Origin of the sequence: Leclercia sp. W6 (genome assembly GCF_003336345.1) — a bacterium.
Taxonomy (GTDB): domain Bacteria; phylum Pseudomonadota; class Gammaproteobacteria; order Enterobacterales; family Enterobacteriaceae; genus Enterobacter.
Genome location: NZ_CP031104.1, coordinates 3,373,011 through 3,430,681, shown reverse-complemented (window position 1 = coordinate 3,430,681; position 57,671 = coordinate 3,373,011). Strand labels below are relative to the sequence as shown.

Sequence of the window (57,671 nt, the reverse complement as noted above, 5' to 3'; positions counted from 1 at the left end):
CATAAGCCAGGTCGGGTGTTGGGTATCTTCCTGCCAGGCGCTGTCTTCAATGCGAAAGCCCTGAGCGTGATAGAAATTCACCGCCCGATTGTTCTTCTGGTAGACCTCGAGACTTAAAGAGGGGTAGCGCTGCTGAACATGTTTTATCAGCGCATGCCCGATCCCTTTACCCGCAAAGGCCGGATCGACAAACAGCGCGCCGATAAACCGCGATTCCATCACGCTGATAAACCCGCGAAGCTGGCCTTTCTCTTCCCATACCCATGTCTCGGCCGACGGCAGGTAAACCTCTCGCACCACCGCTTTGCTCTCCAGCCAGTATTGCGCATCGATAAACGGATGGGCGACGGTGGTGCTCTCCAGCCAGAGTGCCAGCAGGGGCTCGACATCGTCATTGAGCCATTTGCGGATCATGTTGACCTCCGGGGTGACAGTGGCAGGCGGTGACGTGATCGTTGACCAGTCCGCAGGCCTGCATAAAGGAGTAACAGATGGTGGTGCCAACGAATTTAAAGCCGCGCTTTTTCAGCGCCTTCGACAGGGCATCTGAGGCTGGCGTAGAGGTGGGGATCTCTGCAAGCGTCGTCGCCTGGGTCACCTGCGGGGTGTTATCGACAAAAGACCAGACGAAATCGGAAAAGCGCTCGCCGTTCTCTTCCATCGCCAGATAGGCCCGGGCGTTGCCGATAATGGCTTCGATTTTGCCGCGATGGCGAATAATCCCCGCGTCCAGCACTAACCTGTCGACATCGGCAGAGGTCATCCCGGCGACAAGGACCGGATCAAACTGGTGAAAGGCCTGACGATAGTTTTCCCGTTTTTTAAGCACGGTGATCCAGGATAAACCGGCCTGCTGACCTTCGAGACAGATCATCTCGAATAAATGCTTCCCGTCAGTTTCCGGTACACCCCACTCTTGATCGTGATAGGCGATATAAAGCGGATCCTGGCTAACCCAGCCACAACGTTGCATCGTTTCTCTCCCTATTTGCTCCTGAAATTACAAAAATTTCAATCGACCCGGCTTGACGTGTCACCTAAAGAGACAATAGTTAATACAGGTTGATACGCAACATCCCTCATGTTGCAACCTGGCCTCAATTAAACAAACACAAATGTCGCCGAACTCGGCTCTTCTCTGGAGTCGCTTTGATGATGATAAAAAATATCAGTGGCCGCCATGCCGTGACAGGTATGGCGAGCTTGTTGGCCTGTCTGATTTCAGGCAACACAGCAAACGCCTGGCAACAGGAATATATCGTTTCGGATACAAAAAGTAATACCACCGAGCGTTATACATGGGACGACGATCACCAACCGCGTTATGAGGATATTCTCAAAGAGCGGATCCTCTCCTCGCAGAATACGCCCGGTTTAGCGCTGAATTTACCTGATTCCTCTCCTGTGGAGGCGACCAGCTCAATGAGTGTGGGCTGGAGTATTCCCGTGGCCCGCCGTTTCACGACCGGACCGGTTGCCGCCTGGCACTATGACGGCTCCACGCCCAATATGTACAACGAGTTTGGCGATAGCGTGAACACGCAGTCGTTGGTCGACCCGCTGTGGCACGCCAGCGTAAGTACGCTCGGCTGGCGCGTGGACACGCGCGTCGGCGATGTGCGACCGTGGGCGCAAATCAGCTATAACCAGCAGTTCGGTGATAACCAGTGGAAAATGCAGTCCGGCCTGGGACGCCTGATGCCGTCCACCCAATACGGTAACTGGATGGATGTCACCGTCGGGGCCGATATGCTGATCAATCCTTATATGGCGGCCTATGCCTCGATGTCGCAGGCTGAAAATATGACCGCCGGCGAGGATTATCTTTATACCCTCGGCGTCAGCGCCAGATTCTGAGTTAGGCACGTAAATCGCCTGTGCAGCACCGGAAGCGAGCCTTCTCCGGTGCGGTTCAGACGGTTGTCCAGGCCATTCATTCCTGATTTTCGGCATTTCATTCCGCGCCCTCTGCATTTCATGCCGTTTTACCCCTGGTAAGGTAAGGTTTTGGATATCGTTGTCAGCAGTGAATTTCCCTTTTTTCTGCTGCAGGACAACTGCCATGAACACTTCAACTTACAACCGCACCCGCTGGCTGACCCTCTTCGGTACTATCGTGACCCAGTTCGCTCTGGGGTCGGTCTATACCTGGAGCCTGTTTAACAGCGCCCTTTCCGACAAACTCAATGCCCCGATAAGCCAGGTGGCTTTCTCCTTTGGTTTGCTGAGCCTGGGCCTGGCGCTCTCTTCATCCGTCGCCGGTAAATTGCAGGAACGCTTCGGCGTGAAGCGCGTCACGATGGCTTCCGGTGTGTTGCTGGGGCTGGGCTTCTTCCTGACCGCATATTCCAACAATCTGATGATGCTGTGGCTGAGCGCCGGGGTGCTGGTCGGACTGGCAGATGGTGCAGGCTATCTCTTAACCCTGTCGAACTGTGTGAAATGGTTCCCGGAGCGTAAAGGCCTGATCTCCGCCTTTGCCATCGGTTCTTATGGCCTTGGCAGCCTGGGCTTCAAATTTATCGACAGCCAGTTACTCGTCACCGTCGGCCTTGAAAAGACATTTATGATCTGGGGTGCAATCGTGCTGGTGATGATCCTGTTTGGCGCAACGCTGATGAAAGATGCGCCGCAACAGGAGGTGCAGACGGTCAATGGCGTAGTCGAGAATGACTTTACGCTGGCTCAGTCGATGCGTAAGCCGCAGTACTGGATGCTGGCTGTGATGTTCCTGACGGCCTGCATGAGCGGTCTGTATGTGATTGGCGTGGCGAAAGATATCGCCCAAGGGATGGTGAAACTGGATGCGGCAACAGCGGCCAACGCGGTAACCATTATCTCTATTGCTAACCTCTCTGGTCGCCTGGTGCTGGGGATCCTCTCCGATAAAATTGCCCGTATCCGTGTCATTACCCTCGGCCAGGTGGTTTCACTGGTGGGAATGGCGGCTCTGCTTTTCGCCCCGCTCAACGAAGTGACCTTCTTTGCGGCTATCGCCTGCGTCGCGTTTAACTTCGGCGGCACCATCACCGTCTTCCCGTCGCTGGTCAGTGAGTTCTTCGGCCTGAATAATCTGGCGAAAAACTACGGCGTTATTTATTTAGGTTTTGGTATCGGCAGTATTTGCGGTTCGCTTATTGCTTCGCTGTTCGGCGGTTTTTATGTGACTTTCTGCGTAATATTCGCCTTACTTATCATTTCGCTGGCCCTGTCCACCACTATTCGTCAGCCGCAGCGTGAAGCATTGCAACAAGCGCATGCTTGATTGAAACTCCCTCTAAGGGCCGGATATTCCGGCCTTTTTTGTTTTTGTAGAGTGTAAAGAACAGGCCGTTGGTATGCCATCGGACTTGTTTTTTTGTAAATATTTGCAGGGATCACATTCTCTGCTGCCACTTTTTCTTTTCCCTGTGGTCTACTTACCGCGCTTAAAGACGTTTCTGACAACGTACTCCCAGGCAATGAAATAACCTGTTCACTTTTTGACCAAGAGTGAAGCGGCTCTACTTTACCTTTTTCCAGGTTGCATTAATGAAATATATCAAAGCGATGACGCAACAAAAGCTCAGCTTTTTACTTGCGTTGTACATCGGCCTGTTTATGAATGGCGCAGTTTTTTTCCGTCGGTTTGATGGTTATGCGCAAGACTTTACCGCCTGGAAAGGAATCGCTGCGGTCGTTGAACTGGTTGCCACTGTACTGGTTACCTTCTTTTTACTGCGTTTGCTGTCGCTGTTTGGCCGCCGTGTCTGGCGGGTACTCGCCACGCTGGTGGTGCTGTGCTCGGCGGGTGCCAGCTATTACATGACCTTTATGAACGTGGTGATCGGCTACGGCATTATTGCCTCGGTGATGACCACAGATATCGATCTCTCGAAAGAGGTGGTCGGTTTACACTTTATTCTCTGGCTGGTTTGCGTGAGCATCCTGCCGCTGCTGCTTATCTGGAATAACCGCTGCCGCTATACGTTGTTGCGCCAGCTGCGTACCCCCGGACAGCGTACCAGAAGCGCCGCGGTGGTGGTGCTGGCAGGCTTAATGGTCTGGGGACCTATTCGCCTGCTGGATTTACAGCAGAAGAATGTTGAGCGTACCTCCGGCGTGGATATGCCGAGCTATGGCGGCGTGGTGGCGAACTCTTATCTGCCATCCAACTGGATCTCCGCGCTGGGGTTATACGCCTGGGCGCAGGTGGATGAGTCTTCCGACAATAAATCGCTGATGAATCCGGCGAAGAAATTTACCTATCAGGCGCCTGCAGATCTTGATGACACCTACGTTGTCTTCATTATCGGTGAAACCACGCGCTGGGATCACATGGGTCTTCTGGGCTATGAGCGGGATACCACGCCGAAGCTGGCGCAGGAGAAAAACCTTGTCGCCTTCCGCGGTTACTCATGCGATACCGCGACCAAACTCTCGTTGCGCTGCATGTTTGTGCGTGAGGGCGGGGCGAGCGATAACCCACAGCGGACGCTGAAAGAGCAGAACGTCTTCTCAGTGCTGCGTCAGCTGGGCTTTACCTCCGACCTCTATGCGATGCAGAGCGAGATGTGGTTCTACAGCAACACCATGGCCAATAACATCGCCTACCGTGAGCAGATCGGCGCTGAGCCGCGTAACCGCGGTAAGAGCGTGGACGACATGCTGCTGATCGACGAGATGCAACGCTCGCTGGAGGGCAACCAGGACGGTAAGCATATGATCATTCTGCATACCAAAGGGTCGCACTTTAACTATACCCAGCGTTATCCACGCAGCTTTGCGAAATGGACGCCGGAGTGTAAAGGCGTGGATAAAGACTGCAGTAAACAGCAGTTGATCAACTCCTACGACAACTCGGTGACCTATGTGGATCACTTTATCGACAGCGTGATTGACCAGGTGCGCGATAAGAAAGCCATTGTTTTCTATGCCGCCGACCACGGTGAGTCGATTAACGAGAAAGAGCACCTGCACGGTACGCCGCGCAAGATGGCCCCGCCGGAGCAGTTCCGCGTACCGATGATGGTGTGGATGTCTGATAAGTATCTGGAGAACCCGGAGAAAGCCAAAATGTTTGCGCATCTTAAAGCGCAGGCGGATATGAAAGTGGCGCGTCGTCATGTGGAGCTGTACGACACCATTCTGGGTTGCCTCGGTTATACCTCGCCGGACGGTGGAATTAACGAGAATAACAACTGGTGTAAAGTGCCGGACAGCGCGGCGAAAGCCGCAAAGTAACAGGTCTGGCGACTTTATAGCCGATCGAAAGGCTTTTGCAAAATAAGGGATTGACGGAGGCAGAGCGTAGCAGTAAGATGCGCTCCGCATTCGGCGAGTAGCGCAGCTTGGTAGCGCAACTGGTTTGGGACCAGTGGGTCGGAGGTTCGAATCCTCTCTCGCCGACCACATTCGAAAACCCCGCTCTTTGAGCGGGGTTTTTTGCTTTTACGGGTTACAGTAATACGCCTCATCAGAACGTTATTATTCAAAAGTAATCAAAATAGCGGTTACCGCGCTTTCCCCCTGCCTGTTAACGATTATGTGACATATTCCATTGTATTTTTTTATATATGGAATGATCTTTTTTCGCGTTGCTTATACATAACCTCAGCATTTTCCCCTGTGCGTTTTAACGTTCACGGCATTTAGTGCGCAGATAATCGCCATTCCGTAAGAAAATTTACCCCGGTTGAATAAATGTTAATCACTGGTTGTAGCAGAATGCATAGAGAGTTGTGCTGCATCATGGCGGGTAGCATAAATTTCCCTGCTGAAAATAGGCCCCGGTGGTTTTTTTAATCTTTGTTTGCCAATTCTCACACTTAGCGTAAATCCCCGTCACCTGTATTGACGTTTTCACATTCTGTTGACAGATTGTAGGGCACGAGGGGCATTTCAGGGAGGATCTGCGCTGCAACTCAGTCGCTCTTCTGAAAGGAATCTCCATCCCTTATCACGCCTTAGGGCAACACCGACCAGACCGGGTAAAAAAAAATTAAAGGTCAGGCGGAGTAACACAACAAAAACATCACATTGGAGCAGAATAACAATGAGTATTTCCTTGAAGAAGTCAGGGATGCTGAAGCTTGGTCTGAGCCTGGTAGCCATGACTGTCGCAGCAAGCGTACAGGCAAAAACCCTGGTCTACTGTTCTGAAGGCTCGCCGGAAGGCTTTAACCCACAGCTCTTTACCTCTGGTACAACGTACGACGCAAGCTCTGTACCTATCTATAACCGTCTGGTTGAATTCAAAACCGGTACTACGGAAGTTATTCCGGGTCTGGCAGAGAAGTGGGACATCAGCGAAGACGGCAAGACCTACACCTTCCACCTGCGCCCGGGCGTGAAGTGGCAGGACAGCAAAGAATTTAAACCTACGCGCGACTTTAACGCCGACGACGTGGTGTTCTCCTTTGACCGTCAGAAAAATGCCCAGAACCCGTACCACAAAGTATCCGGCGGCAGCTATGAATACTTTGAAGGGATGGGTCTGCCGGATCTGATCAGCGAAATCAAAAAAGTGGACGACAACACCGTTCAGTTCGTGCTTACCCGTCCGGAAGCGCCATTCCTGGCTGACCTGGCTATGGACTTCGCCTCTATTCTCTCTAAAGAGTATGCGGATAACATGCTGAAAGCTGGCACCCCGGAGAAAGTTGACCTGAACCCAATCGGTACCGGTCCGTTCCAGCTGCTGCAGTATCAGAAAGACTCCCGCATCCTGTACAAAGCGTTTGAAGGTTACTGGGGCACCAAGCCGCAGATCGACCGTCTGGTCTTCTCCATCACGCCTGACGCCTCCGTACGTTACGCCAAGCTGCAGAAGAACGAGTGCCAGGTTATGCCGTACCCGAACCCGGCTGACATCGCGCGCATGAAGCAGGATAAAAACATCAACCTGATGGAGCAGGCGGGTCTGAACGTTGGCTATCTCTCCTTCAACACCGAGAAGAAACCGTTTGATGACGTGAAAGTGCGTCAGGCGCTGACCTACGCGGTGAACAAAGAAGCGATCATCAAGGCCGTTTATCAGGGCGCTGGCGTTGCTGCCAAGAACCTGATCCCACCAACCATGTGGGGCTACAACGACGACGTTAAGGATTACACCTATGACGTTGAGAAAGCGAAAGCACTGCTGAAAGAAGCGGGCCAGGATAAAGGCTTTACCGTTGAGCTGTGGGCGATGCCAGTACAGCGTCCTTACAACCCGAACGCGCGCCGTATGGCCGAAATGGTTCAGGCTGACTGGGCTAAGATTGGCGTTCAGGCCAAGATCGTGACCTACGAGTGGGGCGAGTACCTGAAGCGTGCTAAAGCGGGTGAGCACCAGGCTGTGATGATGGGCTGGACCGGCGACAACGGGGATCCAGATAACTTCTTCGCGACCCTGTTCAGCTGCGCCGCGGCGAAAGATGGTTCTAACTACTCTCGCTGGTGCTACAAGCCGTTTGAAGATCTGATTCAGCCAGCGCGTGCTGCAGAAGATCACAACAAGCGTATCGAACTGTACAAACAGGCTCAGGTTGTCATGCATGAGCAGGCGCCAGCGCTGATCGTGGCTCACTCAACCGTGTACGAACCAGTGCGTAAAGAAGTTAAAGGCTATGTGGTTGATCCACTGGGCAAACACCACTTCGAAAACGTCTCTGTTGAATAATTAAAAGCGTAAGGGGTGCGACAGCACCCCATGCCCGGCGGCGCTGCGCTTGCACTGGCCTACGGTATGTAGGCCGGGTAAGCGTAGCGCCACCCGGCAGCAGTGCTTTATTCCCTCTCTGAAAGGGGAGGGAATAAGATTTGTGAGCAATACAGACGTCGCGCCTCCAGGCGTACGTCATTAGAGAGAATCCGGGTTATGTTGCAGTTCATCCTCCGACGTCTGGGACTTGTTATCCCCACGTTTATCGGTATCACCCTTCTCACCTTCGCTTTTGTCCATATGATCCCCGGTGACCCGGTAATGATTATGGCGGGCGAGCGTGGCATTTCTCCTGAACGTCATGCACAGCTGTTGGCCGAACTGGGGCTGGATAAGCCGATGTGGCAGCAGTATCTCCACTATATCTGGGGTGTGATGCATGGTGATTTGGGCATTTCGCTGAAAAGCCGTCTTCCGGTGTGGGAAGAGTTCGTACCACGTTTTAAAGCGACGCTGGAGCTCGGTGTCTGCGCCATGATTTTTGCCGTCGCCGTTGGTATTCCGGTGGGCGTGCTGGCTGCGGTGAAACGTGGCTCCATCTTTGATCATACTGCCGTTGGCCTGGCGCTGACCGGCTACTCCATGCCTATCTTCTGGTGGGGCATGATGCTGATTATGCTGGTTTCGGTGCAGCTGAACCTGACGCCTGTCTCAGGGCGCGTCAGCGATATGGTCTTCCTCGATGACACCAATCCGCTGACCGGCTTTATGCTGATCGACACGGCTATCTGGGGTGAAGAGGGCAACTTTATTGATGCGCTGGCGCACATGATCCTGCCTGCGATGGTGCTCGGGACAATCCCGCTGGCGGTCATCGTGCGTATGACCCGTTCGTCGATGCTGGAAGTGCTGGGCGAGGACTACATCCGTACTGCCCGCGCCAAAGGGCTGACCCGTATGCGGGTGATCATCATTCATGCCCTGCGCAACGCCATGCTGCCGGTGGTCACGGTTATCGGCCTGCAGGTGGGAACGCTGCTGGCAGGGGCGATTCTGACCGAAACCATCTTCTCCTGGCCGGGTCTGGGTCGCTGGTTGATTGACGCGCTGCAGCGCCGTGACTATCCGGTTGTGCAGGGCGGTGTGTTGCTGGTGGCGACGATGATTATCCTCGTCAACCTGCTGGTCGATTTGCTGTACGGCGTGGTGAACCCGCGTATTCGTCATAAGAAGTAAGGGGCCATCATGTCACAAGTTACTGTAAATAAAGCTGCACCGGTGCCAATGACGCCGATGCAGGAGTTCTGGCACTACTTCAAACGCAACAAAGGCGCGGTGGTAGGGCTGGTATACGTTTCCATCATGATCCTGATTGCCGTGTTTGCGAACGTGCTCGCGCCGCATAACCCGGCGGAGCAGTTCCGTGATGCGCTGCTTGCACCCCCGGTATGGCAGGACGGCGGTACCCTGACGCATCTGCTGGGTACCGATGACGTGGGCCGTGATGTGCTTTCCCGTCTGATGTACGGCGCACGTCTGTCGCTGCTGGTTGGCTGTCTGGTGGTGGTGCTGTCGTTGATCCTCGGCGTGGTGCTGGGCCTGATCGCCGGTTACTTTGGCGGCCTGATTGATAACACCATCATGCGTATCGTCGACATCATGCTGGCTCTGCCAAGCCTGCTGCTGGCGCTGGTGCTGGTGGCGATCTTCGGCCCGTCAATCGGCAACGCCGCGCTGGCTCTGACCTTTGTTGCCCTTCCTCACTACGTGCGATTAACCCGCGCGGCGGTGCTGGTGGAAGTGAACCGCGACTACGTTACCGCCTCTCGCGTGGCGGGCGCTGGCGCGATGCGTCAGATGTTCATCAACATTCTTCCAAACTGCCTTGCGCCGCTGATTGTTCAGGCGTCGCTCGGTTTCTCTAACGCCATTCTCGATATGGCCGCTCTTGGCTTCCTTGGCATGGGTGCGCAGCCGCCAACACCGGAGTGGGGCACCATGCTCTCCGACGTGTTGCAGTTCGCGCAAAGCGCCTGGTGGGTCGTGACCTTCCCGGGTCTGGCGATCCTGCTGACGGTGCTGGCATTTAACCTGATGGGTGATGGTCTGCGTGATGCACTTGATCCCAAACTGAAGCAGTAAGAGGCACGAGATGGCGTTATTAAATGTAGATAAATTATCGGTGCACTTCGGTGACGTAGGCTCCGAGTTTCGCGCCGTAGATCGGGTCAGCTACAGCGTAAATCAGGGTGAAGTGGTCGGCATCGTAGGCGAGTCCGGTTCCGGTAAATCGGTAAGCTCTCTGGCAATCATGGGACTGATTGATTTCCCTGGCCGCGTGATGGCGGAAAACCTGGAATTTAACGGGCAGGATCTGAAGCGCATTTCCGAAAAAGAGCGCCGCAACCTGGTCGGTGCCGAAGTGGCGATGATCTTCCAGGATCCGATGACCAGCCTTAACCCATGCTACACCGTGGGCTTCCAGATTATGGAAGCCATTAAGGTGCACCAGGGCGGGAACAAGAAAACCCGTCGTCAGCGGGCAATCGACCTGCTGACCCAAGTGGGTATTCCCGATCCGGCCTCGCGTCTGGATGTCTATCCACACCAGCTCTCCGGTGGGATGAGCCAGCGCGTGATGATCGCCATGGCGATTGCCTGTCGGCCAAAACTGCTGATTGCCGACGAACCGACAACCGCGCTGGACGTGACCATTCAGGCACAGATCATCGAGCTGCTGCTGGAGTTACAGCAGAAAGAGAACATGGCGCTGATCCTGATCACCCATGACCTGGCGTTAGTGGCCGAAGCCGCGCATAAAATCATCGTGATGTATGCCGGGCAGGTTGTGGAAACCGGCAGCTCGCACGATATCTTCCGTGCGCCGCGTCACCCCTATACTCAGGCCCTGCTGCGCGCACTGCCGGAGTTTGCCCAGGATAAGGCGCGCCTGGCGTCACTGCCGGGCGTGGTACCGGGTAAATATGACCGCCCGACCGGCTGTCTGCTGAACCCGCGCTGCCCGTATGCCACGGACAAATGTCGCGTTGACGAGCCGGCGCTGAACACCGTGGACGGCGGCCGCCAGTCTAAATGTCACTACCCACTTGATGACGCCGGGAGGCCGAACTATGAGTACGCATGAGGCCACCATGCAACAGCCGCTGCTGCATGCTATCGATCTGAAAAAACACTACCCGGTGAAGAAGGGGCTGTTTGCCCCGGAACGTCTGGTTAAAGCACTGGATGGCGTCTCCTTTACCCTCGAGCGCGGTAAGACATTAGCGGTGGTGGGTGAGTCCGGCTGCGGGAAATCCACGCTGGGTCGCCTGCTGACGATGATTGAAACCCCGACCGGGGGCGAGCTGTACTATCAAGGGCAGGATCTGCTGAAGCACGATCCCGACGCGCAGAAACTGCGTCGCCAGAAAATCCAGATTGTGTTCCAGAACCCCTATGGTTCGTTGAACCCGCGTAAAAAAGTGGGGCAGATTCTGGAGGAGCCGCTGCAGATTAACTCCACGCTGAGTAAAGAGCAGCGTCGCGAAAAGGCGCTGGCGATGATGGCGAAAGTGGGGCTCAAGACCGAACACTACGATCGCTATCCGCATATGTTCTCCGGCGGTCAGCGTCAGCGTATCGCTATTGCTCGTGGTCTGATGCTCGATCCGGATGTGGTGATCGCCGATGAACCGGTCTCTGCGCTGGACGTTTCCGTCCGTGCGCAGGTGCTGAACCTGATGATGGATCTGCAGCAGGATTTAGGCCTGTCGTATGTCTTCATCTCGCACGACCTGTCGGTGGTGGAACATATCGCGGATGAAGTGATGGTGATGTATCTGGGCCGCTGTGTGGAGAAGGGGACGAAAGATCAGATCTTTAATAACCCGCGCCATCCGTATACCCAGGCGCTGCTCTCTGCGACCCCGCGTCTGAACCCGGATGACCGCCGGGAGCGTATTAAGCTGACCGGCGAGCTGCCAAGCCCACTCAATCCGCCGCCGGGGTGTGCATTCAACGCCCGCTGCCGCCGTCGTTTTGGGCCATGTACCCAACTGCAACCGCAGTTGAAAGACTACGGCGGACAACTGGTGGCCTGCTTTGCGGTGGACCAGGACGAAAATGGCGAGAAGCCTCACGCATAAGTGAAAAAAAACCGGCGAATTCGCCGGTTTTTTTATTGGTTTGCGGGACGCTATTTCCGTAAACGGATTTGATCGACAGCGTGCTTTTCGCTCTTGGTGAGGATCAGGCTGGCCCGCTCGCGCGTTGGCAGAATGTTCTCTTTCAGGTTCACATAGTTGATCTCATTCCACAGTGCGGTCGCCACGTTGACCGCCTCCTCTTTCGAGAGCTGGGCGTAGTTGTGGAAGTAGGAGTCAGGATCGGTGAACGCTCCTTCGCGGAACTTCAGGAAGCGGTTGATGTACCAGCTTTGCAGTAAATCTTCCGGGGCATCGACATAAATAGAGAAGTCGACAAAGTCGGAGACAAAGACATGATGCGGGTCATGAGGATAGTCCATCCCGCTTTGCAGAACGTTTAACCCTTCCAGAATCAGAATGTCCGGCTGGACCACGGTTTTGTCCCCGTCAGGGATACGGTCATAAATCAGGTGCGAATAGACCGGGGCCGTAACGTTCGGCACGCCGGATTTCAGATCCGACACGAATTTCACCAGACGGTGCATATCATAAGAGAGCGGGAAGCCTTTCTTCTTCATCAGACCGCGCTCTTTTAACACCTCGTTCGGGTGCAGGAAGCCGTCGGTGGTGATCAGCTCAACGCTACGATGCTCTGGCCAGCGGCTCAGCAGCGCCTGCAGTACGCGCGCGGTGGTGCTTTTACCCACGGCCACGCTGCCGGCAATACTGATGATATAAGGAATGCGCTGTCCGTTAGTCCCGAGGAACTGCTCCAGCACGGCCTGTCGACGAAGGTTGGAACTGATATAGAAATTCAGCAAACGTGACAGAGGCAAATAAATTTCAGCCACTTCTTCAAGCGACAGGTCTTCGTTTATCCCTTTTAACCGTGCGATTTCGCCTTCCGTTAAGGTCATCGGGACGGAGTCACGCAGAGCAGCCCACTGGCTGCGGCTAAACTGGAGATAAGGCGTCATTAACGTTTGCTCTTTTTTGCTCATAAGCATGCTTGAGTGAGCCATCGCATCCCACAACAGAGGCTGGGTAGGGGGGAGTGGCACATCATTGATTAGTTAATTTTGGACAATGGGCAGGAGGTTAACACCAGATGAGCCGAATAATAAGAAAAAAAGTGGCCCCGTGTTGCGTTAAGCGGGAATCGTCACAGACCGGGTTTGAGCCCATTACGGGACAGCATATGGTGAATATTTGCGCGCGTCTGCCTGAAAATACAGCGTTATTCACTCTTCTAGCACAAAATGTGAGCGAAAGAACAATTTATGCAAATTTTTAGTTGCATGACCGCCCATGTCTCCATAGAATGCGCGCTACTTGATGCCGACTTAGCTCAGTAGGTAGAGCAACTGACTTGTAATCAGTAGGTCACCAGTTCGATTCCGGTAGTCGGCACCATCAAGTCCGGTGGGGTTCCCGAGCGGCCAAAGGGAGCAGACTGTAAATCTGCCGTCACAGACTTCGAAGGTTCGAATCCTTCCCCCACCACCACTTTCTGGCAGCGTTAACGCCGCCGGAGTTGGTTGAAAAAATTAACCAGCTCGAACTTAAAAAGAGAGAAATCTCTTTTTTTGTTACAGAAAGAACTGGGTAGCCGAGTTTCAGGATGCGGGCATCGTATAATGGCTATTACCTCAGCCTTCCAAGCTGATGATGCGGGTTCGATTCCCGCTGCCCGCTCCAATACGTGCTGATATGGCTCAGTTGGTAGAGCGCACCCTTGGTAAGGGTGAGGTCCCCAGTTCGACTCTGGGTATCAGCACCACTTCACTTCTCCCTCCCATTTCTCTCTGTTTCAATTTAAATGTATTCAACAGTTCAGGCATTTCGCCTGGTTGATGTGGTGATATCACCGATTTATCCGTGTCTTAGAGGGACAATCGATGTCTAAAGAAAAGTTTGAACGTACAAAACCGCACGTTAACGTCGGTACTATCGGCCACGTTGACCATGGTAAAACAACGCTGACCGCTGCAATCACTACCGTTCTCGCAAAAACCTACGGTGGTTCTGCTCGCGCATTCGACCAGATCGATAACGCACCAGAAGAAAAAGCTCGTGGTATCACCATCAACACTTCTCACGTTGAATACGACACCCCGACTCGCCACTACGCACACGTAGACTGCCCAGGCCACGCCGACTATGTTAAAAACATGATCACCGGTGCTGCGCAGATGGACGGCGCGATCCTGGTTGTTGCTGCGACTGACGGCCCGATGCCTCAGACCCGTGAGCACATCCTGCTGGGTCGTCAGGTAGGCGTTCCTTTCATCATCGTGTTCCTGAACAAATGCGACATGGTTGATGACGAAGAGCTGCTGGAACTGGTAGAAATGGAAGTTCGTGAACTTCTGTCCCAGTACGACTTCCCAGGCGACGATACCCCAATCGTTCGTGGTTCTGCTCTGAAAGCGCTGGAAGGCGAAGCTGAGTGGGAAGAGAAAATCATCGAACTGGCTGGCTACCTGGATTCTTACATCCCGGAACCAGAGCGTGCTATCGACAAGCCGTTCCTGCTGCCAATCGAAGACGTATTCTCCATCTCCGGTCGTGGTACCGTTGTTACCGGTCGTGTAGAGCGCGGTATCATCAAAGTTGGTGAAGAAGTTGAAATCGTTGGTATCAAAGAGACTGCTAAGTCTACCTGTACTGGCGTTGAAATGTTCCGCAAACTGCTGGACGAAGGCCGTGCTGGTGAGAACGTTGGTGTTCTGCTGCGTGGTATCAAGCGTGAAGAAATCGAACGTGGTCAGGTTCTGGCGAAGCCAGGCTCAATCAAGCCACACACCAAGTTCGAATCTGAAGTGTACATCCTGTCCAAAGACGAAGGCGGCCGTCATACTCCGTTCTTCAAAGGCTACCGTCCACAGTTCTACTTCCGTACTACTGACGTGACCGGTACCATCGAACTGCCAGAAGGCGTTGAGATGGTAATGCCAGGCGACAACATCAAAATGGTTGTTACCCTGATCCACCCAATCGCAATGGACGATGGTCTGCGTTTCGCAATCCGCGAAGGCGGCCGTACCGTTGGCGCGGGCGTGGTTGCTAAAGTTCTCGGCTAATTGCTGATAACATTTGACGCAATGCGCATGAAAAGGGCATCATTTGATGCCCTTTTTGCACGCTTTCACATCAGAACCTGGCTCATCAGTGATTATTTTTGTCATAATCATTGCTGAGACAGGCTCTGCAGAGAGCGTATAATCCGAAAAGCGAATTAGCATTTCGATTTGGTTTGCCTCGCGCTCGCGGGGTGAAAATGTTTGTAGAATACTTCTGACAGGTTGGTTTATGAGTGCGAATACCGAAGCTCAAGGGAGCGGGCGCGGCCTGGAAGCGATGAAATGGGTAGTAGTAGCCGTATTGTTGATCGTAGCAATCGTGGGCAACTACCTTTATCGTGACATGATGCTGCCGCTACGCGCGCTGGCAGTGGTAATTCTGATTGCTGCAGCGGGTGGTGTCGCGCTGTTGACGACCAAAGGTAAAGCGACCGTCGCTTTTGCCCGCGAAGCGAGAACGGAAGTCCGTAAGGTCATTTGGCCGACTCGCCAGGAAACATTGCACACCACGCTGATTGTAGCTGCGGTTACCGCTGTAATGTCACTGATCCTGTGGGGACTGGATGGTATTCTGGTTCGCCTGGTATCCTTTATCACTGGCCTGAGGTTCTGAGATGTCTGAAGCCCCTAAAAAGCGCTGGTACGTCGTTCAGGCGTTTTCCGGTTTTGAAGGCCGCGTAGCAACGTCGCTGCGTGAGCATATCAAATTACACAACATGGAAGAGTTGTTTGGTGAAGTTATGGTTCCGACCGAAGAAGTGGTCGAGATCCGTGGCGGCCAGCGTCGCAAAAGCGAGCGCAAATTCTTCCCGGGTTACGTGCTTGTTCAGATGGTGATGAACGACGCAAGCTGGCACTTAGTGCGCAGCGTACCGCGCGTAATGGGCTTTATCGGCGGCACGTCTGACCGTCCGGCGCCAATCAGCGATAAAGAAGTTGATGCGATTATGAACCGCCTGCAGCAGGTTGGTGATAAGCCGCGTCCGAAAACGCTGTTTGAACCGGGTGAAATGGTACGTGTTAATGACGGTCCGTTTGCTGACTTTAACGGTGTGGTTGAAGAAGTGGACTATGAGAAGTCCCGCCTGAAAGTTTCTGTTTCTATCTTCGGTCGTGCGACCCCGGTAGAGCTGGACTTTGCTCAGGTAGAAAAAGCCTAAGCAGCGATCAAAAAAGCGACGATTTAAACGTTGCACAGGGCGCGAGATTGGAATACAATTTCGCGCCTTTTGTTTTTATGGATGCAATCCGTAAAACGAATTTTATCACGGGGAGCCTCCTTGAGGCGCTATAACCCAATCAGAGGATTTTAGAATGGCTAAGAAAGTACAAGCCTACGTCAAGCTGCAGGTTGCAGCTGGTATGGCGAACCCAAGTCCACCAGTTGGTCCAGCTCTGGGTCAGCAGGGTGTGAACATCATGGAATTCTGTAAAGCGTTCAACGCAAAAACCGAATCCCTGGAAAAAGGTCTGCCAATCCCAGTCGTAATCACTGTTTACGCTGACCGTTCTTTCACTTTCGTTACCAAGACCCCGCCGGCAGCAGTTCTGCTGAAAAAAGCGGCTGGTATCAAGTCTGGTTCCGGCAAGCCGAACAAAGACAAAGTAGGTAAAATTTCCCGCGCTCAGCTGCAGGAAATCGCGCAGACCAAAGCTGCCGACATGACTGGTTCCGACATTGAAGCGATGACTCGCTCCATCGAAGGTACTGCACGTTCCATGGGCCTGGTAGTGGAGGACTAAGAAATGGCTAAACTGACCAAGCGCATGTCCGTGATCCGTGACAAAGTTGATGCGACCAAACAGTACGAAATCAACGAAGCTATCGCTCTGCTGAAAGAACTGGCTACCGCTAAGTTCGTTGAAAGCGTTGACGTTGCTGTAAACCTCGGTATCGACGCTCGTAAATCTGATCAGAACGTACGTGGTGCAACTGTACTGCCACACGGTACTGGCCGTTCCGTTCGCGTAGCCGTATTTGCCCAGGGCGCAAACGCTGAAGCTGCTAAAGCTGCAGGCGCTGAGCTGGTAGGTATGGAAGATCTGGCTGACCAGATCAAGAAAGGCGAAATGAACTTTGACGTTGTTATCGCATCTCCAGATGCAATGCGCGTTGTTGGCCAGCTGGGCCAGGTTCTGGGTCCACGCGGCCTGATGCCAAACCCGAAAGTGGGTACTGTAACCCCTAACGTTGCTGAAGCGGTTAAGAACGCTAAAGCAGGTCAGGTTCGTTATCGTAACGACAAAAACGGCATCATCCACACCACCATCGGTAAAGTGGACTTCGACGCTGACAAACTGAAAGAAAACCTGGAAGCTCTGCTGGTTGCGCTGAAAAAAGCAAAACCAACTCAGGCGAAAGGCGTGTACATCAAGAAAGTTAGCATCTCCACCACCATGGGTGCAGGTGTTGCAGTTGACCAGGCCGGCCTGAGCGCTGCTGCAAACTAATACCTTTACGTGGGCGGCGAATTTGTCTACAATCTTCGCCCACGTTTGCTAACTCAGGTTAGCGGGTAACCGAATTGTTCGTTGGAGCCTGGCCTATCCAGGCCTCCGTCGAAGACCGCAGGTGTTTCGTAAGAGACTTAATCCCCTGCGTAGACGGTGACAGAACGCTAAGATTATTTTTTGATACTCTGGCTTGTTTCTGCTCACCGTATTTAGACGCTCTTCCCGTTGGGAAGAGTGAAGTGAGTTCCAGGGCATGAGCCCTGGCAAACATCCAGGAGCAAAGCTAATGGCTTTAAATCTTCAAGACAAACAAGCGATTGTTGCTGAAGTCAGCGAAGTAGCCAAAGGCGCGCTGTCTGCAGTAGTTGCGGATTCCCGTGGCGTTACTGTAGATAAAATGACTGAACTGCGTAAAGCAGGTCGTGAAGCTGGCGTTTACATGCGTGTTGTTCGTAACACCCTGCTGCGCCGCGTAGTTGAAGGTACTCCTTTCGAGTGCCTGAAAGACACGTTTGTTGGTCCAACCTTGATTGCATACTCTATGGAACACCCGGGCGCTGCTGCTCGTCTGTTCAAAGAGTTCGCGAAAGCGAATGCAAAATTCGAGGTTAAAGCTGCAGCCTTTGAAGGTGAGTTGATCCCGGCATCGCAAATCGATCGCCTGGCAACCCTGCCGACCTACGAAGAAGCAATTGCACGCCTGATGGCAACCATGAAAGAAGCTTCGGCTGGCAAACTGGTTCGCACTCTGGCTGCTGTTCGCGATGCGAAAGAAGCTGCTTAATAGCAGTCCTCTTTATCAAGTATTCGCTTACGTATAAACTTATTCTGATTTTCAGGAACAATTTAAATGTCTATCACTAAAGATCAAATCATTGAAGCAGTATCCGCTATGTCCGTAATGGACGTTGTAGAACTGATCTCTGCAATGGAAGAAAAATTCGGTGTTTCCGCTGCTGCTGCTGTAGCTGTAGCTGCTGGCCCGGTTGAAGCTGCTGAAGAAAAAACTGAATTCGACGTAGTTCTGAAAGCTGCTGGCGCGAACAAAGTTGCTGTAATCAAAGCAGTACGTGCTGCAACTGGCCTGGGTCTGAAAGAAGCTAAAGACCTGGTAGAATCTGCTCCAGCTGCGCTGAAAGAAGGCGTGAGCAAAGACGACGCAGAAGCACTGAAAAAATCTCTGGAAGAAGCTGGCGCTGAAGTTGAAGTTAAATAAGCCAACCCTTCCGGTTGCAGCCTGAGAAATTAGGCTGATGGCTGGTGACTTTTTGGTCACCAGCCTTTTTGCGCTGTAAGGCGCCAGTAGCGTTTCACACTGTTTGACTGCTGGTTGTCCTGACAATGCTTGTTTCTATCGACGACTTAATATACTGCGACAGGGTGCTCGCTCTGGGTAAATCGCAATGAAATGGTTTAAGCGTGATAGCAACAGGCATTGCGGAAAGTGTTCGATTTTCCGATCAACAAAATGGTGTTGCACAAACTGTCCGCCAATGGACAGATGGGTCGACTTGTCAGCGAGCTGAGGAACCCTATGGTTTACTCCTATACCGAGAAAAAACGTATTCGTAAGGATTTTGGTAAACGTCCACAAGTTCTGGACATTCCATATCTCCTTTCTATCCAGCTTGACTCGTTCCAGAAGTTTATCGAGCAAGATCCTGAAGGGCAGTACGGCCTGGAAGCAGCCTTCCGTTCCGTATTCCCGATTAAGAGCTACAGCGGTAACTCCGAGCTGCAATACGTCAGCTACCGCCTTGGCGAACCGGTATTTGACGTTCAGGAATGTCAGATCCGTGGCGTGACCTACTCGGCACCGCTGCGCGTTAAACTGCGTCTGGTGATCTACGAGCGCGAAGCGCCGGAAGGCACCGTTAAAGACATCAAAGAACAAGAAGTCTACATGGGCGAAATTCCGCTCATGACCGACAACGGTACTTTCGTTATCAACGGTACTGAGCGTGTTATCGTTTCCCAGCTGCACCGTAGCCCGGGCGTCTTCTTCGACAGCGATAAAGGTAAAACGCACTCTTCCGGTAAAGTACTGTATAACGCGCGTATCATTCCTTACCGTGGTTCCTGGCTGGACTTCGAGTTCGATCCGAAAGACAACCTGTTTGTCCGTATCGACCGTCGTCGTAAACTGCCTGCGACCATCATTCTGCGTGCGCTGAACTACACCACTGAGCAGATTCTGGATCTGTTCTTTGAGAAAGTTGTCTTTGAAATTCGCGACAACAAGCTGCAAATGGAACTGGTGCCAGAGCGTCTGCGTGGTGATACCGCGTCGTTCGACATCGAAGCCAACGGCAAAGTGTATGTGGAAAAAGGCCGCCGTATTACTGCGCGCCACATCCGTCAGCTGGAAAAAGATGAAATCAAACACATCGAAGTTCCGGTTGAGTACATTGCTGGCAAAGTTGCAGCAAAAGACTACGTTGATGCATCTACTGGCGAGCTGATCTGCCCGGCGAACATGGAGCTGAGCCTGGATCTGCTGGCTAAGCTGAGCCAGTCTGGCCACAAGCGTATCGAAACGCTGTTCACCAACGATCTGGACCACGGTCCGTACATGTCCGAAACCGTACGTGTCGACCCAACTACCGATCGTCTGAGCGCGCTGGTAGAAATCTACCGCATGATGCGCCCTGGTGAGCCACCAACTCGCGAAGCGGCTGAAAGCCTGTTCGAGAACCTGTTCTTCTCCGAAGACCGCTACGATCTCTCCGCGGTTGGTCGTATGAAGTTCAACCGTTCTCTGCTGCGTGACACGATCGAAGGTTCCGGTATCCTGAGCAAAGAAGACATCATCGAAGTGATGAAGAAGCTCATCGATATCCGTAACGGTAAAGGCGAAGTGGACGATATCGACCACCTCGGCAACCGTCGTATCCGTTCCGTAGGCGAAATGGCGGAAAACCAGTTCCGCGTTGGCCTGGTACGTGTAGAGCGTGCGGTGAAAGAGCGTCTGTCTCTGGGCGATCTGGATACCCTGATGCCTCAGGATATGATCAACGCCAAGCCGATCTCCGCAGCAGTGAAAGAGTTCTTTGGTTCCAGCCAGCTGTCTCAGTTTATGGACCAGAACAACCCGCTGTCTGAGATCACGCACAAGCGTCGTATCTCTGCACTCGGCCCAGGCGGTCTGACCCGTGAGCGCGCAGGCTTCGAAGTTCGAGACGTACACCCGACCCACTACGGTCGCGTATGTCCAATCGAAACACCTGAAGGTCCAAACATCGGTCTGATCAACTCCCTGTCCGTGTACGCACAGACGAACGAATACGGTTTCCTCGAGACCCCGTATCGTAAAGTGACTGACGGTGTTGTAACCGACGAAATTCACTACCTGTCTGCTATCGAAGAAGGTAACTACGTTATCGCCCAGGCGAACACCAACCTGGACGAAGAAGGTCGCTTTGTTGATGACCTCGTTACCTGCCGTAGCAAAGGTGAATCCAGCTTGTTCAGCAACGACCAGGTTGACTACATGGACGTTTCCACCCAGCAGGTGGTTTCCGTCGGTGCGTCCCTGATCCCGTTCCTGGAACACGATGACGCCAACCGTGCATTGATGGGTGCGAACATGCAACGTCAGGCGGTTCCGACTCTGCGCGCTGATAAGCCGCTGGTTGGTACCGGTATGGAACGTGCTGTTGCCGTTGACTCCGGTGTAACTGCAGTTGCTAAACGTGGCGGTACCGTTCAGTACGTGGATGCATCCCGTATCGTTATCAAAGTTAACGAAGACGAGATGTACCCAGGCGAAGCGGGTATCGACATCTACAACCTGACCAAATACACCCGTTCTAACCAGAACACCTGTATCAACCAGATGCCTTGCGTATCTCTGGGTGAGCCAGTTGAGCGCGGCGACGTGCTGGCAGACGGTCCGTCCACCGACCTCGGTGAACTGGCGCTCGGTCAGAACATGCGCGTAGCGTTCATGCCGTGGAACGGTTACAACTTCGAAGACTCCATCCTCGTCTCCGAGCGTGTGGTTCAGGAAGATCGTTTCACCACTATTCACATCCAGGAACTGGCCTGTGTGTCCCGTGACACCAAGCTGGGGCCAGAAGAGATCACCGCTGACATCCCTAACGTGGGTGAAGCTGCGCTCTCCAAACTGGATGAATCCGGTATCGTTTACATCGGTGCGGAAGTGACCGGCGGCGACATTCTGGTTGGTAAGGTAACGCCGAAAGGTGAAACCCAGCTGACGCCAGAAGAGAAACTGCTGCGCGCGATCTTCGGTGAGAAAGCGTCTGACGTTAAAGACTCTTCTCTGCGCGTACCGAACGGTGTTTCCGGTACGGTTATCGACGTACAGGTCTTTACTCGCGATGGCGTAGAAAAAGACAAACGTGCGCTGGAAATCGAAGAGATGCAGCTGAAGCAGGCTAAGAAAGACCTGTCTGAAGAGCTGCAGATCCTTGAAGCTGGCCTGTTTGGTCGTATCTACGCGGTGCTGGTTTCCGGTGGTGTTGAAGCTGAGAAGCTCGACAAGCTGCCGCGTGACCGCTGGCTGGAACTGGGCCTGGCCGACGAAGAGAAACAAAATCAGCTGGAACAGCTGGCTGAGCAGTATGACGAACTGAAACACGAGTTCGAGAAGAAACTCGAAGCGAAACGCCGCAAAATCACTCAGGGCGACGATCTGGCACCAGGCGTGCTGAAGATTGTTAAGGTTTATCTGGCCGTTAAACGTCAGATCCAGCCTGGTGATAAGATGGCGGGTCGTCACGGTAACAAGGGTGTTATCTCTAAGATCAACCCGATCGAAGATATGCCTTACGATGAAAACGGCACGCCGGTAGACATCGTACTGAACCCACTGGGCGTACCGTCTCGTATGAACATCGGTCAGATCCTCGAAACCCACCTGGGTATGGCTGCGAAAGGTATCGGCGACAAGATTAACGCCATGCTGAAACAGCAGCAGGAAGTCGCGAAACTGCGCGAATTCATCCAGCGTGCGTACGATCTGGGTACCGACGTTTGCCAGAAAGTCGACCTGAACACCTTCAGCGATGAAGAAGTGATGCGTCTGGCTGAAAACCTGCGTAAGGGTATGCCAATCGCAACGCCAGTCTTCGATGGTGCGAAAGAGTCTGAAATCAAGGAACTGTTACAGCTGGGTGGCCTGCCAAGTTCTGGCCAGATCACTCTGTTCGACGGTCGTACCGGTGAGCAGTTCGAGCGCCAGGTAACCGTTGGCTACATGTACATGCTGAAACTGAACCACCTGGTTGATGACAAGATGCACGCGCGTTCTACCGGTTCTTACAGCCTGGTTACTCAGCAGCCGCTGGGTGGTAAGGCGCAGTTCGGTGGTCAGCGCTTCGGGGAGATGGAAGTGTGGGCGCTTGAAGCATACGGCGCAGCATACACCCTGCAGGAAATGCTCACCGTTAAGTCTGATGACGTGAACGGTCGTACCAAGATGTATAAAAACATCGTGGACGGCAACCATCAGATGGAACCGGGCATGCCAGAGTCCTTCAACGTACTGTTGAAAGAGATTCGTTCGCTGGGTATCAACATCGAACTGGAAGACGAGTAACTCTCGCTCAAACAGGTCACTGGTGTCGGGGTAAATCCCGACACCAGATTGTGCTAACTCCGACGGGAGCAAATCCGTGAAAGACTTATTAAAGTTTCTGAAAGCGCAAACTAAAACCGAAGAGTTTGATGCGATCAAAATTGCTCTGGCCTCGCCAGACATGATCCGTTCATGGTCTTTCGGTGAAGTTAAAAAGCCGGAAACCATCAACTACCGTACGTTCAAACCTGAGCGTGACGGCCTTTTCTGTGCGCGTATTTTCGGGCCAGTAAAAGATTACGAGTGCCTGTGCGGTAAGTACAAGCGCCTGAAACACCGTGGTGTGATCTGTGAGAAGTGCGGCGTTGAAGTGACCCAGACTAAAGTGCGTCGTGAGCGCATGGGCCACATCGAGCTGGCGTCTCCGACTGCCCACATCTGGTTCCTGAAATCTCTGCCGTCCCGTATCGGCCTGTTGCTGGATATGCCGCTGCGCGATATCGAACGTGTTCTTTACTTCGAATCCTATGTGGTTATCGAAGGCGGCATGACCAATCTGGAACGTAACCAGATCCTGACCGAAGAGCAGTATCTGGACGCGCTGGAAGAGTTCGGTGACGAATTCGACGCGAAGATGGGTGCGGAAGCGATCCAGGCCCTGCTGAAGAGCATGGATCTGGAGCAAGAGTGCGAGCAGCTGCGTGAAGAGCTGAACGAAACCAACTCCGAAACCAAGCGTAAAAAGCTGACCAAGCGTATCAAACTGCTGGAAGCGTTCGTTCAGTCTGGTAACAAACCAGAGTGGATGATCCTGACCGTTCTGCCGGTTCTGCCGCCAGATCTGCGTCCGCTGGTTCCGCTGGATGGTGGTCGTTTCGCGACGTCTGACCTGAACGATCTCTATCGTCGCGTCATTAACCGTAACAACCGTCTGAAACGTCTGCTGGATCTGGCTGCGCCAGATATCATCGTACGCAACGAAAAACGTATGCTGCAGGAAGCGGTAGATGCCCTGCTGGATAACGGTCGTCGCGGTCGTGCGATCACCGGTTCTAACAAACGTCCTCTGAAATCTTTGGCCGACATGATCAAAGGTAAGCAGGGTCGTTTTCGTCAGAACCTGCTCGGTAAGCGTGTTGACTACTCCGGTCGTTCTGTAATCACCGTAGGTCCATACCTGCGTCTGCATCAGTGCGGTCTGCCGAAGAAAATGGCACTGGAGCTGTTCAAACCGTTCATCTACGGCAAGCTGGAACTGCGTGGCCTCGCCACCACCATCAAAGCCGCTAAGAAAATGGTTGAGCGTGAAGAAGCTGTCGTTTGGGATATCCTGGACGAAGTGATCCGCGAACACCCGGTACTGCTGAACCGTGCACCAACCCTGCACCGTCTGGGTATCCAGGCATTTGAGCCAGTACTGATCGAAGGTAAAGCTATCCAGCTGCACCCGCTGGTTTGTGCGGCCTATAACGCCGACTTCGATGGTGACCAGATGGCTGTTCACGTACCGCTGACGCTGGAAGCCCAGCTCGAAGCGCGTGCGCTGATGATGTCTACTAACAACATCCTGTCTCCAGCGAACGGTGAACCAATCATCGTTCCTTCTCAGGACGTTGTACTGGGTCTGTACTACATGACCCGTGACTGTGTTAACGCCAAAGGCGAAGGCATGGTGCTGACTGGCCCGAAAGAAGCTGAGCGTATTTATCGCGCTGGCCTGGCCTCTCTGCATGCGCGCGTTAAAGTGCGTATCACCGAATATGAAAAAGATGAAAACGGCGAATTCGTTGCGAAAACCAGCCTGAAAGACACGACCATTGGCCGTGCCATTCTGTGGATGATCGTACCGAAAGGTCTGCCTTTCTCCATCGTCAACCAGGCGCTGGGTAAGAAAGCGATCTCCAAAATGCTGAACACCTGTTACCGCATTCTGGGTCTGAAGCCGACTGTTATCTTCGCTGACCAGACAATGTACACCGGCTTTGCATATGCAGCGCGTTCAGGTGCATCTGTTGGTATCGATGACATGGTCATCCCAGAGAAGAAACACGAGATCATCTCTGAAGCGGAAGCTGAAGTTGCTGAGATCCAGGAGCAGTTCCAGTCTGGTCTGGTAACCGCAGGCGAACGCTATAACAAAGTTATCGATATCTGGGCAGCGGCGAACGATCGTGTATCCAAAGCGATGATGGATAACCTGCAGACCGAAACGGTAATCAACCGTGAAGGTAAAGAAGAGCAGCAGGTCTCCTTCAACAGCATCTACATGATGGCCGACTCCGGTGCGCGTGGTTCTGCAGCACAGATTCGTCAGCTGGCAGGTATGCGTGGTCTGATGGCGAAGCCAGATGGCTCCATCATCGAAACGCCAATCACCGCGAACTTCCGTGAAGGTCTGAACGTACTCCAGTACTTCATCTCCACGCACGGTGCGCGTAAAGGTCTGGCGGATACCGCACTGAAAACAGCTAACTCCGGTTATCTGACGCGTCGTCTGGTAGACGTTGCGCAGGACCTGGTTGTTACCGAAGACGATTGTGGCACCCTCGAAGGTATCACCATGACCCCGGTTATCGAGGGTGGTGATGTTAAAGAGCCGCTGCGCGATCGCGTACTGGGTCGTGTGACCGCTGAAGACGTTCTGAAGCCGGGCACTGCAGACATTCTGGTTCCGCGTAATACCCTGCTGAACGAGCAGTGGTGTGATCTGCTGGAAGTGAACTCTGTTGACTCCGTGAAAGTACGTTCCGTTGTATCCTGTGACACCGACTTTGGTGTTTGTGCGCACTGCTATGGTCGTGACCTGGCGCGTGGCCACATCATCAACAAAGGTGAAGCAATCGGTGTTATCGCGGCACAGTCCATCGGTGAACCGGGTACACAGCTGACGATGCGTACGTTCCACATCGGTGGTGCGGCATCTCGTGCGGCTGCTGAATCCAGCATCCAGGTGAAAAACAAAGGTAGCATCAAGCTCAGCAACGCGAAGTCGGTTGTGAACTCCAGCGGTAAACTGGTTATCACTTCCCGTAACACCGAGCTGAAGCTGATCGACGAATTCGGTCGTACCAAAGAGAGCTATAAAGTGCCTTACGGTGCTGTGATGGCGAAAGGCGACGGCGAGCAGGTTGCAGGCGGCGAAACCGTAGCAAACTGGGATCCGCACACCATGCCGGTTATCACCGAAGTGGCGGGCTTTATTCGCTTCACCGATATGATCGACGGCCAGACGATTACTCGTCAGACCGACGAACTGACCGGTCTCTCTTCCCTGGTGGTTCTGGACTCTGCAGAACGTACCTCGGGTGGTAAAGATCTGCGCCCGGCCCTGAAAATCGTTGATGCTAACGGCAACGACGTTCTGATCCCAGGCACCGATATGCCGGCTCAGTACTTCCTGCCAGGTAAAGCGATTGTTCAGCTGGAAGATGGCGTACAGATCAGCTCTGGTGACACCCTGGCGCGTATTCCTCAGGAATCCGGCGGTACCAAGGATATTACCGGTGGTCTGCCACGCGTTGCGGACCTGTTCGAAGCACGTCGTCCGAAAGAGCCGGCAATCCTGGCTGAAATCAGCGGTATCATCTCCTTCGGTAAAGAGACCAAAGGGAAGCGCCGTCTGGTGATCACGCCGCTGGATGGCAGCGATCCGTACGAAGAGATGATTCCAAAATGGCGTCAGCTCAACGTGTTTGAAGGTGAACGTGTAGAACGTGGTGACGTGGTTTCCGACGGTCCGGAAGCGCCGCACGACATTCTGCGTCTTCGTGGCGTACACGCAGTAACGCGTTACATCACCAACGAAGTACAGGACGTTTACCGTCTGCAGGGCGTTAAGATCAACGATAAGCACATCGAAGTTATCGTTCGTCAGATGCTGCGTAAAGCCACCATCGTGAATGCCGGTAGCTCCGACTTCCTCGAAGGTGAGCAGGTTGAATACTCTCGCGTTAAGATTGCTAACCGCGATCTGGAAGCGAATGGCAAAATCGGTGCGTCCTTCGCGCGCGATCTGCTGGGTATCACCAAAGCGTCTCTGGCAACCGAGTCCTTCATCTCCGCGGCATCGTTCCAGGAGACCACTCGTGTGCTTACCGAAGCAGCCGTTGCGGGCAAACGCGACGAACTGCGCGGTCTGAAAGAGAACGTTATCGTGGGTCGTCTGATCCCGGCTGGTACCGGTTATGCCTACCACCAGGATCGTATGCGCCGTCGCGCAGCGGGTGAAATCCCTGCTGCACCGCAGGTAACTGCTGAAGATGCCTCTGCCAGCCTGGCAGAGCTGCTGAACGCAGGCCTGGGCGGTTCTGACAACGAGTAATCGTTAAGTCAGCCCATTAAAAAACCCGCTTCGGCGGGTTTTTTTTTGTCTGATGTACGGCGAGTCTGGTGCGATTGTTGCCGGGTGGCGCTACGCTTACCCGGTCTACGGTTCGGTGTTAGTTCACCAGCGGCAAACGGCGATACAGCTCGATCATATCCCCGGCCAGATCCTGAATTACCATCGCGTTCATCAGGTGATCCTGCGAGTGAACGGTGATCAGATTTACCGGTAGCTTGCCGGTGCCTTCATCAAGACCAATCAATTTAGTCTGGATAGAATGCGCCTGTTTGACGAACTCCCGTGACTCTTCCATCGCTTTTTCAGCCTCGGCAAAATCACCTTTACGCGCCATCTGCAGCGCGGTTAATGCTGAGCTACGGGCTGCACCGGCATTCACCAGCAATTCCATAATGATCGTTTCTAAATCTTCCATGGTTCACTCCAGCAGTTTAAGGGCTTTTTCCAGTACGGCATCACCTTTCATCATGCCGTAATCCATCATGTCGATAACCGCGACCTTCTTACCCAGCGGTTCCGCCTGGGCCTGAAGATTATTCAGTTCGTATTTGACCTGCGGGCCAAGCAAAATAATGTCGGCTGCGGCGATTTCATCTTTAAACTCAGCAACCGGTACGGCTTTAATGGTTACGTCGACCCCTTTTTTCTGCGCGGCGTCTTTCATGCGTTGAACCAGCATGCTGGTGGACATTCCCGCTGCACAGCATAAAACGATGTTCTTCATAGTCAGCCCCAATGTACATGTGTTTATTGATAATTATCCCGCACTGTCCGTTACGACAACCGCGTTACCGCGATTGTGTGTGAAGCATCACAAAGAAACCTGCATTTTCTGAAACCGGTTACAACTGTTACAGAATGGGGAGGGCAGGGCGAAACGAGGAAGAAGCTTTCCGCCCTGGTCAGCATCCTCTGCTGACGAAACAAGCGTAAAAAATCCGGGCGCGTTACAGCAACGGCCCGTTGATGAGGTTACGTGACGCCTCGTAATAACTTCACCGGATTATCGTTTTTTTCAGCCTGATTGCGAGGCGCGTCCCAGCCAGCTGTCCCAGTCTTTCCAGACCGGCTGTAATCCCTGCAGACTGAGCGCCTCGGCGACAGCTTCCGGGCGACGGTTATCGTGCGGCGCAAACTGCTCCAGTTCGGGATGATCATCGGCATAGCCGCCGGGCTGAGTTTTTGAAAAGGCGCTGACGTTGTTAATCGCCAGGGGAATGACGCGATCGCGAAACGCGGGAGATTCCCGGGTGGAGAGCGACAGCTCCACCTCCGGTGCCAGCAGACGAAACGCGCAGATGGTCTGCACCAGCTGGCGTTCATCCATGATCGACGCGGGCTGGATCCCGCCGGCGCAGGGTCGCAGCCGGGGAAAAGAGATTGAATACCGGCTCTGCCAGTAGTGCTGCTGCAGCCACAGCAGATGTTCCGCCACCATAAAGTTATCGACGCGCCAGCTGTCGGAAAGCCCGGTCAGCGCCCCGAGGCCGATCTTGTCGATCCCGGCGCGTCCCAGCCGATCCGGGGTCTCCAGCCGCCAGAAGAAATCCTGCTTTTTACCTTTCAGATGGTGCTGGGCATACACCGTCTCATGGTAGGTCTCCTGATAGACCAGTACGCCATCCAGCCCCAGCGTTTTCAGTTCGCCATATTCGGTCTCTGACAGCGGTTGAACCTCCATCTGTAACGAGGCGAACTGGCGGCGAATCGCCGGGATATGGCGGCGAAAATAGTCCATTCCGACTTTGGTCTGGTGTTCGCCGGTGACCAGCAGCAGGTGCTCAAACCCCATCTCGCGGATCGCGGCACACTCCCGGGCAATTTCGTTTTCATCCAGCGTCTTGCGCTTGATGTGGTTGCTCATGGAGAAGCCGCAGTAGGTGCAGTCGTTCGCGCAGAGGTTGGAGAGATAGAGCGGAACATAAAAGCTCACCGTGTTGCCAAAGCGCTGACGGGTCAGCCGCTGGGCTCGCTGCGCCATCGGCTCCAGATAGCCACTGGCGGCGGGGGAGAGCAGGGCCATCATATCTTCGCGGGTAAGCTGGCGGGCGTTTAATGCCCGCTCCACATCTGCAGGGGTTTTACTGTTGATACGCAGGCGAATATCGTCCCAGTCGAGCTGGCGCCAGCGATCGGTAAAGGTTTTCATGATAACGCCTCCAGAAAGCCGGTTAACGGGCTGGTGGCCTGGGCTTCAACGCTCCGGGCGCCGGGGCCAGACTGGCGTGCCAGCACGCCCGCCTCCACCGCCAGACGAAACGCCCGCGCCATCATCACCGGATCGTCCGCGACCGCAATGGCGGTGTTGACCAGTACGGCGTCGGCACCCATCTCCAGCGCCTGCGCGGCGTGGCTGGGTACGCCGATCCCGGCATCGACGATCACCGGCACGGTTGCCTGCTGAATAATAATCTCCAGCATCGCGCGGGTTTCCAGCCCCTGATTGGAGCCTATCGGCGCCCCGAGCGGCATCACTGCCGCACAACCTGCCTCTTCGAGCCGTTTGCACAGCACCGGATCGGCACCGCAGTAGGGCAGCACGGTGAACCCCTCTTTCACCAGCATCTCTGCCGCTTTCAGCGTCTCGATGGGATCGGGGAGCAGCCAGCGAGCGTCGGGATGGATCTCCAGTTTGAGCCAGTGCGTTCCCAGCGCTTCGCGCGCCAGCCGGGCCGCAAATAGCGCCTCTTCCGCGGTTTTGGCGCCGGAGGTATTGGGCAGCAGGCTGACGCCCGCCTCCAGCAGCGGCGCCAGAATGGCGTCGTTGTGATTACGCAGATCGACCCGCTTCATGGCCAGCGTCACCAGCTGGCTGCCGCTCTCCCGGATCGCGTCCACCATCAGCTGCGGTGAGGCGAATTTTCCCGTGCCGGTAAATAGATGTGAATCAAAGGTTTTATCCGCAATACGTAACATCTTAGCCTCCGGCAATCACCTGAAAGAGCAGGATCTGATCGCCTTCGCGCACCTGCTGTTTTTCCCACTGCTCGCGCGGCAGGATCTGTTGATTCAGGGCCAGCGCGACCCCGGGTTTTAACTGGCATAGCTGGGAGAGCAGGGTGGCGACGGTTAATCCCTCCACGCACTGCATCGGTTCGTCGTTAAACAGGATCCGCATGCCGCCCTCCACACACCAGGCACCCACTGGCGCGCTGTAAAGCCAGCTGCCGCCAGCTTCCCGCCCGGGCGTCGAACAGGCGTAGCGTATTGCGCGTGGCCTCAATGCCGCTGAGCAGCTTGATCGCCTCCAGCGCCTGCAGGGTGCCCATCACGCCAACCACCGGCCCGACAATACCCGCGGTGCGGCAGTTACGCTGCGGCTCGTCATCCTCCGGCCACAGGCAGCGGTAGCAGCCCTGCGTCCAGGGGGGCGTCAGCACCATCATCTGTCCGCCAAAGCCCACGGCGCTGGCGGTGATAAGCGGCGTATTGAGCATCACACAGGCGGCATTGATCGCCTGACGGGTAGCCATGTTATCGGTGCAGTCCAGCACCACGTCGGCGCGGGTAATCTCTTCCTCCAGCGCGCTGCCTTCCAGGCGGGTCTGCAGGGCGATCAGCCGGATGTCGGGATTGAGCTGCTGCAGGCGACGCTCTGTCACCTGCGCTTTTGGCTGGGCGATATCGTCGGTGGTAAAGAGGATTTGGCGCTGCAAATTACTCAGATGAACCTCGTCGTTGTCGGCCAAAACCAGAGTGCCGATCCCGGCGCCGGCCAGGTAGAGCGCCGCCGGGGCACCTAATCCGCCCAGACCGACCACCAGCACCCGGCTGGCGAGCAGCTTTTGCTGCCCGTCGATGGCGATATCTTCCAGCAGGATCTGGCGGCTGTAGCGCATAAAGTCACGGTCATTCATCGCCCGCCCCCGCCAGTTGCAGTAGCTGTGTTGTCGCCGCCTGCCAGTCGTCGTCCTGAGTAATGGCGCTCACCACCGCGATACTCCCTACACCGGTCGCCAGGACCGCGGGCGCGCGTTCGAGGCTGATACCGCCGATGGCGACGGTAGGGTAATCCCCGAGCCGGTCGATATGGCGGGCCAGCTGTTCCAGCCCCTGCGGAGCCGATGGCATCTGCTTGGTTTGGGTCGGGAAAACGTGCCCCAGCGCGATGTAGGATGGACGCGCCGCCAGCGCCACGTCGATCTCCATATCGTCATGGGTCGACACGCCGAGACGCAACCCGGCAGCCCGAATGGCCTCAAGCTCGGTGGTCTCCAGATCCTCCTGACCGAGATGCACACCGTACGCCTGATGCTTGATCGCCAGCCGCCAGTAGTCATTGATAAACAGGCGGGCGTCGTAGCGACGCCCCAGAGCAATGGCCGCGATGACGTCGGCTTCTACCTCATAGTCCTGTTTATCCTTGATGCGCAGCTGGATCGTTTTTACACCCGCAGCGAGCAGGCGTTCGATCCAGGCCACGCTGTCGACCACCGGATAGAGCCCCAGATGCAAGGGCGCTGGCGGAAAGTTGGGTTGATACATTACGCCTCCTCTTTTTTGAGGTAGATTTCGCCGCCCCGGGCGCGGAAGGTTTCCGACATATCGGCCATGCCCACTTCGATGGTCTGCGCGGCGGCGTAATCACGCACCTCCTGGCTGATTTTCATCGAGCAGAATTTTGGCCCGCACATGGAACAGAAGTGCGCCACTTTGCCGGACTCCTGCGGCAGGGTTTCGTCGTGGTAGGCGCGGGCGGTGAACGGGTCGAGGGCGAGGTTGAACTGATCTTCCCAGCGGAACTCGAAGCGCGCTTTTGACATGGCGTTATCGCGGATCTGCGCCCCCGGATGGCCCTTCGCCAGGTCGGCAGCGTGGGCGGCAATTTTGTAGGTGATCAGCCCCTGCTTCACATCCTCTTTGTTCGGCAGGCCGAGGTGCTCTTTCGGCGTGACGTAGCAGAGCATGGCGCAGCCGAACCAGCCGATCATCGCCGCGCCAATCCCGGAGGTGAAGTGGTCATAACCCGGTGCGATATCGGTGGTCAACGGCCCCAGGGTATAGAACGGCGCTTCGTGGCAGTGCTCCAGCTCTTCGGTCATGTTGCGGCGGATCATCTGCATCGGCACGTGGCCCGGGCCTTCGATCATCACCTGCACGTCATACTCCCAGGCGATTTTGGTCAGCTCGCCCAGGGTGTGCAGCTCGGCAAACTGCGCCTCGTCGTTGGCATCGCGAATGGAGCCCGGACGCAGGCCATCGCCCAGCGACAGCGACACGTCGTACGCGGCGCAGATCTCGCAGATTTCGCGGAAGTGTTCATAGAGGAAGTTTTCCCGATGGTGGGAGAGGCACCATTTCGCCATGATTGAACCGCCGCGGGAGACGATGCCGGTCAGGCGTTTCGCCGTCATCGGCACGTAGCGCAGCAGCACGCCGGCGTGGATGGTGAAGTAGTCGACGCCTTGCTCGGCCTGCTCCAGCAGGGTATCCCGGAAGGCCTCCCAGGTGAGATCTTCGGCGATGCCGTTCACCTTCTCCAGCGCCTGGTAGATGGGCACCGTACCAATGGGCACCGGGCTGTTACGCAGGATCCATTCGCGGGTTTCGTGAATATAGCGCCCGGTAGAGAGGTCCATCACCGTGTCCGCGCCCCAGCGGGTTGACCAGACCAGTTTCTCCACCTCCTCTTCGATAGACGAGGTGACCGCTGAGTTACCGATGTTGGCGTTCACTTTCACCAGGAAGTTACGACCGATAATCATCGGTTCCGACTCCGGGTGGTTAATGTTGGCCGGGATAATGGCGCGTCCGGCGGCGACTTCGTCACGGACAAACTCCGGGGTGATGTTTTCCGGCAGGCGGGCACCAAACCCTTCGCCCGGATGCTGGTGGCGCAGCACGTCGGTACGGATGCGCTCGCGGCCCATGTTTTCGCGAATAGCGATAAACTCCATCTCCGGGGTTACGATCCCCTGACGGGCGTAGTGCAGCTGGGTGACGCATTTGCCCGCTCTGGCACGTTTCGGCGTAAGAAGGCCGGAGAAGCGCAGCTCGTCCAGACCATCATCGGCCAGGCGCTCCCGGGTGTAAGCTGAGCTTTGTTCGGTTAGCGCTTCGCAGTCGTTACGTGCGTCAATCCACGGTTGGCGCAGTTTCGCCAGCCCCTGCTGCACGTTGATGGTTATCGCCGGATCGCCGTACGGGCCGGACGTGTCGTAGACCGGCACCGCTTCGTTCTCTTCAAACTGGGGATTCTCTTTGCTGCCGCCGACGAGCGTCGGGCTGAGTTGGATCTCGCGCATGGGCACGCGAATGTCCTCCCGGGAGCCGGTCAGATAGATGCGTTTTGAGTTAGGGAAAGCGGTGCCTTCCAGAGTGTCGATAAAGTGTTGGGCTTGTGCGCGCTGTTCGCGGCGGGTCAATTTTGTGGCAGACATAGCTCGTTCCAGAAAGTGAGGAAGTGGCTTGTCAGACGACGGATGAAGCAAGAGAGGATCGCCCGGTGGCGATACATGACAGATTGACTCTTGTTCCCTTCGCAGGTTTTAACCTGATCAGGTTCCGCGGATCCCGAATTAACGGTCTCAGCCCGGCTTTCGCACTGGGCACTCCGACAAGAATGTGCTCCCCTACAGCGGGAGCAGTAAATGTAAATTACGCGTTAACGATAAATAACTCAAGCCGGTCGGGCGACGTTATCTTCGTTACTCGCTTTCAAATTGTGATCCAGCGCAAGGGCGATCAGGTTATCTTCCAGCGTGAATCGCTGCTCCAGCGCCTCGCCGATATCAGAGAGGGCCAGCTGAAATTCCAGATAATTATCCTGATCGATGGCATTCTCAAGCGTGGAGTCGTAATAATCCATGATTTGCTGGGTATTGGCTTCCAGTAGGGGATAGAGTTTGGTGGCCGCTAAAAACGGGCTGTTACCTTCCATTTCACCGATAATGCGCTCATAAATATTGAAATGGCCGTTAGAAAGGTAGTCGACCAGGCTCTGACAGAAATCGTCCAGCGCTTTTTCATTCAGACGCATATAGGACTCTTTGTCCGGCTTAATGCCAACGAGGTTGTAGTAGGCAACAAGCAGATGTTTGCGCACGTGCAGCCAGCGATCGACCAGGTTGTTACATCCGCCAACGCGCTCTGTCAGGTTTTCTAGCTGGTTTAGCATGTTTGACTCCGCAAGGTTAAGATTAAAAGCTGCCCACCCAAAATGTAATAGTATTGTTACCAACATGCCTGTGAAGCAAAGGTAGTGCAATAGATATGGATCGTATAATTGAAAAATCGGATCGCGGCTGGTGGTTCGTCAGCCATGAACAGAAATTATGGTTGCCCGGTGGTGAATTACCACATGGCGAGGCCGGAAATTTCGATCTTGCGGGTCAACCCGCACTCAATATCGGGGAGTGGCAGGGCGATCCTGTGTGGTTGATCCAACAAAATCGTCGTCACGATATGGGATCGGTACGCCAGGTGCTCGATCTCGATGTGGGTCTGTTCCAGCTGGCCGGGCGTGCTGTGCAGTTGGCCGAGTTTTATCGCTCGCATAAATACTGCGGCTACTGTGGTCACACCATGCACCCAAGCAAAACCGAGTGGGCCATGCTCTGCAGCCACTGCCGCGAACGCTACTACCCGCAAATCGCGCCGTGCATCATCGTCGCCATTCGTCGTGAAGATACCATCCTGCTGGCGCAGCACACGCGTCATCGTAACGGGGTGCATACCGTATTGGCCGGGTTTGTCGAAGTGGGCGAAACCCTGGAGCAGGCCGTCGCCCGGGAAGTGATGGAAGAGAGCGGCATCAAGGTGAAGAACCTGCGCTATGTCACCTCCCAGCCGTGGCCGTTCCCACAGTCGCTGATGACCGCTTTTATGGCCGAATATGACAGCGGCGAGATCGTTATCGATCCGAAAGAGCTGCAGTCAGCCGACTGGTATCGCTACGACGATTTACCGCTGCTCCCGCCGCCAGGCACCGTGGCGCGTCGCCTGATAGAAGATACCGTGGCAATGTGTCGGGCCGACTATGAATGACGTGGTACACTGGGGATAAGACGCTTAAGGAACTGCAAAAATGACCGAACTGAAGAACGATCGTTATCTGCGTGCGCTGCTGCGCCAACCCGTTGATGTCACCCCGGTATGGATGATGCGCCAGGCGGGTCGCTATTTACCGGAATATAAAGCCACCCGGGCGCAGGCAGGCGATTTCATGTCCCTGTGCAAAAACGCGGAGCTGGCCTGTGAAGTCACGCTGCAGCCGCTGCGCCGCTACCCGCTGGACGCGGCGATCCTCTTCTCCGACATTCTGACCATCCCGGACGCGATGGGGCTTGGGCTCTATTTTGAAACCGGCGAAGGCCCGCGCTTTAGCTCGCCGATTAAGAGCAAAGCGGACATCGACAACCTGCCTGTCCCGGACCCGGAGCAGGAACTCGGTTATGTGATGAATGCGGTGCGCACCATTCGCCGCGAGCTGAAAGGCGAAGTGCCGCTGATTGGGTTCTCCGGCAGCCCGTGGACCCTGGCGACCTACATGGTTGAAGGGGGCAGCAGCAAAGCCTTTACCGTGATCAAAAAGATGATGTACGCCGATCCGCTGGCGCTCCACGCCCTGCTGGATAAGCTGGCGAAAAGCGTCACTCTGTACCTGAACGCGCAGATCAAAGCGGGCGCCCAGTCGGTGATGATCTTCGATACCTGGGGTGGGGTACTGACCGGTCGCGATTATCAACAGTTCTCGCTCTATTACATGCATAAAATCGTTGATGGCCTGCTGCGTGAAAACGAAGGCCGTCGCGTGCCGGTAACGCTGTTCACCAAAGGCGGAGGCCAGTGGCTGGAGGCGATGGCAGAAACCGGCTGTGATGCGCTGGGCCTCGACTGGACCATCGATATCGCCGATGCGCGCCGCCGCGTGGGTGACAAAGTCGCCCTGCAAGGCAACATGGATCCGTCTATGCTGTATGCTCCGGCCGCCCGAATTGAAGAAGAAGTCGCGACCATTTTGGCGGGCTTCGGTCAGGGCGAGGGCCATGTCTTTAACCTGGGGCACGGTATTCATCAGGATGTACCGCCAGAGCATGCAGGCGTGTTTGTGGAGGCGGTGCACCGACTTTCTGCCCAGTATCACCTGTAAGGAGTCGTTATGGATCTTGCGTCACTTCGCGCTCAACAACTTAAACTCGCTGCGTCTGTATCCCGTGAGGATCGTCTGGATAAAGACCCACCCGCGCTGATTGCGGGGGCCGATGTGGGGTTTGAGCAGGGGGGAGAGGTGACGCGGGCGGCGATAGTGCTGCTGACGTACCCCGAACTGGAACTGGTTGAGTACCAGGTGGCGCGGATTGCCACTACCATGCCTTACATCCCCGGCTTCCTCTCTTTTCGTGAATATCCCGCGCTGCTGGCGGCGTGGGATCAGCTCTCGCAAAGACCCGATCTGCTGTTCGTTGACGGGCATGGCATCTCTCACCCGCGTCGTCTCGGCGTTGCCAGCCATTTTGGCCTGCTGGTGGATGTCCCGACCATCGGCGTGGCGAAAAAACGCCTCTGCGGCAAGTTTGATCCCCTGCCGCCCGAACCCGGCGCGCTGGCGCCATTGATGGACAAAGGCGAACAGCTGGCGTGGGTCTGGCGCAGCAAAGCCAGGTGTAATCCGCTGTTCATCGCCACCGGCCATCGCGTCAGTACCGACACCGCGCTGGCGTGGGTGCAGCGCTGTATGCGGGGCTACCGGCTACCGGAGCCGACCCGCTGGGCCGATGCGGTAGCTTCCGGGCGTCCGGCGTTTGTTCGTTGGCAGGAAATTCAGCGCTGAATCAGGTAAACTGCGGCCAATTTTCGATTCGAGACATCATCATGTTACAAAACCCGATTCACCTGCGCCTTGAGAAGCTGGAAAGCTGGCAGCACGTCACTTTTATGGCCTGTCTGTGCGAACGTATGTATCCGAACTATGCCATGTTCTGCAAGCAGACCGAATTTGGTGATGGTCAACTCTATCGTCGTATTCTCGATCTGGTGTGGGAAACGCTGACGGTTAAAGATGCGAAGGTGAACTTCGACACCCAGCTCGATAAGCTGGAAGAGGCGATTCCGGTTGCCGATGACTATGATGTCTATGGCGTCTACCCGGCGATTGATGCCTGTGTAGCGCTAAGTGAACTGATTCACTCGCGTCTGAGTGGTGAAACTCTGGAACATGCCATCGAAGTCAGTAAGGCCTCTATTACTACCGTAGCGATGCTGGAGATGACCCAGGAAGGGCGCGAAATGACCGATGAAGAGCTCCGTCTGAACCCGGCCATTGAGCAGGAATGGGACATTCAGTGGGAAATTTTCCGTTTGCTGGCGGAGTGCGAAGAACGCGATATCGAACTGATTAAAGGTCTGCGTGCAGACTTGCGTGAGGCAGGCGAGAGTAACATTGGTATAAATCTTAACCAGTGAGACAACAAAACGTGATTTAACGCCTGTTTTGTCATGCCTCTACTCTTCCCTTCTGCCCCCCGTCTGGTCTACATTTGGGGGGCGAAAAAAAGTGGCTATCGGTGCGTGTATGCAGGAGAGTGCTTTTTTGGCATTTTCGTCGCACTCGATGCTTAGCAAGCGATAAACACATTGAAAGGATAACTTATGAACAAGACTCAACTGATTGATGTAATTGCGGACAAAGCTGACCTGTCTAAAGTACAGGCTAAAGCTGCTCTGGAATCCACCCTGGCTGCAATTACTGAGTCTCTGAAAGAAGGCGATGCTGTACAACTGGTAGGTTTCGGTACCTTCAAAGTGAACCACCGCGCTGAGCGTACTGGCCGCAACCCGCAGACCGGTAACGAAATCAAAATCGCTGCAGCCAACGTGCCAGCATTTGTTTCTGGCAAAGCACTGAAAGACGCAGTTAAGTAAGCCGCGTAGCAGTGAACAGTTTTATCGAGGGGGCGGTTTCGCCCCTTTTGTCTGTCTGGCGCCGGGTGACGGTGCTGGCAGGCATATTTGTATTAACCGCCTGTAGCCATGACTCCTCCCTGCCGCCTTTTACCGCCAGCGGCTACGCTGACGATCAGGGCGCGGTACGCGTCTGGCGTAAAGATTCAGACGATGAAGTCCATCTCCTCTCCGCATTTAGCCCCTGGCACAGTGGCAGTACCACCACCAGTGAATATCGCTGGCAGGGCGATACGCTCGTCTGGATCGACATAAACATCTACAGTAAAGTCCCCGAGCATGTGCGGGTACGCTTTGACGACCACGGTGAGCTGAGCTTTATGCAGCACGAAACCGGTGGCCTTAAACAGCAACTCTCTACCGATCAAATCGAGCTTTACCGCTACCGCGCCGCGCAGATTCGCCAGACCAGCGACGCGCTGCGACAGGGAAGGGTGGTGCTACATCAGGGCCGCTGGCATGTTGACGGCTCCGTGACAACGTGTGAAGGCCAGACCCTGAAGCCGGATCTCGATAGCTGGGCAACGGAACACATTGCACGCCGGCAGAGTCACTCCTCCATGGCAGTGAGCGTGGCGTGGCTGGAAGCGCCTGAAGGATCACAGCTGCTGCTGGTGGCGAACGAAGATTTTTGTACCTGGCAGCCGACAGAGAAGAGTTTCTGAAAATCCCCCTCCCTTGCGGGAGAGGGACTGGTGAAGGGGAAAATTACTTCCCTTGCTCGCGCGCAATGGCGCGGTAACCAATATCGTTACGGCTGAAGCTCCCGTTCCAGTGAATATCCGCCATCAGGGCATAGGCGCGTTGCTGCGCTTCTGCGACGGTATTGCCCAGCGCCGTGGCGCACAGGACTCGGCCACCGTTAGTCAGCACGCGTTCGTCATCGGAGAGCTTAGTCCCCGCATGGAATACCTTCGCGCCTTCGATGGCTTCCAGCGGCAGGCCGTGGATCTCATCCCCGGTGTTGTAGTTGCCCGGATAACCGCCCGCCGCAATTACCACGCCCAGAGAAGCACGCTCATCCCACTCAGAGCTTTTTTCGTCCAGCTTGCCTTCGCAGGCCGCCAGGCACAGCTCTACCAGATCGGATTTCATGCGCAGCATGATTGGCTGCGTTTCTGGGTCGCCGAAGCGGCAGTTGAACTCAATAACCTTCGGGTTGCCCTGTTTGTCGATCATCAGGCCCGCGTAAAGGAAACCAGTGTAGGTGTTGCCTTCCGCCGCCATTCCTTTCACGGTTGGCCAGATGATGCGGTCCATGGTCCGCTGGTGAACTTCATCTGTCACCACAGGGGCAGGGGAGTAAGCCCCCATCCCGCCGGTATTCGGGCCGGTATCGGCATCGCCAACGCGCTTATGATCCTGGCTGGTGGCCATCGGCAGCACGTGCTCGCCGTCGACCATGACGATAAAGCTCGCCTCTTCGCCATCAAGAAACTCTTCGATAACGATGCGGTGGCCCGCGTCACCAAAGGCGTTGCCTGCCAGCATATCCTGAACGGCGGCTTCTGCTTCTTCGAGCGTCATCGCCACGATAACGCCTTTACCCGCTGCCAGACCGTCGGCTTTGATCACAATCGGCGCGCCTTTTTCACGTAAGTAGGCCAGCGCGGGCTCCACTTCGGTGAAGTTCTGATATTCCGCCGTCGGGATGTTATGACGTGCGAGGAAGTCTTTGGTGAAGGCTTTAGAGCCTTCCAGCTGGGCGGCGCCTTCGGTTGGGCCGAAGATGGTCAGGCCCGCGGCACGGAATGCGTCTACCACGCCAATGACCAGCGGCGCTTCCGGGCCCACGATGGTCAGGTCAATCTTCTCATTCTGGGCAAAGCTCAGCAGCGCCGGGATATCGGTTACGCCGATAGCGACGTTCTGCAGGGTGGGCTCCAGGGCGGTACCGGCGTTACCCGGCGCCACAAAGACGGTTTCAACCTGCGCAGACTGCGCCGCTTTCCACGCCAGGGCGTGCTCGCGCCCGCCGTTACCAATCACTAATACTTTCATTCTCTGCTCCGGGAATTAATGGCGGAAATGACGCATGTCGGTGAAGATCATCGCGATGCCATGTTCATCGGCGGCGGCAATGACTTCGTCGTCGCGGATAGAGCCGCCAGGCTGGATCACGCAGGTGATGCCCACTGCCGCAGCTGCATCGATACCGTCACGGAACGGGAAGAACGCGTCGGACGCCATGGCGGAGCCTTTAACTTCCAGACCTTCGTCGCCCGCTTTAATCCCGGCGATTTTCGCAGAGTAAACGCGGCTCATCTGGCCCGCGCCTATACCGATGGTCATGTTCTCTTTCGCATAGACGATGGCGTTGGATTTCACGAACTTCGCCACTTTCCAGCAGAACAGCGCGTCACGCAGCTCCTGCTCAGTAGGCTGACGTTTGGTGACGACACGCAGATCTTTCTCGCTGACCATGCCCAGGTCACGATCCTGAACCAGCAGGCCACCGTTCACACGCTTGAAGTCGAGGCCCGGAACGCGTTCTGCCCACTGACCGCAGACCAGCATGCGCACGTTCTGTTTTGCCGCGGTGATTTTCAGGGCGTCTTCGGTGGCCGAAGGGGCGATGATCACCTCCACAAACTGGCGGGAGATAATCGCCTGGGCGGTTTCGGCATCCAGCTCGCGGTTAAACGCGATAATGCCGCCAAACGCTGAGGTCGGGTCAGTTTTGTACGCACGATCGTATGCATCCAGAATAGAGGTGCTGACCGCCACGCCGCATGGGTTCGCGTGCTTCACGATAACGCAGGCGGGCTCGCTGAACTCTTTCACGCACTCCAGCGCCGCGTCGGTATCCGCAATGTTGTTATAGGAGAGCGCTTTACCCTGCACCTGCTGCGCAGTAGCAACGGAGGCTTCTTTAACCTCTTCCTCTATATAGAAGGCAGCCTGCTGGTGGCTGTTTTCGCCGTAGCGCATATCCTGCTTCTTAATGAAGTTCAGGTTTAAGGTGCGAGAGAAGCGGCCGGAAGGTTCATTGCTTTCACCATGATAGGAAGGCACCAGGCTACCGAAGTAGTTGGCGATCATGCTGTCGTAGGCGGCGGTATGTTCGAACGCTTTAATGGCCAGATCAAAACGGGTCTCGAGATTCAGTGAGCCTTCGTTGGCATCCATCTCTTTAATAATGGCGTCGTAGTCGCTGCTCTTCACCACGATGGCCACATCTTTATGGTTCTTGGCGGCGGAGCGCACCATGGTCGGGCCGCCGATATCGATATTTTCCACCGCATCTTCCAGCGAGCAGCCTTCACGGGCAACGGTCTGGGCGAATGGGTAAAGGTTAACAACCACCATGTCGATTGGCGCAATCCCGTGCTGATCCATAATGCCGTCATCCTGACCGCGACGACCCAGAATGCCGCCGTGGACTTTCGGGTGCAGGGTTTTGACGCGTCCATCCATCATTTCCGGGAAACCGGTGTAATCGGACACTTCGGTTACCGGCAGGCCTTTCTCTGCTAACAGGCGAGCGGTACCGCCAGTGGACAGCAGCTCCACACCACGTGCAGAAAGTGCCTGAGCGAATTCAACGATACCGGCTTTATCAGAAACACTGAGCAGAGCGCGGCGGACTGGACGACGTTGTTGCATGGTAAATCCCCTGGATTTGACGATTACAGAGAGCGTTAGGTGAATTTTCCCGATAAAAACTCAACTAACACACCTGGCGGGGCGCTTTATTTAGCGCGAGCATTTTAACGAAAACGTTTGCGCAACGCTCGCACATTTTCACTTTTTCGTCACGTTGTGGATAAGTCTGTGTGTAATCAGGTATAAGGCGGGCTTTTGCTGGGGAATGCAGCAGTCAGTCATTTTTATGACATTTAAGGGTTGCGGGCGCCGGAGAACTCCCTATAATGCGCCTCCATCGACACGGCGGATGTGAATCACTTCACACTAACAGCCGGGCCGGTTGAGGAGAAAAGCGAAAATAATCGCTTGACTCTGAAAGAGGAAAGCGTAATATACGCCACCTCGCAACGGTGAGCGAAAGCCGCGTTGCACTGCTCTTTAACAATTTATCAGACAATCTGTGTGGGCACTCAAAGTGACATGGATTCTTAATGTCCTAGGACAATAAATGAATACCAAGTCTCTGAGTGAACACGTAATTCATTACGAAGTTTAATTCACGAGCATCAAACTTAAATTGAAGAGTTTGATCATGGCTCAGATTGAACGCTGGCGGCAGGCCTAACACATGCAAGTCGAACGGTAGCACAGAGAGCTTGCTCTCGGGTGACGAGTGGCGGACGGGTGAGTAATGTCTGGGAAACTGCCTGATGGAGGGGGATAACTACTGGAAACGGTAGCTAATACCGCATAACGTCGCAAGACCAAAGAGGGGGACCTTCGGGCCTCTTGCCATCGGATGTGCCCAGATGGGATTAGCTAGTAGGTGGGGTAATGGCTCACCTAGGCGACGATCCCTAGCTGGTCTGAGAGGATGACCAGCCACACTGGAACTGAGACACGGTCCAGACTCCTACGGGAGGCAGCAGTGGGGAATATTGCACAATGGGCGCAAGCCTGATGCAGCCATGCCGCGTGTATGAAGAAGGCCTTCGGGTTGTAAAGTACTTTCAGCGAGGAGGAAGGCATTGCGGCTAATAACCGCAGTGATTGACGTTACTCGCAGAAGAAGCACCGGCTAACTCCGTGCCAGCAGCCGCGGTAATACGGAGGGTGCAAGCGTTAATCGGAATTACTGGGCGTAAAGCGCACGCAGGCGGTCTGTTAAGTCAGATGTGAAATCCCGGGCTCAACCTGGGAACTGCATTTGAAACTGGCAGGCTTGAGTCTTGTAGAGGGGGGTAGAATTCCAGGTGTAGCGGTGAAATGCGTAGAGATCTGGAGGAATACCGGTGGCGAAGGCGGCCCCCTGGACAAAGACTGACGCTCAGGTGCGAAAGCGTGGGGAGCAAACAGGATTAGATACCCTGGTAGTCCACGCCGTAAACGATGTCGACTTGGAGGTTGTGCCCTTGAGGCGTGGCTTCCGGAGCTAACGCGTTAAGTCGACCGCCTGGGGAGTACGGCCGCAAGGTTAAAACTCAAATGAATTGACGGGGGCCCGCACAAGCGGTGGAGCATGTGGTTTAATTCGATGCAACGCGAAGAACCTTACCTACTCTTGACATCCAGAGAACTTGCCAGAGATGGCTTGGTGCCTTCGGGAACTCTGAGACAGGTGCTGCATGGCTGTCGTCAGCTCGTGTTGTGAAATGTTGGGTTAAGTCCCGCAACGAGCGCAACCCTTATCCTTTGTTGCCAGCGGTTAGGCCGGGAACTCAAAGGAGACTGCCAGTGATAAACTGGAGGAAGGTGGGGATGACGTCAAGTCATCATGGCCCTTACGAGTAGGGCTACACACGTGCTACAATGGCGCATACAAAGAGAAGCGACCTCGCGAGAGCAAGCGGACCTCATAAAGTGCGTCGTAGTCCGGATTGGAGTCTGCAACTCGACTCCATGAAGTCGGAATCGCTAGTAATCGTAGATCAGAATGCTACGGTGAATACGTTCCCGGGCCTTGTACACACCGCCCGTCACACCATGGGAGTGGGTTGCAAAAGAAGTAGGTAGCTTAACCTTCGGGAGGGCGCTTACCACTTTGTGATTCATGACTGGGGTGAAGTCGTAACAAGGTAACCGTAGGGGAACCTGCGGTTGGATCACCTCCTTACCTTAAAGAACCTGCCTTTGTAGTGCTCACACAGATTGTCTGATGAATGATGAACTTCTGAATGTACTTTTGAGTGCATTAAGAAGTTTTGCTCTTTAAAAATCTGGATCAAGCTGAAAATTGAAACGACACACGTTAAGTGTGTTCGAGTCTCTCAAATTTTCACAACGCGAAGTGAAACAGCTTCGGGTTGTGAGGTTAAGCGACTAAGCGTACACGGTGGATGCCCTGGCAGTCAGAGGCGATGAAGGACGTGCTAATCTGCGAAAAGCGCCGGCGAGGTGATATGAACCCTTGACCCGGCGATGTCCGAATGGGGAAACCCAGTGTGATTCGTCACACTATCGTTAGCTGAATACATAGGTTAACGAGGCGAACCGGGGGAACTGAAACATCTAAGTACCCCGAGGAAAAGAAATCAACCGAGATTCCCCCAGTAGCGGCGAGCGAACGGGGAGCAGCCCGGAGTCTGAATCAGCTTGTGTGTTAGTGGAAGCGTCTGGAAAGTCGCAGGGTACAGGGTGATACTCCCGTACACGAAAGCACACTTGCTGTGAACTCGAAGAGTAGGGCGGGACACGTGGTATCCTGTCTGAATATGGGGGGACCATCCTCCAAGGCTAAATACTCCTGACTGACCGATAGTGAATCAGTACCGTGAGGGAAAGGCGAAAAGAACCCCGGCGAGGGGAGTGAAAAAGAACCTGAAACCGTGTACGTACAAGCAGTGGGAGCACCTTCGGGTGTGACTGCGTACCTTTTGTATAATGGGTCAGCGACTTATATTCTGTAGCAAGGTTAACCGTATAGGGGAGCCGAAGGGAAACCGAGTCTTAACTGGGCGTTAAGTTGCAGGGTATAGACCCGAAACCCGGTGATCTAGCCATGGGCAGGTTGAAGGTTGGGTAACACTAACTGGAGGACCGAACCGACTAATGTTGAAAAATTAGCGGATGACCTGTGGCTGGGGGTGAAAGGCCAATCAAACCGGGAGATAGCTGGTTCTCCCCGAAAGCTATTTAGGTAGCGCCTCGTGAACTCATCTCCGGGGGTAGAGCACTGTTTCGGCTAGGGGGCCATCCCGGCTTACCAACCCGATGCAAACTGCGAATACCGGAGAATGTTATCACGGGAGACACACGGCGGGTGCTAACGTCCGTCGTGAAGAGGGAAACAACCCAGACCGCCAGCTAAGGTCCCAAAGTCATGGTTAAGTGGGAAACGATGTGGGAAGGCACAGACAGCCAGGATGTTGGCTTAGAAGCAGCCATCATTTAAAGAAAGCGTAATAGCTCACTGGTCGAGTCGGCCTGCGCGGAAGATGTAACGGGGCTAAACCATGCACCGAAGCTGCGGCAGCGACACTATGTGTTGTTGGGTAGGGGAGCGTTCTGTAAGCCTGCGAAGGTGTGCTGTGAGGCATGCTGGAGGTATCAGAAGTGCGAATGCTGACATAAGTAACGATAAAGCGGGTGAAAAGCCCGCTCGCCGGAAGACCAAGGGTTCCTGTCCAACGTTAATCGGGGCAGGGTGAGTCGACCCCTAAGGCGAGGCCGAAAGGCGTAGTCGATGGGAAACAGGTTAATATTCCTGTACTCGGTGTTACTGCGAAGGGGGGACGGAGAAGGCTATGTTGGCCGGGCGACGGTTGTCCCGGTTTAAGCATGTAGGCGGAGGTTCCAGGTAAATCCGGTACCTTTTAACGCTGAGGTGTGATGACGAGGCACTACGGTGCTGAAGCAACAAATGCCCTGCTTCCAGGAAAAGCCTCTAAGCATCAGGTAACATCAAATCGTACCCCAAACCGACACAGGTGGTCAGGTAGAGAATACCAAGGCGCTTGAGAGAACTCGGGTGAAGGAACTAGGCAAAATGGTGCCGTAACTTCGGGAGAAGGCACGCTGATATGTAGGTGAAGCCCCTGCGGGTGGAGCTGAAATCAGTCGAAGATACCAGCTGGCTGCAACTGTTTATTAAAAACACAGCACTGTGCAAACACGAAAGTGGACGTATACGGTGTGACGCCTGCCCGGTGCCGGAAGGTTAATTGATGGGGTTAGCGGCAACGCGAAGCTCTTGATCGAAGCCCCGGTAAACGGCGGCCGTAACTATAACGGTCCTAAGGTAGCGAAATTCCTTGTCGGGTAAGTTCCGACCTGCACGAATGGCGTAATGATGGCCAGGCTGTCTCCACCCGAGACTCAGTGAAATTGAAATCGCTGTGAAGATGCAGTGTACCCGCGGCAAGACGGAAAGACCCCGTGAACCTTTACTATAGCTTGACACTGAACACTGGTCCTTGATGTGTAGGATAGGTGGGAGGCTTTGAAGTGTGGACGCCAGTCTGCATGGAGCCGTCCTTGAAATACCACCCTTTAATGGCTGGTGTTCTAACGTGGACCCGTTACCCGGGTTGCGGACAGTGTCTGGTGGGTAGTTTGACTGGGGCGGTCTCCTCCTAAAGAGTAACGGAGGAGCACGAAGGTCAGCTAATCCTGGTCGGACATCAGGAGGTTAGTGCAATGGCATAAGCTGGCTTGACTGCGAGAGTGACGGCTCGAGCAGGTGCGAAAGCAGGTCATAGTGATCCGGTGGTTCTGAATGGAAGGGCCATCGCTCAACGGATAAAAGGTACTCCGGGGATAACAGGCTGATACCGCCCAAGAGTTCATATCGACGGCGGTGTTTGGCACCTCGATGTCGGCTCATCACATCCTGGGGCTGAAGTAGGTCCCAAGGGTATGGCTGTTCGCCATTTAAAGTGGTACGCGAGCTGGGTTTAGAACGTCGTGAGACAGTTCGGTCCCTATCTGCCGTGGGCGCTGGAGAATTGAGGGGGCTGCTCCTAGTACGAGAGGACCGGAGTGGACGCATCACTGGTGTTCGGGTTGTCATGCCAATGGCACTGCCCGGTAGCTAAATGTGGAAGAGATAAGTGCTGAAAGCATCTAAGCACGAAACTTGCCCCGAGATGAGTTCTCCCTGACCCTTCGAGGGTCCTGAAGGAACGTTGAAGACGACGACGTTGATAGGCCGGGTGTGTAAGCGCAGCGATGCGTTGAGCTAACCGGTACTAATGAACCGTGAGGCTTAACCTTACAACGCCGAAGCTGTTTCGGTGGGTTTGAGAGATTTTCAGCTGATACAGATTACAGAATTTGCCTGGCGGCTGTAGCGCGGTGGTCCCACCTGACCCCATGCCGAACTCAGAAGTGAAACGCCGTAGCGCCGATGGTAGTGTGGGGTCTCCCCATGCGAGAGTAGGGAACTGCCAGGCATCAATTAAAGCCGAAAGCCCATCCTCACGGATGGGCTTTTTGCGTTGGGCGTTAAAAAAGCCGGGTTGCGGCTTCGCCTTACCCGGCCTACGGCTATCCCTTTCTTGAAACTTTCTCACCTTTCACATGCAGACTCGACATTTGCCCGATTCCTGGTTATTGTCAGCTATCTGGATGTCTAAACGTTTATACGTATGCTGTGAGGATGTAAGGTTATGCCGATTCGGGTGCAGGACGAGCTACCAGCCGTCAATTTCTTGCGTGAAGAAAATGTCTTTGTCATGACGGCTTCGCGCGCTACAGGTCAGGAAATTCGCCCTCTGAAGGTGCTTATCCTGAACCTGATGCCAAAGAAGATTGAGACGGAAAACCAGTTCCTCCGCTTGCTCTCAAACTCCCCGCTGCAGGTCGATATTCAGCTGCTGCGTATTGATGCGCGCGAGTCCCGTAATACGCCTTCTGAGCATCTCAATAACTTCTACTGCAACTTTGAAGATATCCGTAACGAGAACTTTGATGGCTTGATCGTTACCGGTGCGCCGCTTGGTCTGGTTGAATTCAACGACGTTGCCTACTGGCCGCAAATCAAGCAGGTGCTGGAGTGGGCCAAAGATCATGTCACGTCAACCCTGTTCGTCTGCTGGGCGGTCCAGGCGGCGCTCAACATTCTGTACGGCATCCCTAAACAAACCCGTACCGAAAAGCTCTCTGGTGTCTATGAGCATCATATTCTGCATCCTCATGCGCTGCTGACTCGCGGGTTTGATGACTCCTTCCTGGCGCCGCATTCACGCTATGCTGATTTCCCGGCTGCCCTGATCCGCGACTACACCGATCTTGAGATCCTCGCGGAAACCGAAGAGGGCGATGCCTATCTGTTTGCCAGCAAAGACAAGCGTATTGCCTTTGTCACTGGCCATCCGGAATACGATCCCGATACCCTGGCGAGCGAATATTTCCGCGATGTGGAAGCGGGCTTGAATCCGGACGTACCGTACAACTATTTCCCGCAAAACGATCCGCAGAACAAACCACGTGCCACCTGGCGCAGCCACGGCAATCTGCTGTTTACCAACTGGCTTAACTACTACGTCTACCAGATCACGCCGTACGATCTGCGCCACATGAATCCGACGCTGGATTAATCCTCTGACGATCCTCATCCTGTAGCGTTTCAGCTCTCCAGTTAAGGCACCTTCGGGTGCCTTTTTTATTTCCGAAATTCACTCCGCATGTAGAAAAATTTTTAAATTCATTTTTATCAGTAAGTTACCAACCATTTAAATTAAAAATGGAAATTGTTTTTGATTTTATCGCAGAGCGAGATAGTCTTAATTCTGCTGAGCGAAAACTACACAAGGATCTTTCGTTCGCGTGGGGGAAATAAATTCGGATCAATGACGAGGAGCAGCGCAATGAATCAACAGGCAACCATTATCGATGAACTGTCCTTTACTCAACCGTATGGTGAGCAGGAGAAGCAGGTCCTGACCGCCGATGCCGTAGAGTTCCTTACCGAGCTGGTGACCCGCTTCACGCCAAAACGCAATAAATTACTGGCGGCACGCATCCAGCAGCAGCAAGACATTGATAACGGAAAGCTGCCTGACTTTATTTCGGAAACTGCTTCCATTCGAGAAGGGAACTGGACGATCCGCGGTATCCCGCAGGATCTGCAGGACCGACGCGTCGAGATCACCGGGCCGGTTGAGCGCAAAATGGTGATCAACGCGCTGAACGCCAATGTGAAGGTCTTTATGGCCGATTTTGAAGATTCACTGGCACCCGACTGGAATAAAGTGATTGATGGGCAGATCAATCTGCGTGATGCGGTTGATGGCACCATCAGCCACACCAACGAAGCGGGCAAAATCTACCAGCTTAAGCCTAACCCGGCGGTGCTGGTTTGCCGCGTGCGTGGCCTGCATTTACCGGAAAAGCATGTCACCTGGAACAATGAGGCGATCCCCGGCAGCCTGTTCGATTTTGCGCTCTACTTCTTCCATAACCATAAAAACCTGCTGGCAAAAGGCAGCGGACCTTACTTCTATCTGCCAAAAACGCAGTCATGGCAGGAAGCGGCCTGGTGGAGTGAGGTCTTCAGTTACACTGAAGACCGTTTTGAACTGCCGCGCGGCACCATCAAGGCCACGCTGCTGATTGAAACATTGCCCGCGGTTTTCCAGATGGATGAGATTCTGCATGCCCTGCGTGACCATATTGTTGGTCTGAACTGCGGCCGCTGGGATTACATTTTTAGCTATATCAAGACGCTGAAAAACCACCCCGATCGCGTCCTGCCGGATCGTCAGGTGGTGACCATGGACAAATCATTCCTGAATGCCTATTCGCGTCTGCTGATCAAAACCTGCCACAAGCGCGGCGCCTTCGCGATGGGCGGCATGGCAGCCTTTATTCCCAGCAAAGACAGCGAACGTAACACCCAGGTGCTGAACAAAGTGAAGGCTGATAAAGAGCTGGAAGCCAGCAACGGCCATGACGGCACCTGGGTGGCGCACCCCGGCCTGGCAGATACCGCCATGGAGGTCTTCAACCGCATCCTGGGCGATAACAAAAACCAGCTGCACGTGACCCGCGAAGATGATGCGCCCGTTACCGCTGCACAGCTCCTCGAGCCGTGCGAGGGCGAGCGCACCGAAGAGGGGATGCGCGCCAACATCCGCGTGGCCGTCCAGTACATCGAAGCGTGGATCTCCGGTAACGGCTGTGTACCGATTTACGGTCTGATGGAGGATGCCGCCACCGCCGAGATCTCCCGCACCTCTATCTGGCAGTGGATCCATCATCAGAAAACGCTCAGCAACGGCAAGCCCGTCACCAAAGCCCTGTTCCGCCAGATGCTGTCGGAAGAGATGCTGAACATTCAGGAAGAGCTGGGCGAGCACCGCTTCAGCAGCGGTCGCTTCGACGCCGCCGCGCGCCTGATGGAACAGATCACCACCTCAGATGACTTAATCGATTTCCTGACGCTGCCGGGCTACCGCCTGCTGGCCTGATTTCACCACATAACAATATGGAGCATCTGCACATGAAAACCCGTACCCAACAGATCGAAGCATTACAGAACGAGTGGACTCAGCCGCGCTGGGAAGGCATTGAACGCCCTTATAGCGCTGAGGATGTGGTGAAGTTACGCGGCTCGGTAAACCCGGAATGCACCCTGGCGCAGCTGGGTGCCGCCAAAATGTGGCGTCTGCTGCACGGCGAGTCGAAGAAAGGCTACATCAACAGCCTCGGCGCGCTGACCGGCGGCCAGGCGTTGCAGCAGGCGAAAGCGGGGATTGAAGCGGTCTATCTGTCAGGCTGGCAGGTGGCGGCAGATGCCAACCTCGCGTCCAGCATGTACCCGGATCAGTCCCTCTATCCGGCGAATTCCGTCCCGGCCGTGGTGGAGAGAATCAACAACACCTTCCGTCGTGCGGATCAGATCCAGTGGGCATCCGGTATTGAGCCAAACGATCCGCGCTTCGTAGATTACTTCCTGCCGATTGTGGCCGACGCCGAGGCGGGCTTTGGTGGGGTACTGAATGCCTTTGAGCTGATGAAATCGATGATTGAAGCCGGTGCAGCGGCCGTCCACTTCGAAGATCAGCTGGCCTCCGTGAAGAAGTGCGGACACATGGGCGGCAAAGTGCTGGTTCCGACTCAGGAGGCGATCCAGAAACTGGTGGCTGCCCGTCTGGCCGCTGATGTCATGGGCGTCCCGACGCTGGTCATTGCCCGTACCGATGCCGATGCCGCGGATCTGATCACCTCCGACTGCGACCCTTACGATAGCCAGTTTATTACCGGCGAACGCACCAGCGAAGGGTTCTATCGTACCCATGCCGGCATTGAGCAGGCGATTAGCCGCGGTCTGGCGTATGCCCCCTATGCGGATCTGGTATGGTGCGAAACCTCCACCCCGGATCTGGCGCTGGCGAAACGCTTTGCCGATGCCATCCATGCGAAATACCCGGGCAAGCTGCTGGCCTACAACTGCTCACCCTCCTTCAACTGGCAGAAAAACCTGGACGATAAGACTATCGCCAGCTTCCAGCAGGAACTGTCGGAGATGGGCTACAAATACCAGTTCATCACCCTCGCGGGCATTCACAGCATGTGGTTCAACATGTTTGACCTGGCGCACGCCTACGCGCAGGGCGAGGGCATGAAGCACTACGTCGAGAAGGTCCAGCAGCCGGAGTTCGCGGCAAGTCAAAAGGGCTATACCTTCGTCTCGCACCAGCAGGAAGTAGGAACAGGCTACTTCGACAGAGTGACCACCATCATTCAGGGCGGCGCCTCCTCCGTCACCGCCCTGACCGGGTCGACCGAAGAAGCGCAGTTCTGATAACGGAAACGCCCGGTGGCGCTGCGCTTACCGGGCCTACGGTTCTGTTTCCTGGGGTGAGGGACATCTATGTCGCGTGGCCTGGAATTACTGATTGCGCAGACTATCTTGCAGGGCTTTGATGCTCAGTATGGCCGTTTTCTGGAAGTGACGGGCGGGGCGCAGCAGCGCTTCGAGCAGGCAGACTGGCACGCCGTGCAGCAGGCCATGAAACAGCGTATTCATCTCTACGATCACCATGTGGGTCTGGTGGTAGAGCAGCTGCGCTGCATCACCGGCAGCACCGATATCAATGCCGCTTTTTTGCTGCGGGTGAAAAGCCATTACACCCAGCTGCTGCCGGATTATCCGCGCTATGAAATTGCGGAAAGCTTTTTCAATTCCGTCTACTGTCGGCTGTTTGATCACCGCTCGCTGTCACCGGAGCGGCTTTTTATTTTCAGCTCTCAGCCGGGGCAACGTTTTCGCGCCCTGCCGCGTCCGCTGGCGAAAGATTTCTACCCTGAACAGGGATGGGAGGCGTTGTTAACCAAAGTGTTGGCCGACCTTCCCCTGCGTCTGCCGTGGCAAAATCGCCCGCGTGATGTCGGGTATATCATTGCCCATCTTTTGGAAACGCTCGGCGCGGACACTCTGCCAGACTCTCATTTACAGGTAGCGAATGAACTGTTCTACCGCAACAAAGCCGCCTGGCTGGTGGGGAAACTGATTACCCCGGACGCCACACTGCCGTTTTTACTGCCCATTCACCGCAGCGATGAAGGCGAACTGGTGGTGGATACCTGCCTGACCACCAGCGCCGAAGCGAGCATGGTTTTCGGCTTCGCCCGTTCCTACTTTATGGTTTACGCCCCCCTGCCAGGCGCGCTGGTGGAGTGGCTGCGTGAGATCCTGCCCGGTAAAACCACCGCTGAGTTGTATATGGCGATAGGGTGCCAGAAACATGCGAAAACCGAGAGCTACCGGGAATACCTGCACTATATCGCCCATGCCGATGAGCAGTTTATCGAGGCGCCAGGCATTCGCGGCATGGTGATGCTGGTCTTTACCCTGCCGGGTTTTGACCGGGTGTTTAAGGTGATAAAGGATAAATTCGCCCCGCAGAAAGAGATGTCTGCCGCCCATGTACGCGCCTGCTACCAGCTGGTTAAGGAGCACGATCGCGTCGGGCGCATGGCGGATACCCAGGAGTTTAAGAATTTTGTTCTCGATAAGCGACAGATTGCGCCGCAGCTGATGGCGCTGTTGCTCCAGGAAGCGCCAGAAAAAATCAGCGATCTGGGGGATAAAATCGTCATCAGTCATCTCTACATTGAACGGCGGATGGTGCCGCTCAATATCTGGCTGGAGCAGTCAGAGGGGCAGGCGCTGCACGATGCGATTGAAGAGTACGGCAATGCCATCCGGCAGCTGGCGGCAGCCAATATCTTCCCGGGCGACATGCTGTTTAAAAACTTTGGCGTCACCCGTCACGGGCGGGTCGTGTTCTATGACTACGACGAAATCTGCTACATGACGGAAGTGAATTTTCGTGAAATCCCGCCGCCGCGCTACCCGGAAGATGAGCTCGCCAGCGAGCCGTGGTACAGCGTCTCGCCGGGGGATGTCTTCCCGGAGGAGTTTCGCCACTGGTTATGCGCTGACCCGCGTATCGGAGCACTGTTTGAAGAGATGCATGCCGATCTGTTTCGCGCCGATTACTGGCGTGGCCTGCAGACCCGCATTAAGAACGGGCATGTGGAAGATGTTTATGCTTACCGGCGTAAGCAGCGGTTTAGCGTGAAGTATGCGGCTTAACGCCGGGTGGCGGCTGCGCCTTACCCGGCCTACAGAATTTTGTAGGCCCGTGCAAGCATAGCGCCGCCGGGCATTGAAGACTTAACGAATCCCACCATACGCCAGCGTCACCTCTTTCGCCGCCTTAATCACCAGCGCTCCCAGCTCGGTCACCCGGTCGTCGGTCATCCGTGAGATCGGCCCGGAGATGGAGATAGCGGCAAACGGCTCGCGGTGCTCATCATAAATGCAGGCGGCAATACAGCGCAGGCCGAGAGCATGCTCTTCATCATCGAAGGAGTAGCCGCGCTTGCGCGTCAGGGCTAAATCCTCTTTCAGATGGACCGGTGATACCAGCGTCGCATGGGTATAGGCGTGTAAGCCTTTGCGGTGCAGCAGACCCGTTACCTGCTCTTCGCTGAGCTGGGACAAAAACGCTTTTCCTGCCCCGGAGGCGTGCATCGGCAGTTTGCCGCCAATCGGCGCCGACATGCGCATCAGTTGGGTACACTGCACCTGGTCGATAATAATCGCCTGATGATCGCTCTGATCGAGCACCGCCAGGTTGACCGTCTCGCCGGAGTCTTCCATCAGCTTGCGCAGGATCGGGTGGACAATAGCGAGCAGATTACGGCTCTGCAAAAAGCTGCTGCCGACTATAAACGCGTGGGCACCCACGGACCAGTGCCCGAGCTCGCCCACCTGACGAACAAAGCCCAGCTGCTGCATTGTGGTCAGCAGGCGATGGGTGGTGGAGTTTGGCAGACCTGCCTGCTGGGCCAGCTCCGTTAGCGCCACGCTGCTGTGCGACTCGGCTATCCATTCGAGGAGCTTTAACCCCCGGGTCAGGGACTGGACTTGACCGCCCGCCTGGGCGGTCGCGGCGGCGGGTTTTCTGCCGCGTTTAGCGGGAACGGTGGCGACCATGGCAGGCTCCTTTTTTCTGTATCGTGGAAATCATTTTCGTTTTATTTGGATGTTTTGCAACCGTTATCCTGACTGATCGGATGAGTCATGCTGAACATGTCTCATGTTACCGCGGTGTGACTTTTCCCCTTAGCAAGATTATGCCAGTATGGACTGCTGGCCTTTTGGCCTGGTTGAGCGTTGTCGGGAGCAAGTGTGAGCAGCAAAGTAGATCAACTGCGTGCGCAGTTAAATGAACGCATTCTGGTACTGGATGGCGGTATGGGCACCATGATCCAGAGCTATCGTCTGAGTGAAGACGACTTTCGCGGTGACCGTTTCGCCGACTGGCCCTGCGATCTAAAAGGTAACAATGACCTGCTGGTACTCAGCAAGCCAGAGATTATCGCCGCCATTCACTACGCCTATTTCGAGGCGGGTGCGGATATCGTTGAGACCAACACCTTTAACTCGACAACCATCGCCATGGCGGATTACGAGATGGAATCCCTGTCGGCGGAGATCAACTACGAGGCTGCGAAGCTGGCCCGCGCCTGCGCCGATGAGTGGACGGCCCGCACGCCAGAGAAACCGCGCTATGTGGCGGGCGTACTTGGCCCGACCAACCGCACCGCCTCTATCTCGCCAGATGTGAACGATCCGGCTTTTCGTAATATCACCTTTGACCAGCTGGTAACCGCGTACCGCGAGTCCACCAAAGCGCTGGTGGAAGGCGGTGTCGATCTGATCATGATTGAAACGGTCTTCGATACGCTCAACGCCAAAGCCGCCATCTACGCGGTGAAAGAGGAGTTCGAAGCCCTGGGGGTCGACCTGCCGATTATGATCTCCGGCACCATCACCGATGCCTCTGGCCGTACCCTTTCCGGACAGACGACTGAAGCCTTTTATAACTCCCTGCGCCACGCCGATGCGCTGACCTTTGGTCTGAACTGTGCCCTGGGGCCGGACGAACTGCGCCAGTATGTGCAGGAGCTGTCGCGCATCGCGGAGTGCTACGTCACTGCTCACCCGAATGCCGGCCTGCCGAACGCCTTTGGTGAGTACGATCTCGATGCTGCCACCATGGCGGCGCAGATCCGCGAGTGGGCCGAATCCGGGTTCCTGAATATCGTCGGCGGCTGCTGCGGCACCACGCCAGAGCACATTGCCGCTATGAGCAACGCGGTGGCGGGCCTGGCGCCACGTAAGCTCCCCGATCTGCCGGTGGCCTGTCGACTGTCTGGTCTTGAGCCGCTGAACATTGGCGATGACAGCCTGTTTGTGAACGTTGGCGAACGTACCAACGTGACCGGCTCCGCGAAGTTCAAACGCCTGATCAAAGAAGAGAAGTACAGCGAAGCGCTGGATGTTGCCCGCCAGCAGGTTGAGAGCGGGGCGCAGATCATTGATATCAACATGGATGAGGGGATGCTCGACGCCGAAGCGGCGATGGTGCGTTTCCTCAACCTGATTGCCGGTGAGCCGGACATTGCCCGCGTGCCGATTATGATCGACTCCTCGAAGTGGGAAGTGATCGAAAAAGGGCTGAAGTGCATTCAGGGCAAGGGGATCGTTAACTCCATCTCAATGAAAGAGGGGGTTGAGCCCTTTATCCATCACGCGAAGATGGTGCGCCGCTACGGTGCCGCCGTGGTGGTGATGGCCTTTGACGAAGTGGGCCAGGCGGATACCCGTGAGCGCAAAATTGAGATTTGCCGCCGCGCATACCAGATTTTGACCGAAGAGGTCGGCTTCCCACCGGAAGACATTATCTTTGACCCGAACATCTTTGCCGTCGCCACCGGGATCGAAGAGCACAATAACTACGCCCAGGACTTTATTGGCGCCTGCGAAGACATCAAGCGCGAGCTGCCGCATGCCCTGATCTCCGGCGGCGTCTCCAACGTCTCGTTCTCGTTCCGCGGTAACGACCCGGTGCGTGAGGCGATCCACGCGGTGTTCCTCTATTACGCCATCCGTAACGGGATGGACATGGGGATCGTTAACGCCGGGCAGCTGGCGATTTATGACGACCTGCCACTGGAGCTGCGCGACGCGGTTGAGGATGTGATCCTGAATCGCCGCGACGACGCCACCGAGCGCATGCTGGAGCTGGCCGAAAAGTATCGCGGCAGCAAAGCCGATGACAGCGCCAATGTCCAGCAGGCCGAATGGCGTACCTGGGATGTGAAAAAACGCCTCGAATATTCGCTGGTAAAAGGGATCACCGAGTTTATCGAACAAGATACCGAAGAGGCCCGCCAGCAGGCCGCGCGCCCGATTGAAGTGATCGAAGGGCCGCTGATGGACGGCATGAACGTGGTCGGCGATCTGTTCGGCGAGGGCAAAATGTTCCTGCCGCAGGTGGTGAAATCCGCCCGCGTGATGAAGCAGGCCGTGGCCTATCTGGAGCCGTTTATCGAAGCCAGCAAAGAAAAAGGCTCCAGTAACGGCAAGATGGTCATCGCCACCGTAAAAGGCGATGTGCATGACATCGGCAAAAACATCGTTGGCGTGGTGCTGCAGTGTAATAACTACGAGATTATCGATCTGGGCGTGATGGTGCCGGCTGAGAAAATCCTCAAAACCGCACGCGAAGTGAATGCCGATCTGATTGGCCTCTCCGGACTGATTACCCCGTCGCTGGATGAGATGGTCAACGTGGCGAAAGAGATGGAGCGCCAGGGCTTTACCATTCCGCTGCTCATTGGCGGAGCGACCACCTCGAAAGCGCATACGGCGGTGAAGATCGAGCAGAACTACAGCGGACCGACGGTCTATGTGCAGAACGCCTCGCGCACGGTTGGCGTGGTTTCGGCGCTGCTGTCCGAAACCCAGCGCGACGACTTTGTTGCCAGAACCCGCAAAGAGTATGAAACGGTGCGCATTCAGCACGGGCGTAAAAAGCCGCGCACCCCGCCGGTAACGCTGGTTGCGGCGCGGGATAACGATCTGGCCTTTGACTGGTCGAGCTATACGCCGCCAGTTGCCCATCGTCTGGGCGTGCAGGAGGTAACGGCCAGCATCGAGACCCTGCGTAACTATATCGACTGGACGCCGTTCTTTATGACCTGGTCGTTGGCCGGGAAGTACCCGCGCATTCTCGAAGATGAGGTGGTGGGCGAGGAGGCGAAGCGCCTGTTTAAAGATGCCAACGACCTGCTCGATAAGCTCAGCGCCGAGAAAACCCTCAACCCGCGCGGCGTGGTGGGGCTGTTCCCGGCGAACCGCGTAGGCGACGATATCGAAATTTATCGCGATGAGACGCGTACTCACGTGCTGACCGTAAGCCATCATCTGCGTCAGCAGACCGAAAAGGTGGGTTTTGCTAACTACTGCCTGGCCGATTTTGTCGCGCCGAAGCTGAGCGGTAAAGCGGACTACATCGGTGCCTTCGCCGTGACCGGCGGGCTGGAGGAGGACGCGCTGGCGGATGCCTACGAAGCGCAGCATGATGATTACAACAAAATCATGATCAAAGCGATTGCCGACCGTCTGGCCGAGGCGTTTGCGGAATACCTGCACGAGCGGGTGCGTAAGGTGCACTGGGGTTACGCGCCT

Annotated in this window: 44 protein-coding genes, 5 tRNA genes, 3 rRNA genes and 1 riboswitch (3 of these 53 running past the window's edge); of the genes, 37 read left to right on the top strand and 15 right to left on the bottom strand. The window is 55.1% G+C overall.

What is annotated here, in order from left to right; translation table 11 throughout:
* Nucleotides 1–5: the end of a molybdopterin guanine dinucleotide-containing S/N-oxide reductase gene (locus tag DVA43_RS16715; RefSeq protein ID WP_246842315.1), read on the top strand. It extends 2,275 nt beyond the left edge of the window; 5 of the gene's 2,280 nt are visible here — the last part of the coding sequence; its start codon lies beyond the left edge, outside the window; the stop codon is at nt 3–5.
* On the opposite strand, the gene DVA43_RS16710 is transcribed toward DVA43_RS16715, so the two are convergent.
* Both DVA43_RS16710 and tag read right to left on the bottom strand, forming a co-directional pair.
* A protein-coding gene (locus tag DVA43_RS16710; RefSeq protein ID WP_114316188.1) for an N-acetyltransferase crosses the window boundary here: on the bottom strand, nt 1–414 show its 5' portion. 33 nt of this gene lie to the left of the window's left edge; only the first 414 of its 447 coding nucleotides appear in the window; the start codon lies at nt 412–414; its stop codon lies beyond the left edge, outside the window. The two genes, DVA43_RS16715 and DVA43_RS16710, sit on opposite strands and share 38 nt — an antisense overlap.
* Nucleotides 392–973: a DNA-3-methyladenine glycosylase I gene (tag, locus tag DVA43_RS16705; protein WP_103824366.1), complete on the bottom strand. Its 582-nt coding sequence runs from the start codon at nt 971–973 to the stop codon at nt 392–394. Before tag ends, DVA43_RS16710 begins: the two co-directional genes overlap by 23 nt.
* A gap of 179 nt (nt 974–1,152) precedes the next feature.
* Here tag and DVA43_RS16700 point away from each other — a divergent pair, with 179 nt between their 5' ends.
* The 9 genes from DVA43_RS16700 (at nt 1,153) to dppF (ending at nt 11,769) form a co-directional block, all read left to right on the top strand.
* A complete protein-coding gene (locus tag DVA43_RS16700; protein ID WP_114316187.1) occupies nt 1,153–1,857 on the top strand; it encodes an autotransporter domain-containing protein in 705 nt (234 codons plus the stop codon).
* Between the two features lie 205 nt (nt 1,858–2,062).
* Complete coding sequence (locus DVA43_RS16695; RefSeq protein ID WP_114316186.1) at nt 2,063–3,265, top strand: MFS transporter; 1,203 nt, start codon at nt 2,063–2,065, stop codon at nt 3,263–3,265.
* Nucleotides 3,266–3,531: 266 nt separating this feature from the next.
* Nucleotides 3,532–5,223 carry a kdo(2)-lipid A phosphoethanolamine 7''-transferase gene (eptB, locus tag DVA43_RS16690; protein WP_114316185.1) on the top strand — a complete coding sequence of 564 codons (1,692 nt, stop codon included), beginning with the start codon at nt 3,532–3,534 and terminating at the stop codon, nt 5,221–5,223.
* A 91-nt stretch (nt 5,224–5,314) separates the two neighbouring features.
* A tRNA-Pro gene (locus tag DVA43_RS16685) sits at nt 5,315–5,391 on the top strand.
* 643 nt (nt 5,392–6,034) lie between these two features.
* Complete coding sequence (dppA, locus tag DVA43_RS16670) at nt 6,035–7,642, top strand: dipeptide ABC transporter periplasmic-binding protein DppA (RefSeq protein WP_103177792.1); 1,608 nt, start codon at nt 6,035–6,037, stop codon at nt 7,640–7,642.
* Nucleotides 7,643–7,840: 198 nt separating this feature from the next.
* A complete protein-coding gene (gene dppB, locus DVA43_RS16665) occupies nt 7,841–8,860 on the top strand; it encodes a dipeptide ABC transporter permease DppB (RefSeq protein WP_103177793.1) in 1,020 nt (339 codons plus the stop codon).
* Nucleotides 8,861–8,869: 9 nt separating this feature from the next.
* Nucleotides 8,870–9,766, top strand: coding sequence for a dipeptide ABC transporter permease DppC (gene dppC / locus DVA43_RS16660; protein WP_103177794.1), 897 nt, complete (start codon nt 8,870–8,872; stop codon nt 9,764–9,766).
* A gap of 10 nt (nt 9,767–9,776) precedes the next feature.
* Nucleotides 9,777–10,769, top strand: a complete 993-nt coding sequence (dppD, locus tag DVA43_RS16655; RefSeq protein WP_103824372.1) for a dipeptide ABC transporter ATP-binding protein — start codon at nt 9,777–9,779, stop codon at nt 10,767–10,769.
* Nucleotides 10,756–11,769, top strand: coding sequence for a dipeptide ABC transporter ATP-binding subunit DppF (gene dppF / locus DVA43_RS16650; RefSeq protein ID WP_103824373.1), 1,014 nt, complete (start codon nt 10,756–10,758; stop codon nt 11,767–11,769). Before dppD ends, dppF begins: the two co-directional genes overlap by 14 nt.
* A gap of 50 nt (nt 11,770–11,819) precedes the next feature.
* Here the strand turns inward: dppF and coaA are convergent, their stop codons facing one another.
* On the bottom strand, nt 11,820–12,770 hold the full coding sequence (gene coaA / locus DVA43_RS16645) for a type I pantothenate kinase (RefSeq protein WP_103177797.1): 951 nt from the start codon (nt 12,768–12,770) through the stop codon (nt 11,820–11,822).
* Between the two features lie 336 nt (nt 12,771–13,106).
* On the opposite strand from coaA, the gene DVA43_RS16640 reads away from it, so the two are divergent.
* From DVA43_RS16640 to rpoC, 13 genes are all read left to right on the top strand, one after another.
* A tRNA-Thr gene (locus tag DVA43_RS16640) sits at nt 13,107–13,182 on the top strand.
* A gap of 8 nt (nt 13,183–13,190) precedes the next feature.
* A tRNA-Tyr gene (locus tag DVA43_RS16635) sits at nt 13,191–13,275 on the top strand.
* Nucleotides 13,276–13,392: 117 nt separating this feature from the next.
* Nucleotides 13,393–13,467 (top strand) — tRNA-Gly (locus DVA43_RS16630).
* Nucleotides 13,468–13,473: 6 nt separating this feature from the next.
* A tRNA-Thr gene (locus DVA43_RS16625) sits at nt 13,474–13,549 on the top strand.
* A gap of 118 nt (nt 13,550–13,667) precedes the next feature.
* Entirely contained in the window at nt 13,668–14,852 is a 1,185-nt protein-coding gene (gene tuf, locus DVA43_RS16620) for an elongation factor Tu (RefSeq protein ID WP_114316183.1), read from the top strand.
* Between the two features lie 229 nt (nt 14,853–15,081).
* Nucleotides 15,082–15,465, top strand: coding sequence for a preprotein translocase subunit SecE (gene secE / locus DVA43_RS16615; RefSeq protein WP_003862342.1), 384 nt, complete (start codon nt 15,082–15,084; stop codon nt 15,463–15,465).
* A 1-nt stretch (nt 15,466) separates the two neighbouring features.
* Nucleotides 15,467–16,012 carry a transcription termination/antitermination protein NusG gene (gene nusG / locus DVA43_RS16610; protein WP_003862341.1) on the top strand — a complete coding sequence of 182 codons (546 nt, stop codon included), beginning with the start codon at nt 15,467–15,469 and terminating at the stop codon, nt 16,010–16,012.
* Between the two features lie 154 nt (nt 16,013–16,166).
* Nucleotides 16,167–16,595: a 50S ribosomal protein L11 gene (gene rplK, locus DVA43_RS16605; protein WP_004097640.1), complete on the top strand. Its 429-nt coding sequence runs from the start codon at nt 16,167–16,169 to the stop codon at nt 16,593–16,595.
* Nucleotides 16,596–16,598: 3 nt separating this feature from the next.
* Entirely contained in the window at nt 16,599–17,303 is a 705-nt protein-coding gene (rplA, locus tag DVA43_RS16600; RefSeq protein WP_103177798.1) for a 50S ribosomal protein L1, read from the top strand.
* 289 nt (nt 17,304–17,592) lie between these two features.
* Nucleotides 17,593–18,090: a 50S ribosomal protein L10 gene (gene rplJ / locus DVA43_RS16590; protein ID WP_004097644.1), complete on the top strand. Its 498-nt coding sequence runs from the start codon at nt 17,593–17,595 to the stop codon at nt 18,088–18,090.
* Between the two features lie 66 nt (nt 18,091–18,156).
* Nucleotides 18,157–18,522 carry a 50S ribosomal protein L7/L12 gene (gene rplL / locus DVA43_RS16585; protein WP_103177800.1) on the top strand — a complete coding sequence of 122 codons (366 nt, stop codon included), beginning with the start codon at nt 18,157–18,159 and terminating at the stop codon, nt 18,520–18,522.
* A 318-nt stretch (nt 18,523–18,840) separates the two neighbouring features.
* On the top strand, nt 18,841–22,869 hold the full coding sequence (rpoB, locus tag DVA43_RS16580; RefSeq protein ID WP_103177801.1) for a DNA-directed RNA polymerase subunit beta: 4,029 nt from the start codon (nt 18,841–18,843) through the stop codon (nt 22,867–22,869).
* A 76-nt stretch (nt 22,870–22,945) separates the two neighbouring features.
* Entirely contained in the window at nt 22,946–27,169 is a 4,224-nt protein-coding gene (rpoC, locus tag DVA43_RS16575) for a DNA-directed RNA polymerase subunit beta' (protein WP_103825466.1), read from the top strand.
* Nucleotides 27,170–27,287: 118 nt separating this feature from the next.
* On the opposite strand, the gene DVA43_RS16570 is transcribed toward rpoC, so the two are convergent.
* From DVA43_RS16570 to rsd, 9 genes are all read right to left on the bottom strand, one after another.
* A complete protein-coding gene (locus DVA43_RS16570) occupies nt 27,288–27,605 on the bottom strand; it encodes a PTS lactose/cellobiose transporter subunit IIA (protein ID WP_039028884.1) in 318 nt (105 codons plus the stop codon).
* A gap of 3 nt (nt 27,606–27,608) precedes the next feature.
* Complete coding sequence (locus tag DVA43_RS16565; protein WP_103825467.1) at nt 27,609–27,914, bottom strand: PTS sugar transporter subunit IIB; 306 nt, start codon at nt 27,912–27,914, stop codon at nt 27,609–27,611.
* 291 nt (nt 27,915–28,205) lie between these two features.
* Nucleotides 28,206–29,339 (bottom strand): 2-iminoacetate synthase ThiH, encoded by a 1,134-nt coding sequence (thiH, locus tag DVA43_RS16560; RefSeq protein WP_114316182.1) that lies wholly within the window; start codon nt 29,337–29,339, stop codon nt 28,206–28,208.
* The gene (gene thiG / locus DVA43_RS16555) at nt 29,336–30,106 is read right to left on the bottom strand and encodes a thiazole synthase (protein WP_114316181.1); all 771 of its coding nucleotides are present in this window, start codon (nt 30,104–30,106) and stop codon (nt 29,336–29,338) included. Before thiG ends, thiH begins: the two co-directional genes overlap by 4 nt.
* A 1-nt stretch (nt 30,107) precedes the next feature.
* On the bottom strand, nt 30,108–30,308 hold the full coding sequence (gene thiS, locus DVA43_RS16550; RefSeq protein ID WP_103177806.1) for a sulfur carrier protein ThiS: 201 nt from the start codon (nt 30,306–30,308) through the stop codon (nt 30,108–30,110).
* Nucleotides 30,292–31,047 (bottom strand): thiazole biosynthesis adenylyltransferase ThiF, encoded by a 756-nt coding sequence (thiF, locus tag DVA43_RS16545; RefSeq protein WP_114316180.1) that lies wholly within the window; start codon nt 31,045–31,047, stop codon nt 30,292–30,294. Before thiF ends, thiS begins: the two co-directional genes overlap by 17 nt.
* Nucleotides 31,040–31,675, bottom strand: coding sequence for a thiamine phosphate synthase (thiE, locus tag DVA43_RS16540; RefSeq protein ID WP_114316179.1), 636 nt, complete (start codon nt 31,673–31,675; stop codon nt 31,040–31,042). The genes thiF and thiE overlap by 8 nt, the downstream gene beginning before the upstream one ends.
* Complete coding sequence (gene thiC / locus DVA43_RS16535) at nt 31,675–33,570, bottom strand: phosphomethylpyrimidine synthase ThiC (protein WP_114316178.1); 1,896 nt, start codon at nt 33,568–33,570, stop codon at nt 31,675–31,677. Before thiC ends, thiE begins: the two co-directional genes overlap by 1 nt.
* Nucleotides 33,571–33,647: 77 nt before the next feature.
* Nucleotides 33,648–33,756: riboswitch (TPP riboswitch) on the bottom strand.
* Nucleotides 33,757–33,809: 53 nt separating this feature from the next.
* Nucleotides 33,810–34,307, bottom strand: a complete 498-nt coding sequence (gene rsd / locus DVA43_RS16530; protein ID WP_114316177.1) for a sigma D regulator — start codon at nt 34,305–34,307, stop codon at nt 33,810–33,812.
* Between the two features lie 95 nt (nt 34,308–34,402).
* On the opposite strand from rsd, the gene nudC reads away from it, so the two are divergent.
* From nudC to DVA43_RS16500, 6 genes are all read left to right on the top strand, one after another.
* Nucleotides 34,403–35,176: an NAD(+) diphosphatase gene (nudC, locus tag DVA43_RS16525; RefSeq protein WP_114316176.1), complete on the top strand. Its 774-nt coding sequence runs from the start codon at nt 34,403–34,405 to the stop codon at nt 35,174–35,176.
* Between the two features lie 40 nt (nt 35,177–35,216).
* Entirely contained in the window at nt 35,217–36,281 is a 1,065-nt protein-coding gene (gene hemE, locus DVA43_RS16520; protein ID WP_114316175.1) for a uroporphyrinogen decarboxylase, read from the top strand.
* A 9-nt stretch (nt 36,282–36,290) separates the two neighbouring features.
* Nucleotides 36,291–36,962, top strand: coding sequence for a deoxyribonuclease V (nfi, locus tag DVA43_RS16515; protein WP_114316174.1), 672 nt, complete (start codon nt 36,291–36,293; stop codon nt 36,960–36,962).
* 41 nt (nt 36,963–37,003) lie between these two features.
* On the top strand, nt 37,004–37,594 hold the full coding sequence (locus DVA43_RS16510) for a YjaG family protein (RefSeq protein ID WP_103825477.1): 591 nt from the start codon (nt 37,004–37,006) through the stop codon (nt 37,592–37,594).
* 186 nt (nt 37,595–37,780) lie between these two features.
* Nucleotides 37,781–38,053: a nucleoid-associated protein HU-alpha gene (gene hupA / locus DVA43_RS16505; RefSeq protein WP_032615913.1), complete on the top strand. Its 273-nt coding sequence runs from the start codon at nt 37,781–37,783 to the stop codon at nt 38,051–38,053.
* Nucleotides 38,054–38,064: 11 nt separating this feature from the next.
* Complete coding sequence (locus tag DVA43_RS16500) at nt 38,065–38,757, top strand: DUF1481 domain-containing protein (protein ID WP_114316173.1); 693 nt, start codon at nt 38,065–38,067, stop codon at nt 38,755–38,757.
* Between the two features lie 43 nt (nt 38,758–38,800).
* Here the strand turns inward: DVA43_RS16500 and purD are convergent, their stop codons facing one another.
* Both purD and purH read right to left on the bottom strand, forming a co-directional pair.
* Entirely contained in the window at nt 38,801–40,093 is a 1,293-nt protein-coding gene (purD, locus tag DVA43_RS16495; protein ID WP_114316172.1) for a phosphoribosylamine--glycine ligase, read from the bottom strand.
* Between the two features lie 15 nt (nt 40,094–40,108).
* Complete coding sequence (purH, locus tag DVA43_RS16490; RefSeq protein ID WP_114316171.1) at nt 40,109–41,698, bottom strand: bifunctional phosphoribosylaminoimidazolecarboxamide formyltransferase/IMP cyclohydrolase; 1,590 nt, start codon at nt 41,696–41,698, stop codon at nt 40,109–40,111.
* A gap of 556 nt (nt 41,699–42,254) precedes the next feature.
* Here purH and DVA43_RS16480 point away from each other — a divergent pair.
* From DVA43_RS16480 to aceK, 7 genes are all read left to right on the top strand, one after another.
* Nucleotides 42,255–43,793, top strand: a 16S ribosomal RNA gene (locus tag DVA43_RS16480).
* 196 nt (nt 43,794–43,989) lie between these two features.
* Nucleotides 43,990–46,891, top strand: a 23S ribosomal RNA gene (locus DVA43_RS16475).
* Between the two features lie 63 nt (nt 46,892–46,954).
* A 5S ribosomal RNA gene (rrf, locus tag DVA43_RS16470) occupies nt 46,955–47,070 on the top strand.
* The 16S, 23S and 5S rRNA genes sit together here, the layout of an rRNA operon.
* Before the next feature lie 216 nt (nt 47,071–47,286).
* Entirely contained in the window at nt 47,287–48,216 is a 930-nt protein-coding gene (gene metA, locus DVA43_RS16465; RefSeq protein WP_103177818.1) for a homoserine O-succinyltransferase, read from the top strand.
* A 270-nt stretch (nt 48,217–48,486) separates the two neighbouring features.
* Nucleotides 48,487–50,088, top strand: coding sequence for a malate synthase A (gene aceB / locus DVA43_RS16455; RefSeq protein WP_114316169.1), 1,602 nt, complete (start codon nt 48,487–48,489; stop codon nt 50,086–50,088).
* 32 nt (nt 50,089–50,120) lie between these two features.
* A complete protein-coding gene (aceA, locus tag DVA43_RS16450; RefSeq protein WP_103177820.1) occupies nt 50,121–51,425 on the top strand; it encodes an isocitrate lyase in 1,305 nt (434 codons plus the stop codon).
* 69 nt (nt 51,426–51,494) lie between these two features.
* The gene (aceK, locus tag DVA43_RS16445; protein ID WP_114316168.1) at nt 51,495–53,222 is read left to right on the top strand and encodes a bifunctional isocitrate dehydrogenase kinase/phosphatase; all 1,728 of its coding nucleotides are present in this window, start codon (nt 51,495–51,497) and stop codon (nt 53,220–53,222) included.
* Between the two features lie 81 nt (nt 53,223–53,303).
* Here the strand turns inward: aceK and iclR are convergent, their stop codons facing one another.
* Nucleotides 53,304–54,128, bottom strand: a complete 825-nt coding sequence (iclR, locus tag DVA43_RS16440; RefSeq protein WP_103177822.1) for a glyoxylate bypass operon transcriptional repressor IclR — start codon at nt 54,126–54,128, stop codon at nt 53,304–53,306.
* 195 nt (nt 54,129–54,323) lie between these two features.
* On the opposite strand from iclR, the gene metH reads away from it, so the two are divergent.
* A protein-coding gene (gene metH / locus DVA43_RS16435) for a methionine synthase (protein WP_114316167.1) crosses the window boundary here: on the top strand, nt 54,324–57,671 show its 5' portion. It continues 336 nt past the right edge of the window; 3,348 of the gene's 3,684 nt are visible here — the first part of the coding sequence; the start codon lies at nt 54,324–54,326; its stop codon lies beyond the right edge, outside the window.

What these genes read in the sequence shown, in the direction of transcription:
- tag (WP_103824366.1), bottom strand. Translation starts at nt 973, where the DNA reads ATGCAACGTTGTGGCTGGGTTAGCCAGGATCCGCTTTATATCGCCTAT.
- DVA43_RS16700 (WP_114316187.1), top strand. Translation starts at nt 1,153, where the DNA reads ATGATGATAAAAAATATCAGTGGCCGCCATGCCGTGACAGGTATGGCG.
- DVA43_RS16695 (WP_114316186.1), top strand. Translation starts at nt 2,063, where the DNA reads ATGAACACTTCAACTTACAACCGCACCCGCTGGCTGACCCTCTTCGGT.
- eptB (WP_114316185.1), top strand. Translation starts at nt 3,532, where the DNA reads ATGAAATATATCAAAGCGATGACGCAACAAAAGCTCAGCTTTTTACTT.
- dppA (WP_103177792.1), top strand. Translation starts at nt 6,035, where the DNA reads ATGAGTATTTCCTTGAAGAAGTCAGGGATGCTGAAGCTTGGTCTGAGC.
- dppB (WP_103177793.1), top strand. Translation starts at nt 7,841, where the DNA reads ATGTTGCAGTTCATCCTCCGACGTCTGGGACTTGTTATCCCCACGTTT.
- dppC (WP_103177794.1), top strand. Translation starts at nt 8,870, where the DNA reads ATGTCACAAGTTACTGTAAATAAAGCTGCACCGGTGCCAATGACGCCG.
- dppD (WP_103824372.1), top strand. Translation starts at nt 9,777, where the DNA reads ATGGCGTTATTAAATGTAGATAAATTATCGGTGCACTTCGGTGACGTA.
- dppF (WP_103824373.1), top strand. Translation starts at nt 10,756, where the DNA reads ATGAGTACGCATGAGGCCACCATGCAACAGCCGCTGCTGCATGCTATC.
- coaA (WP_103177797.1), bottom strand. Translation starts at nt 12,770, where the DNA reads ATGAGCAAAAAAGAGCAAACGTTAATGACGCCTTATCTCCAGTTTAGC.
- tuf (WP_114316183.1), top strand. Translation starts at nt 13,668, where the DNA reads ATGTCTAAAGAAAAGTTTGAACGTACAAAACCGCACGTTAACGTCGGT.
- secE (WP_003862342.1), top strand. Translation starts at nt 15,082, where the DNA reads ATGAGTGCGAATACCGAAGCTCAAGGGAGCGGGCGCGGCCTGGAAGCG.
- nusG (WP_003862341.1), top strand. Translation starts at nt 15,467, where the DNA reads ATGTCTGAAGCCCCTAAAAAGCGCTGGTACGTCGTTCAGGCGTTTTCC.
- rplK (WP_004097640.1), top strand. Translation starts at nt 16,167, where the DNA reads ATGGCTAAGAAAGTACAAGCCTACGTCAAGCTGCAGGTTGCAGCTGGT.
- rplA (WP_103177798.1), top strand. Translation starts at nt 16,599, where the DNA reads ATGGCTAAACTGACCAAGCGCATGTCCGTGATCCGTGACAAAGTTGAT.
- rplJ (WP_004097644.1), top strand. Translation starts at nt 17,593, where the DNA reads ATGGCTTTAAATCTTCAAGACAAACAAGCGATTGTTGCTGAAGTCAGC.
- rplL (WP_103177800.1), top strand. Translation starts at nt 18,157, where the DNA reads ATGTCTATCACTAAAGATCAAATCATTGAAGCAGTATCCGCTATGTCC.
- rpoB (WP_103177801.1), top strand. Translation starts at nt 18,841, where the DNA reads ATGGTTTACTCCTATACCGAGAAAAAACGTATTCGTAAGGATTTTGGT.
- DVA43_RS16570 (WP_039028884.1), bottom strand. Translation starts at nt 27,605, where the DNA reads ATGGAAGATTTAGAAACGATCATTATGGAATTGCTGGTGAATGCCGGT.
- DVA43_RS16565 (WP_103825467.1), bottom strand. Translation starts at nt 27,914, where the DNA reads ATGAAGAACATCGTTTTATGCTGTGCAGCGGGAATGTCCACCAGCATG.
- thiH (WP_114316182.1), bottom strand. Translation starts at nt 29,339, where the DNA reads ATGAAAACCTTTACCGATCGCTGGCGCCAGCTCGACTGGGACGATATT.
- thiG (WP_114316181.1), bottom strand. Translation starts at nt 30,106, where the DNA reads ATGTTACGTATTGCGGATAAAACCTTTGATTCACATCTATTTACCGGC.
- thiS (WP_103177806.1), bottom strand. Translation starts at nt 30,308, where the DNA reads ATGCGGATCCTGTTTAACGACGAACCGATGCAGTGCGTGGAGGGATTA.
- thiF (WP_114316180.1), bottom strand. Translation starts at nt 31,047, where the DNA reads ATGAATGACCGTGACTTTATGCGCTACAGCCGCCAGATCCTGCTGGAA.
- thiE (WP_114316179.1), bottom strand. Translation starts at nt 31,675, where the DNA reads ATGTATCAACCCAACTTTCCGCCAGCGCCCTTGCATCTGGGGCTCTAT.
- thiC (WP_114316178.1), bottom strand. Translation starts at nt 33,570, where the DNA reads ATGTCTGCCACAAAATTGACCCGCCGCGAACAGCGCGCACAAGCCCAA.
- rsd (WP_114316177.1), bottom strand. Translation starts at nt 34,307, where the DNA reads ATGCTAAACCAGCTAGAAAACCTGACAGAGCGCGTTGGCGGATGTAAC.
- nudC (WP_114316176.1), top strand. Translation starts at nt 34,403, where the DNA reads ATGGATCGTATAATTGAAAAATCGGATCGCGGCTGGTGGTTCGTCAGC.
- hemE (WP_114316175.1), top strand. Translation starts at nt 35,217, where the DNA reads ATGACCGAACTGAAGAACGATCGTTATCTGCGTGCGCTGCTGCGCCAA.
- nfi (WP_114316174.1), top strand. Translation starts at nt 36,291, where the DNA reads ATGGATCTTGCGTCACTTCGCGCTCAACAACTTAAACTCGCTGCGTCT.
- DVA43_RS16510 (WP_103825477.1), top strand. Translation starts at nt 37,004, where the DNA reads ATGTTACAAAACCCGATTCACCTGCGCCTTGAGAAGCTGGAAAGCTGG.
- hupA (WP_032615913.1), top strand. Translation starts at nt 37,781, where the DNA reads ATGAACAAGACTCAACTGATTGATGTAATTGCGGACAAAGCTGACCTG.
- purD (WP_114316172.1), bottom strand. Translation starts at nt 40,093, where the DNA reads ATGAAAGTATTAGTGATTGGTAACGGCGGGCGCGAGCACGCCCTGGCG.
- purH (WP_114316171.1), bottom strand. Translation starts at nt 41,698, where the DNA reads ATGCAACAACGTCGTCCAGTCCGCCGCGCTCTGCTCAGTGTTTCTGAT.
- metA (WP_103177818.1), top strand. Translation starts at nt 47,287, where the DNA reads ATGCCGATTCGGGTGCAGGACGAGCTACCAGCCGTCAATTTCTTGCGT.
- aceB (WP_114316169.1), top strand. Translation starts at nt 48,487, where the DNA reads ATGAATCAACAGGCAACCATTATCGATGAACTGTCCTTTACTCAACCG.
- aceA (WP_103177820.1), top strand. Translation starts at nt 50,121, where the DNA reads ATGAAAACCCGTACCCAACAGATCGAAGCATTACAGAACGAGTGGACT.
- aceK (WP_114316168.1), top strand. Translation starts at nt 51,495, where the DNA reads ATGTCGCGTGGCCTGGAATTACTGATTGCGCAGACTATCTTGCAGGGC.
- iclR (WP_103177822.1), bottom strand. Translation starts at nt 54,128, where the DNA reads ATGGTCGCCACCGTTCCCGCTAAACGCGGCAGAAAACCCGCCGCCGCG.